This window comes from Rothia sp. P5764, assembly GCF_048512965.1.
Lineage (GTDB): Bacteria > Actinomycetota > Actinomycetes > Actinomycetales > Micrococcaceae > Rothia.
In genome coordinates this window covers 114,587-172,257 of record NZ_JBLXXQ010000005.1, presented here as the reverse complement: position 1 = coordinate 172,257, position 57,671 = coordinate 114,587, and the positions used below count along the sequence as shown (strand labels likewise).

General features: G+C 58.3%; 40 protein-coding genes, 2 tRNA genes and 1 other RNA gene (2 of these 43 running past the window's edge). 26 read left to right on the top strand and 17 right to left on the bottom strand.

From position 1 onward, the window contains the following. Positions 1 to 663, top strand: partial view of a phosphomannomutase/phosphoglucomutase gene (locus tag ACN08Y_RS08620; RefSeq protein ID WP_419112433.1) — the 3' end only. The gene continues 741 nt to the left of window position 1, outside the view; only the last 663 of its 1,404 coding nucleotides appear in the window; the start codon falls outside the window, past its left edge; the stop codon is at positions 661 to 663. Positions 664 to 809: 146 nt separating this feature from the next. Here the strand turns inward: ACN08Y_RS08620 and ACN08Y_RS08615 are convergent, their stop codons facing one another. The 4 genes from ACN08Y_RS08615 to ACN08Y_RS08600 all read right to left on the bottom strand — a co-directional run bounded on the left by ACN08Y_RS08615 (position 810) and on the right by ACN08Y_RS08600 (position 4,376). Then, on the bottom strand, positions 810 to 1,547 hold the full coding sequence (locus ACN08Y_RS08615) for an Abi family protein (protein WP_419100406.1): 738 nt from the start codon (positions 1,545 to 1,547) through the stop codon (positions 810 to 812). 97 nt (positions 1,548 to 1,644) lie between these two features. Further along, positions 1,645 to 2,136 (bottom strand): hypothetical protein, encoded by a 492-nt coding sequence (locus ACN08Y_RS08610; protein ID WP_419100405.1) that lies wholly within the window; start codon positions 2,134 to 2,136, stop codon positions 1,645 to 1,647. Positions 2,137 to 2,590: 454 nt separating this feature from the next. Then, the gene (locus tag ACN08Y_RS08605) at positions 2,591 to 3,775 is read right to left on the bottom strand and encodes an FAD-binding oxidoreductase (RefSeq protein ID WP_419112419.1); all 1,185 of its coding nucleotides are present in this window, start codon (positions 3,773 to 3,775) and stop codon (positions 2,591 to 2,593) included. 121 nt (positions 3,776 to 3,896) lie between these two features. Further along, the gene (locus ACN08Y_RS08600; protein ID WP_419100403.1) at positions 3,897 to 4,376 is read right to left on the bottom strand and encodes an RrF2 family transcriptional regulator; all 480 of its coding nucleotides are present in this window, start codon (positions 4,374 to 4,376) and stop codon (positions 3,897 to 3,899) included. 326 nt (positions 4,377 to 4,702) lie between these two features. Between ACN08Y_RS08600 and ACN08Y_RS08595 the strand changes: the two genes are divergently transcribed. Next, a complete protein-coding gene (locus tag ACN08Y_RS08595; RefSeq protein ID WP_419100402.1) occupies positions 4,703 to 5,071 on the top strand; it encodes a hypothetical protein in 369 nt (122 codons plus the stop codon). A 97-nt stretch (positions 5,072 to 5,168) separates the two neighbouring features. Here ACN08Y_RS08595 and ACN08Y_RS08590 read toward each other — a convergent pair whose 3' ends face one another. After that, a complete protein-coding gene (locus tag ACN08Y_RS08590; protein ID WP_419105332.1) occupies positions 5,169 to 6,656 on the bottom strand; it encodes a sugar ABC transporter ATP-binding protein in 1,488 nt (495 codons plus the stop codon). A gap of 298 nt (positions 6,657 to 6,954) precedes the next feature. Continuing rightward, positions 6,955 to 8,781 (bottom strand): phosphoenolpyruvate carboxykinase (GTP), encoded by a 1,827-nt coding sequence (locus ACN08Y_RS08585; protein WP_419112418.1) that lies wholly within the window; start codon positions 8,779 to 8,781, stop codon positions 6,955 to 6,957. Positions 8,782 to 9,237: 456 nt separating this feature from the next. On the opposite strand from ACN08Y_RS08585, the gene ACN08Y_RS08580 reads away from it, so the two are divergent. From ACN08Y_RS08580 to ACN08Y_RS08565, 4 genes are all read left to right on the top strand, one after another. Then, positions 9,238 to 9,310 (top strand) — tRNA-Arg (locus ACN08Y_RS08580). A 183-nt stretch (positions 9,311 to 9,493) separates the two neighbouring features. Then, on the top strand, positions 9,494 to 9,814 hold the full coding sequence (locus ACN08Y_RS08575; RefSeq protein ID WP_419100399.1) for a 2Fe-2S iron-sulfur cluster-binding protein: 321 nt from the start codon (positions 9,494 to 9,496) through the stop codon (positions 9,812 to 9,814). Between the two features lie 5 nt (positions 9,815 to 9,819). After that, positions 9,820 to 10,581 (top strand): DUF4232 domain-containing protein, encoded by a 762-nt coding sequence (locus ACN08Y_RS08570; RefSeq protein WP_419105330.1) that lies wholly within the window; start codon positions 9,820 to 9,822, stop codon positions 10,579 to 10,581. 25 nt (positions 10,582 to 10,606) lie between these two features. Then, positions 10,607 to 16,231, top strand: a complete 5,625-nt coding sequence (locus ACN08Y_RS08565; protein WP_419112417.1) for a DEAD/DEAH box helicase — start codon at positions 10,607 to 10,609, stop codon at positions 16,229 to 16,231. Between the two features lie 92 nt (positions 16,232 to 16,323). Here ACN08Y_RS08565 and ACN08Y_RS08560 read toward each other — a convergent pair whose 3' ends face one another. Further along, positions 16,324 to 16,458, bottom strand: coding sequence for a hypothetical protein (locus ACN08Y_RS08560; protein ID WP_419100396.1), 135 nt, complete (start codon positions 16,456 to 16,458; stop codon positions 16,324 to 16,326). A 277-nt stretch (positions 16,459 to 16,735) separates the two neighbouring features. Here ACN08Y_RS08560 and ACN08Y_RS08555 point away from each other — a divergent pair, with 277 nt between their 5' ends. The 6 genes from ACN08Y_RS08555 (at position 16,736) to ACN08Y_RS08530 (ending at position 23,407) form a co-directional block, all read left to right on the top strand. Further along, positions 16,736 to 17,620 (top strand): DNA-formamidopyrimidine glycosylase family protein, encoded by an 885-nt coding sequence (locus ACN08Y_RS08555; protein WP_419112416.1) that lies wholly within the window; start codon positions 16,736 to 16,738, stop codon positions 17,618 to 17,620. 447 nt (positions 17,621 to 18,067) lie between these two features. Further along, a complete protein-coding gene (locus tag ACN08Y_RS08550; protein WP_419112415.1) occupies positions 18,068 to 19,201 on the top strand; it encodes a pseudouridine synthase in 1,134 nt (377 codons plus the stop codon). A gap of 261 nt (positions 19,202 to 19,462) precedes the next feature. Continuing rightward, on the top strand, positions 19,463 to 20,731 hold the full coding sequence (locus ACN08Y_RS08545) for a glycoside hydrolase family 76 protein (protein ID WP_419112414.1): 1,269 nt from the start codon (positions 19,463 to 19,465) through the stop codon (positions 20,729 to 20,731). A 17-nt stretch (positions 20,732 to 20,748) separates the two neighbouring features. Next, positions 20,749 to 21,234, top strand: a complete 486-nt coding sequence (locus tag ACN08Y_RS08540; protein WP_419112413.1) for a TspO/MBR family protein — start codon at positions 20,749 to 20,751, stop codon at positions 21,232 to 21,234. A gap of 167 nt (positions 21,235 to 21,401) precedes the next feature. Further along, complete coding sequence (gene tgt / locus ACN08Y_RS08535) at positions 21,402 to 22,901, top strand: tRNA guanosine(34) transglycosylase Tgt (RefSeq protein ID WP_419112412.1); 1,500 nt, start codon at positions 21,402 to 21,404, stop codon at positions 22,899 to 22,901. A 2-nt stretch (positions 22,902 to 22,903) separates the two neighbouring features. After that, positions 22,904 to 23,407: an SRPBCC family protein gene (locus ACN08Y_RS08530; RefSeq protein WP_419100390.1), complete on the top strand. Its 504-nt coding sequence runs from the start codon at positions 22,904 to 22,906 to the stop codon at positions 23,405 to 23,407. Positions 23,408 to 23,520: 113 nt separating this feature from the next. Here ACN08Y_RS08530 and ACN08Y_RS08525 read toward each other — a convergent pair whose 3' ends face one another. The 3 genes from ACN08Y_RS08525 to ACN08Y_RS08515 form a co-directional block, all read right to left on the bottom strand. Then, positions 23,521 to 23,961 (bottom strand): acyl-CoA thioesterase, encoded by a 441-nt coding sequence (locus tag ACN08Y_RS08525; protein WP_419100389.1) that lies wholly within the window; start codon positions 23,959 to 23,961, stop codon positions 23,521 to 23,523. Between the two features lie 137 nt (positions 23,962 to 24,098). Then, positions 24,099 to 25,469 carry an amino acid permease gene (locus ACN08Y_RS08520; RefSeq protein ID WP_419100440.1) on the bottom strand — a complete coding sequence of 457 codons (1,371 nt, stop codon included), beginning with the start codon at positions 25,467 to 25,469 and terminating at the stop codon, positions 24,099 to 24,101. 197 nt (positions 25,470 to 25,666) lie between these two features. Further along, entirely contained in the window at positions 25,667 to 27,124 is a 1,458-nt protein-coding gene (locus ACN08Y_RS08515; protein ID WP_419112432.1) for an amino acid permease, read from the bottom strand. Between the two features lie 851 nt (positions 27,125 to 27,975). Here ACN08Y_RS08515 and ACN08Y_RS08510 point away from each other — a divergent pair. Next, positions 27,976 to 28,461: a hypothetical protein gene (locus ACN08Y_RS08510; RefSeq protein WP_419112410.1), complete on the top strand. Its 486-nt coding sequence runs from the start codon at positions 27,976 to 27,978 to the stop codon at positions 28,459 to 28,461. A gap of 7 nt (positions 28,462 to 28,468) precedes the next feature. Here the strand turns inward: ACN08Y_RS08510 and ACN08Y_RS08505 are convergent, their stop codons facing one another. Beyond that, positions 28,469 to 29,149 (bottom strand): queuosine precursor transporter, encoded by a 681-nt coding sequence (locus ACN08Y_RS08505; RefSeq protein WP_419100387.1) that lies wholly within the window; start codon positions 29,147 to 29,149, stop codon positions 28,469 to 28,471. A 275-nt stretch (positions 29,150 to 29,424) separates the two neighbouring features. Between ACN08Y_RS08505 and ACN08Y_RS08500 the strand changes: the two genes are divergently transcribed. Then, positions 29,425 to 30,093 (top strand): TetR/AcrR family transcriptional regulator, encoded by a 669-nt coding sequence (locus ACN08Y_RS08500; RefSeq protein WP_419105468.1) that lies wholly within the window; start codon positions 29,425 to 29,427, stop codon positions 30,091 to 30,093. 230 nt (positions 30,094 to 30,323) lie between these two features. Here the strand turns inward: ACN08Y_RS08500 and ACN08Y_RS08495 are convergent, their stop codons facing one another. From ACN08Y_RS08495 to ACN08Y_RS08485, 3 genes are all read right to left on the bottom strand, one after another. Continuing rightward, on the bottom strand, positions 30,324 to 30,653 hold the full coding sequence (locus ACN08Y_RS08495) for a type II toxin-antitoxin system VapB family antitoxin (protein ID WP_419100385.1): 330 nt from the start codon (positions 30,651 to 30,653) through the stop codon (positions 30,324 to 30,326). A 68-nt stretch (positions 30,654 to 30,721) separates the two neighbouring features. Then, the gene (locus ACN08Y_RS08490; protein WP_419112409.1) at positions 30,722 to 33,016 is read right to left on the bottom strand and encodes a S8 family serine peptidase; all 2,295 of its coding nucleotides are present in this window, start codon (positions 33,014 to 33,016) and stop codon (positions 30,722 to 30,724) included. Between the two features lie 402 nt (positions 33,017 to 33,418). Further along, positions 33,419 to 33,503 (bottom strand) — tRNA-Ser (locus ACN08Y_RS08485). Positions 33,504 to 33,664: 161 nt separating this feature from the next. Here ACN08Y_RS08485 and ffs point away from each other — a divergent pair. From ffs to ACN08Y_RS08460, 5 genes are all read left to right on the top strand, one after another. Next, positions 33,665 to 33,761, top strand: an RNA gene (ffs, locus tag ACN08Y_RS08480) — signal recognition particle sRNA small type. A 161-nt stretch (positions 33,762 to 33,922) separates the two neighbouring features. Beyond that, a complete protein-coding gene (locus ACN08Y_RS08475) occupies positions 33,923 to 36,589 on the top strand; it encodes a DNA polymerase III subunit gamma and tau (RefSeq protein ID WP_419112408.1) in 2,667 nt (888 codons plus the stop codon). Between the two features lie 12 nt (positions 36,590 to 36,601). Further along, positions 36,602 to 37,681 carry a recombination mediator RecR gene (gene recR / locus ACN08Y_RS08470; RefSeq protein WP_419112407.1) on the top strand — a complete coding sequence of 360 codons (1,080 nt, stop codon included), beginning with the start codon at positions 36,602 to 36,604 and terminating at the stop codon, positions 37,679 to 37,681. Between the two features lie 138 nt (positions 37,682 to 37,819). After that, positions 37,820 to 39,112 (top strand): aspartate kinase, encoded by a 1,293-nt coding sequence (locus ACN08Y_RS08465; RefSeq protein WP_419100379.1) that lies wholly within the window; start codon positions 37,820 to 37,822, stop codon positions 39,110 to 39,112. 573 nt (positions 39,113 to 39,685) lie between these two features. Continuing rightward, positions 39,686 to 40,642, top strand: a complete 957-nt coding sequence (locus ACN08Y_RS08460; RefSeq protein WP_419112406.1) for a 3-methyladenine DNA glycosylase — start codon at positions 39,686 to 39,688, stop codon at positions 40,640 to 40,642. Positions 40,643 to 40,749: 107 nt separating this feature from the next. Here ACN08Y_RS08460 and ACN08Y_RS08455 read toward each other — a convergent pair whose 3' ends face one another. The 3 genes from ACN08Y_RS08455 to ACN08Y_RS08445 form a co-directional block, all read right to left on the bottom strand. Then, positions 40,750 to 42,189: a PepSY-associated TM helix domain-containing protein gene (locus ACN08Y_RS08455; RefSeq protein ID WP_419112405.1), complete on the bottom strand. Its 1,440-nt coding sequence runs from the start codon at positions 42,187 to 42,189 to the stop codon at positions 40,750 to 40,752. 87 nt (positions 42,190 to 42,276) lie between these two features. After that, a complete protein-coding gene (locus tag ACN08Y_RS08450) occupies positions 42,277 to 42,951 on the bottom strand; it encodes a hypothetical protein (RefSeq protein ID WP_419112404.1) in 675 nt (224 codons plus the stop codon). 118 nt (positions 42,952 to 43,069) lie between these two features. After that, positions 43,070 to 45,907 carry an S-layer homology domain-containing protein gene (locus ACN08Y_RS08445; RefSeq protein ID WP_419112431.1) on the bottom strand — a complete coding sequence of 946 codons (2,838 nt, stop codon included), beginning with the start codon at positions 45,905 to 45,907 and terminating at the stop codon, positions 43,070 to 43,072. A 280-nt stretch (positions 45,908 to 46,187) separates the two neighbouring features. On the opposite strand from ACN08Y_RS08445, the gene purS reads away from it, so the two are divergent. From purS to ACN08Y_RS08410, 7 genes are all read left to right on the top strand, one after another. After that, positions 46,188 to 46,439: a phosphoribosylformylglycinamidine synthase subunit PurS gene (gene purS / locus ACN08Y_RS08440; RefSeq protein WP_419100374.1), complete on the top strand. Its 252-nt coding sequence runs from the start codon at positions 46,188 to 46,190 to the stop codon at positions 46,437 to 46,439. A gap of 3 nt (positions 46,440 to 46,442) precedes the next feature. Beyond that, complete coding sequence (gene purQ / locus ACN08Y_RS08435) at positions 46,443 to 47,252, top strand: phosphoribosylformylglycinamidine synthase subunit PurQ (protein ID WP_419100373.1); 810 nt, start codon at positions 46,443 to 46,445, stop codon at positions 47,250 to 47,252. A gap of 26 nt (positions 47,253 to 47,278) precedes the next feature. Beyond that, complete coding sequence (gene purL / locus ACN08Y_RS08430; protein WP_419112403.1) at positions 47,279 to 49,585, top strand: phosphoribosylformylglycinamidine synthase subunit PurL; 2,307 nt, start codon at positions 47,279 to 47,281, stop codon at positions 49,583 to 49,585. 495 nt (positions 49,586 to 50,080) lie between these two features. Continuing rightward, positions 50,081 to 52,630 carry an HAD-IC family P-type ATPase gene (locus ACN08Y_RS08425; RefSeq protein WP_419112402.1) on the top strand — a complete coding sequence of 850 codons (2,550 nt, stop codon included), beginning with the start codon at positions 50,081 to 50,083 and terminating at the stop codon, positions 52,628 to 52,630. Between the two features lie 270 nt (positions 52,631 to 52,900). After that, positions 52,901 to 55,000: a glucose PTS transporter subunit IIA gene (locus ACN08Y_RS08420; protein ID WP_419112401.1), complete on the top strand. Its 2,100-nt coding sequence runs from the start codon at positions 52,901 to 52,903 to the stop codon at positions 54,998 to 55,000. A gap of 285 nt (positions 55,001 to 55,285) precedes the next feature. Then, on the top strand, positions 55,286 to 55,765 hold the full coding sequence (locus tag ACN08Y_RS08415; RefSeq protein WP_419100369.1) for a GNAT family N-acetyltransferase: 480 nt from the start codon (positions 55,286 to 55,288) through the stop codon (positions 55,763 to 55,765). Positions 55,766 to 56,116: 351 nt separating this feature from the next. After that, positions 56,117 to 57,671, top strand: partial view of an ABC transporter substrate-binding protein gene (locus tag ACN08Y_RS08410; RefSeq protein WP_419112400.1) — the 5' portion only. The gene runs 194 nt beyond the window's last position; only the first 1,555 of its 1,749 coding nucleotides appear in the window; it begins with the start codon at positions 56,117 to 56,119; its stop codon lies off the right edge, out of view.

The window sequence follows — 57,671 nt, the reverse complement described above, 5'->3', positions numbered from 1 at the left end:
TTGGCTTTCGATGGCGATGCTGACCGTTGCTTCGTGATTGATGAGAAGGGTGAGCCTGTCACGCCTTCGGCTATTACCGCACTGGTTGCTGAGCGCGAGATTAAGCGTGCCCAGGCTGAAGGTAACGATAACCCGGTCATTATTTACAACCTGATTACGTCTAAGGCTGTGCCTGAGCTGGTTGAGAAGCTGGGTGGCCGTGCCATTAAGACCCGTGTGGGTCACTCTTTCATCAAGGCTGTTATGGCACATGAAAAGGGTGTTTTTGGTGGCGAGCATTCGGCTCACTACTATTTCAAGGACTTCTTCAACGCTGACACCGGTATGCTGGCTGCTCTGCATGTTCTGGCGGCGCTGGGTGAGGTTGAGGTTCCACTGAGCGAGCTGGCTGAGAAGTACGCTCCCTACGTTGCCTCCGGGGAGATTAACTCTGAGATTGAGGACAAGGCTGGTGCTGTTGCCCGCGTTGCCGCTCACTTTGGTGATACCGTTGAGGTTTCTGATATGGACGGTACCACTTTTGAGCATAAGACTGAGGGCTGGTGGGCTAACCTGCGCCCCTCAAACACTGAGCCTTTCCTGCGTCTGAATCTTGAGGCTCCCGATGTGGCCACGATGGAGCGTGTGCGTGACACTATTTTGAAGATTGTGCGCGAGGGCTAAGGAACCTCCTGCTTTTTCTGAAGGCAAAGAGCGCCCGCCCTGTTTTCTAGCCGAGAGGCTAGGAAACAGGGCGGGCGCTTTTATCTGATGGGTCTGCCTACGACTTATCTGCTCTTTAAAAGTCAGTATAACTATGGCTTTATGCCTCAATACAGAGGATGTTTACGCAGCCATAGTGCATCTCGCAATTCATCCCTTGGCCGGCTTCTCCATAGTTTTTGGACTCGTGAGTGAGACCGGATCCACACAGCAGCATCAGCATCAAGCCACTGAGCTAACTGATTCAGTTTCTGGGTAGCTTCACGAAGATACAGGTACTCTTCGCGCAGTGTTCTTCGCGTGACAGGTTCATGATGTGATAGCCGGTTTCTCAGATACAACGCATATATCACGGCATTTTCAAAATCCTGACGAGGCTTGCCGCCTACAGTGTAGTCCGGCAAATGTCGTTTGATGTACATCCAAGCAGTGGGTTCCTTAGACGCAGTCAGTAAGAAGCGCCAATGATCGAAAGACAATTCAGCGATGATTCTTCCCTTTGTGGCGGTGGAATAGGGCTGACCAGAACGCTGAATCGCTTTATAAACATTTCTCGTATAGCTTGCGTCATGACCGTTTGAGACCCTACCACGACCTCTATAGTTTGAGTCAAAGTAAGAGATATCAACTATCCAGTCGTCGCCATTTTCGGCGCTCATGGCCCTATCGATTGTGGTGCGAAGCAAGACCTCTATGTGTTGAATATCTTCAAGGAGCGCCTTCGCAACTCGAGTATTCCACACATAAAGGTCTTCAGCCTTGTCAGAGCTCTTGAAGCGTGACATACGCGGTGCCGAAAACCAGCGCTCTAAATCACTCAGCTGATATTTTCTTCTTGACTTCATTGATACACCTGCTAGGGTATAGGTGAGAGCTCCGGAACGGTCGACTGTCCTGAAATAGAGGATATACCCCCGGAGCTATTGTTTTATTTCCTCGCGGCTAAACGTACCTTACTTCGGGCTTGTCAGTAGTTGAGAAGCGGACCGCGCAGTAAAGAAAGTCTCGGTATGCTTCCAGATCGAGGGAACGGAATGCTTCGTGTCCGTAGTAATATCCTCCTGACAATGTGTAGTTGAAGACCCGCCCTGGCCCCAGCCTCTTGCTTTCTTCCGAGAAGAAAGCAAGTTTAATCAGAACTAAGTCCTTTGCTCCTCGACCATTGTCTTCAACGTAATAGCCAAGGACTGGAGTTGCCTTGTAATCCTCCGCTACCTCCAGCAGGCCCTCGACCTTTTTGTTTGAAATCGAGATCTGTGATGACCCAGTTTTGATGGTCCGGTAGGTAGATGCTACGGCAACCCTGTCACCGTCAATCTCGGCCAGATAGTAATCCCCTGGCAAGGCCTCTAGATTCTCAATACCGTACCGTCCAGCTTCCTGGTCAAGAACAGCTCCGAATCGTTCAAACGCTTCCTGCGCTCTGGTGGGCATAATCGATCTCCCCTAAATAGCTTCCTTGGCCATATCCCGGCTCTACCTTTCTAGCTTTAGCCTAACTTCTTATTCAATTCTAGAAAAATTCTTTATAAAGTCTAGCTAAATTCTAGTCGCTTCATCTGCGCGGCTAGGAAACAGGGCGGGCGCTTTTGTATGAAGATGTAGAAGCGCGGTGAACCTACCGGGAGCCTGCTGGCTCGGGGCTGGCGTGAATCAGGGGCGAGCACCCCAGCGCGAGCACCTGAGAGGATCAGCAGGCGAAAGTGCCGTACACGGGCTAACCCCAACCCATACAGAAGCGCGGTGAACCTACCGGGAGCCTGCTGGCTCGGGGCTGGCGTGAATCAGGGGCGAGCACCCCAGCGCGAGCACCTGAGAGGGTCAGCAGGCGAAGGTAGGTTCACCGCGCTCTATCTTTAACCGTTAGGCGCGGGCCTGGGCCGAAGGGTTAGGCGCGGGCCTGGTCGTGGAGCATCCACTGGTCGGGGCCGAAGATCTCGTACTGGATCTGCTGGCCGGGTACACCCGCTTCAACGAGCTGTGAGCGTACACCCTGCATGAAGGGCAACGGGCCGCACAGGTAGGCGGAGGCGTTGGCGGGTACCTCCAGCTTGGAGATATCAACGCGACCTTCGTAGTCGCCTTCACCGGCGGTTTCGAGGAAGGAAATCAGGCGGGCGTTCTTGAGTTTCTCAACATAACTGGCCATCTCCTCGCGTAGGGGCCAGGTAGCGGTTGAGCGGTCGGCGTGAACTACGACGACTTCGCGCTCTGAGCCGCTGGTGGCGAGTTCGGAGAGGAAGGCGATCATGGGGGTTACACCGATACCTGCGGAGAAGAGGTAGAGAGGTTTGGTTGCGTCATCGCCAAAAGCGCCCAGGGTGACGTCGCCGTAGGGGTTGGAGACCTCGACGCTGTCGCCGACTGCGAGTTCGTGCAGGATGGGGGTCATTTCGCCTGCGGTGTCGAGTTTGATGGCTACGCGGCGCTGGTTCTTCTGGGAGGGGAGCAGGGTGAACTGGCGGGCCTGGCGGAGGCCATCTTTTGCTTTGGTGACGATGGAGACGTACTGGCCTGCTACGGCGTCGGTCATGGCTACGGCGTTGGCGGCTTCGAAGGTGAAGTCGATGACGTTCTCGCCGGTTTCTTTGCGCTCTAGGAGGCGGAAGGGGGCGAACATGACCTCATTGGCCTGTGAGGCGTAGAGGCCTTTTTCAAGTTTGATGAGGGCGTCGGCCATGAGCCAGTAGACTTCGGTCCAGGCTTCTGCGATTTCGGGGGTGAGGATGTCGCCTAGGTTGGCGGCGATGGCTTCGAAGAGGTACTTGTAGACGGTGGGGTATTCTTCTTCGCGCAGGCCCAGTGAGGCGTGTTTGTGGGCTACGCGAGAGAGGACTTCGTCGGGGTAGCTGTCGGGGTTGGCCAGGATGTAGGAGGCGAAGACTGCGATGGAGCCTGCTAGTGCTTTGGGCTGGGTGCCTTCGAGTTGGGATGAGCGTGAGAACATGCCGTCCATGAGGTCGGGGCGGGCGGCGAACATGCGGCGGTAGAAGTCGGGGGTGATGTCGTTGATGCGTTCGGCGATGACGGGGAGGGTTGCCTCGATGATGGGGCGGGATTTGGCAGATAGCATGAGTGCTCCTTAGTGACAGGTTGTTGATAAACCACTTTCAATTTAGCATACTTCATACCAGTATTAGGGATTGGAAAGGCCGCTGCCGGTTTTAAAACCGACAGCGGCCTCGGTGCTTTTGTTAGTTTAAGCTACCGGCCGTGGTTTTTCTGGCGGAGCCAAGGGGGCCAAGTCCGAGTTCAAGGAAAACCGGGCCCATCTGGGCTTCGTTGGGTAGCTCAGAAATAACGACCGGATCGAGAATCTTGAAGAACTCTTCACGAGCGTTAGCTAGGATTACGCGCAAGGAGCAGGAATTACGCATGGGGCAAGTATGTGTTTCGCCTTCACATTCGACCATAGGTATGTCGCCCTCGGTGGCACGGAGGACCTGCCCGACGGTTGCACAAGCGCCTTTTTCGGAGAGGCGGATGCCGCCGGTGCGGCCTCTGGTTGATTCGAGCAGACCCATATTTGCCAGGAAGGCTACAGATTTGGCAACGTGGTTATAGGGGGTTCCTACACCCTCAGCAATTTTCTGGGTTGAGATTTGGTGACCGTCCAGCCCAGAAAGTAGCATCAGTACGCGCAGGGAAACATCTGAAAAGGCAGTGAGGCGCACAAGGTCCAGCTCCTTAGACATAGTGATGGGGCGATTATTGCTTCAACCTTAAGTTTCAGCTATATGCTTTCAGGTTTCAAGCCAGGCTGTCATCAGCCGACTTCTGGCGCTTGAACTCTACTTTAGCCGGGTTTCCTGCACATGTTGGGGGTGTGTGAGAGTGGCAAAGTAGTATGATAGGTAAGTAAAAACTCGAGGGCGCAACCCTTTTCATCGCACATACGCCAAGGGTGCGGGTAGGTGGTTGCGTCCATACCGCCTCCTGCTGGTGCACTCCTCCATTGATGTCGTGTTCTTCTGGCAGGTACATAGATAAAGGAATTATCTTGTCACAGCTTGATGCCTCCATTCAGGAATTGCTCTCCATTGAAGGCGCTACCGGTGCCGCTCTTGTCGATATTTCATCGGGTATGGCTCTTGCCGCTGGTGGTTCCCCTGGTTTTGACCTCACGGTAGCTGCTGCCGGTAACTCAAATGTTGTTCGGGCTAAGCTCAAGACCATGGCTGACCTTGATGTCAAGGGGAACATTGAGGACATTATGATCACTCTTTCCTCCCAGTACCACCTGATCAACGTTCTTAACACTTCAGAAACATCAGGTCTTTTCGTCTACCTGGTGCTTGAGCGCAACACTGCCAACCTGGCTCTAGCACGCCACAAACTCAATGCCATCGCTTCAAGGATTTCCTTGTAAGCTGGCCTCATCCCCCAAGGCACACCAGCCTAAATCAGGAGGGCTCCCGGCTATGATGAGCCGGGAGCCCTCCTGTTTTCAGTTATGGTCGAGCTCTCTAGACCAGATCCTCCCCCAGGGCTTCGCCCATGAGGGTGTCTTCGGTGGCTACCTTATTCTGCTGGACCGAAACGACTTCACCGGAGCGCATCACAGCAATGCGGTGGCACAGGCCGATAAGTTCTGACATGTCTGACCCAATGAGGATAATAGAGGTCCCCTTTTCGGTCAGCTCCATGAGCATCTTGTAAATTTCACTCTTAGAGCCCATATCAATGCCACGAGTAGGGTGGTTGAGAATCAGGATTTCACAGTCGGTAGTAATCCATTGGGCGAGGGCGACTTTCTGCTGATCACCGCCAGAGAGCTTACCCAGTTGGCCCTGGATGTTAGTGGTTTTGATGCGGAGCTTCTGAACCTGTTCAGCGACCTCCCGTAAGGCGGATACTTCGTGCAAGAAGCCTTTGGGTCGTTCTTTAAGGCCTGCGCTTTCCATCAGGATCTTTGCAATAGAGCGTTCGTTGGCAAGGCCCAGTTCGTCATCGTTATCGGAGAGGTAGCCGATACCGAGTGCTGCAGAGTCACCGGGTGAGCTAATGGTGACGTCCTGCCCGTTGACTTTGAGAGTGCCGAAAGTGGCGGTTTCGTCAACACCGACTAGGGCGGCAGCAACCTCGTTAATACCGGAGCGGCGTAGCCCTGTCAGACCAAAGATTTCACCCCGGTCAACCGAGAAGGACACCTTATTTAGGGAGCCCTTGGAGCTGGTGAGATTCTCGACGATGAGCTTGGCGTCTTGGCCAGCGAAGTCATCGGGGCGACCGCCCATCTCGATTTCGCGGTTGAACATCTTGAAGGCGATTTGCTCGGTAGTCATGGCACCTGGGTTAATTTCAGTGCTAATGGTGCCTTCAGAAAGAATCACTGCACGGTGAGCCAGGGAGCGGATCTCATCGATACGGTGGGTGATGTAGATAATTGCGCGGCCCTCAGCTGCCAGCTTACGGGTCACCTCATGAAGCTGGTAGATTTCAAAGTCGTTGAAGGTTGCGGCAACTTCATCCATGAGGACTAGGCGGGTCTCTTCGGCCTCCATGCGGACGACTTCAACCAGGGCCTGCTCTGCACGCACCAGATCTCCCATCTTGGCGCGGGGGTCAACAGCAAGACCAATTTCGGAGAGTAGTTCTTGGGCGCGAGCTACCAAAGCGTCCTCAGCATCGTCGGCATACTGGGTGGAGCGGAAGATTGCCTGGGCAACGGTCAGCTCAGAATCCACAGTAAATTTTTGGCGGATAGAGCCTACACCGGCCACCAAGGCTTCTTCGGGATTCTTTGGGGTGTAGCTCTTACCATCTAGGGTAATGGTGCCACCTGTGGGGCTGTCCCAGCCCCCCAGGATGGACAGTAACGTCGACTTGCCTGCGCCGTTCTCGCCGAGAAGACCTACGATTTCACCGGCGGCAACCTCCAGGTTAACGCCCTTGAGGGCGCGGAGGTGCTCGTGGTTCTTGGTGAGTTCTTTAACGCTCAGCAAATTTCCCACTCTTGTATTCCTTCCACACAAGCAAGCAGTAGCTCGCTCACCGCTACGCAACTCACCTCGCCGGTGGCTAACCGGCAGTTTTTGTTCGGGAGGGCACAGGGCTATACAGTACAGTCTTCAGCCATTCTTATAGCATTCTACAGAATATATAAGGTAGCTTCCTCCCCCAATTTAGGGGCATCTAGGTGTTAATCCTGCACAAAGAAAAGTAGCCCGGAAGAGCTAGGCTCTTGCGGGCTACTTTGAGATGAGCTACACCCTTATCAATTCAAGGGCTCACATATGAAACCGCGGGGGGTTACTTGCCTAGCTCAGTAGCTAGGGCCTGGCGCTGAGCGTGCACTTCGGCGGGGACTCTATCCCCTAAGAATGCCAGCCATTCGTCAATACCGGGCAGTTCTTCTTCCCATTCTTCGCGGCTAACGGTAAGAGCAGCGGTTAGCTCTTCCTCACTCAATTCAAGACCGGTCAGGTCCAGGTCCGCTGGTGTCGGGACAAGGCCCAAGAAGGTTTCCTGGCCACCAGCGGTGCCGTCCAAACGGTCGAAAATCCACTTGACCACGCGGCTGTTCTCACCAAATCCGGGCCAGGCGAACCCGCCATCGGGGGTGCGGCGGAACCAGTTGACGTAGTAGATCTTGGGCATGTTCTCTTGGCCGTGCTTCTTACCCAGATCAATCCAGTGCTGGATATAGTCGCCGGCGTTGTAGCCAATGAAGGGAAGCATAGCCATGGGGTCACGGCGCACAAGGCCCACCTGGCCCTTGGCGGCGGCGGTGGTTTCTGAAGAGAGGGTCACGCCACGGAAGACACCCTGCTCCCAGCTTGTGGCCTCGGAAACTAGCGGGATAGTGGTCTTGCGGCGGCCACCAAAAATCATGGCTGACAGCGGTACACCATCGGGTGCATAGTATTCTTCGGCCAGAGTGTCAGCCTGGGCGATGGGGGTGCAGAAACGTGAGTTGGGGTGAGCCGCCGGACGCCCTGAATCAGGGGTCCAGTCCTTGCCCTGCCAGTCAATCAGATGTTCGGGGACCTCATCGGTCTTACCCTCCCACCACACAGAGTTGTCATCGGTGAGGGCAACATTGGTGAAGATGGTGTTACCCCGAGCAATTGCGCGCATTGCATTGGGGTTGGTGGACCAGCCGGTGCCGGGGGCGACACCAAACAGGCCTGCCTCGGGGTTCACCACGTAGGGCCTGCCATCGCGGAACTCGATCCAGGCGATGTCATCGCCAACCATCTCGGTTTTCCAGCCTTCAATGGTGGGATCCATCATGGCAAAGTTGGTCTTACCGCAGGCTGAGGGGAAGGCCGCGGATATGAACTTGCTACGCCCCTCAGGGTTGGTTACTTTGAGCACCAGCATGTGCTCTGCCATCCAACCTTCATCGCGGCCAATTGCTGAAGCGATACGGAGTGCGTAGCACTTCTTACCCAGCAGGGCATTACCACCGTAACCGGACCCATAGGACCAGATTTCACGGTCTTCGGGGAACTGCACAATGTACTTCTCGGGGTTACAGGGCCAGGGAACATCCTGCTGGCCGGGTTCAAGCGGAGCGCCCACCGAATGCAGTGCCTTCACAAAGAAAGCCTTGGTCTCGGACATCTTGGCAAGAACATCAGAACCGATAGTGGCCATAATCCGCATAGAAACAACCACGTAGGCAGAGTCGGTAATTTCGACACCGAACTTAGGAGTGGTCGCATCGAGTGAACCCATCACAAAGGGAATCACGTACATGGTACGGCCCCGCATGGAACCCTTAAAGAGATCGGTCAGAGTCGCTCGCATCTGAGCTGGGTCCTGCCAGTTGTTGGTCGGCCCAGCACCATCCTGGGTCTGTGAGCAGATAAAGGTACGCTCTTCAACACGGGCCACATCATCGGGATCCGAAAAAGCAACGTAAGAGTTAGGGAACTCATGATCACTGAGCTTGCGGAGGGTACCGGCCTCAACCAGTTCAGCGGCCAGCCGGTCGTATTCTTCCTGTGAGCCATCAGCCCAGTAAATATCATGGGGCTGGGTAAGCTGAGCAACCTCAGCGACCCAAGCAAGTAATTCCTCATAGTTGGTAGGAGCCTGTGCAATTAAATTGTCGATTGAAATGTCAGTCACTGACGCTTCCCCTTATGTATCGGTTCCCCCGGTACCTCTCTGTACCGGAAGCAGGTGCCCACCCATTTTCTGTGCCGCCGGCAGAGCGAAAACAGAAAAACGCGCCACTCATTAGCAATGAATAAACGCGTTGTGCGGTGCACTTTCACTTCATCGTGTACGTCTAGCCTACCCAGATATAGGTCTTTTGTCAGAATTAGTACAAATATTTCGCTCCGATCTTCCTCACACCCCCGTAGCAAAACCTAAAAATCATTTGGGCATGACACAATACAGCCACATCAGCCCCGGAGCGCCCCCGGTGGCCTTAACCAAGCTGAGACCAAACTGAGCAGACAGGGCACCCACCATAAGTGAGAGCAGTGTCACGCACTTTCGATTTGCACACCTCCAAAAACCTGCGTAGAGTATTACCTGTTGCCAAGACGGGCTAGAGATAGTCAGCCAAGGCACAATGCGCCTGTAGCTCAACGGATAGAGCATCTGACTACGGATCAGAAGGTTGGGGGTTCGAATCCCTTCGGGCGCACACCAGAAACCGGCCTCCTTGTGGGGCCGGTTTTTTTATTGCGGTTACATCAAGAGGCCGCAGAACCCCATGACCGTGGGGTAGTTTTCACCACAAAAACGGGCTTGCTCTTGCCTATCCCATAAAATAGGGGAAGACAAGAAGGCCAGACGGCCTCACTGCCGCATCAGCACAGGAGAAGATATGAGCGTAAACATCACGGTCACCGATGAAAACGGTACCACCAAAGACGTGACCTGGGAGCCCCACCAGAGCATGCTCGACGCTGTCCTAGCAGCCGGCTTCCCGGTACTTGCTACCTGCGGCGGCAATGCCTCATGCGCCACCTGTCACGCCTTTATCGATCCCGAGCACTTTGCCGCATCGGGCGAACGCGAAGAAGCCGAAGAAGACCTGCTCGATATGATCGATGACATCGCCAACGAGTGCTCTCGCCTCAGCTGCCAGACGGAATACTCCCAAGGAATGGACGGGGCACACGTTACCCTGCAACCAGGAATGTAAATGGCATGAAAACCCCCAAACCCCTTATCCCCCTTGCTGCCCTGAGCCTCCTGCTGGCCCTTACCGGTTGTGGCTCCAATAAGCCGAGCCAACCAGCAGAGACTTCGGAAGGCACCAGTGCCTCCGCGGTGGCGACTTCCCAAACAGCAACCTCCGCCAGCCCAAGCCCCACAGCAACGAGCTCCCCAACTCAGACAGCCGCGGCCCCGACACCCAGCGTCTCAGATAGCCCCGAACCCGTCCCTACGGGAACCGTTATCACTGTTGAACCCAGCCCCACTCCCAGCCCTGCTGATCAGCCAACAGGGGCCGCAGGGCAGGCTCCCAGCTCTATGGCAGGCGTTGCCGTATGCGACTACGACCAGCTCTACATTGAGGCGGCCGTAGCCCCCGGTGGAGGTGCCGCAGGCTCACGATATATCAACCTCACCTTCACTAACACCGGCTCCGCCCCCTGCTCTATCGGCGGCTACCCCGCCGTTCACTACGTGAATTCTGCTGGCCAACAAATTGGTGCAAGCGCCGCAAATGCCACCGACTTGTCATCCTCAGGAGGGGTACTAGCCACCGGTGAGTCTCTCACCGCCATCCTGCGTGAAACACGCGCCGGACTCTACGCGGGTCGTTGCCAGAGCGTCGCGGCGACCGGCTACTCCATCCAGGCCCCCGGAGCGTCCCAGGCACTCGTGCTCAACTTTGCGTCCGAAGCCTGCTCCAATACGGACATCACCCAGCTCACGGTGGGTGCTGTAGGTGCCGCGCCCTAAGCGGTTTCTACAGGCTAAGAGGGCTATGGCTTCTGAGGACACTTGCCGGGCTCTGAGGTTTTTCTCGGAGCCAACCCGTCGCTGGTTTGAGGGGGCTTTCACAGCCCCCACTGCCGCCCAGGCCGGTGCCTGGGCGGCTATCAGCGCCGGCCGGCATGCCCTAATTGTGGCCCCCACCGGTTCCGGTAAAACGCTCTCAGCTTTCCTGTGGGCGCTAGACCGCCTGCACTTTGATCACACCGCCGCATCCGATGACACAACAAGTCGGGAACCCAGCGTGAGCGGGACCAAGGTCCTCTACATTTCACCGCTCAAAGCCCTGGGTGTGGACGTCGAACGTAACCTGCGTTCCCCACTCATCGGTATAGCCCAGACCGCCCGTTCCCTCAAGATGGAACCTCCCCAGGTTCGCGTGGGGGTACGCAGCGGGGACACCCCCGCCAAAGAACGCCGCCAGCTCATCAGCAACCCACCGGATATTCTGATTACCACACCGGAATCCCTCTTTCTGATGCTGACCTCTAAGGCCCGCTCCACGCTCACCTCGGTTCACACCGTCATCATTGACGAGGTACACGCGGTAGCAGGAACAAAACGCGGTGCCCACCTAGCGGTAACCCTAGAGAGACTAGACCAGCTCCTAGAATCCCCCGCCCAGCGCGTGGGGCTCTCTGCCACCGTAGAACCGGTAGAAACCGTTGCCCGGTTCCTGGGCGGCTCCGTCCCGGTGGAGGTTGTGCAACCACCCTCAGAAAAACAGTGGGAGCTCACCCTCTCCGTACCCGTGCCCGATATGACAGCCCTGGGCGGCCCCAATGCTTACGGTGAGATGCCAGCTGGCACACCCTGGCATCAGGGCAGCAGCACAAAAAATCGTGCCCGCGAAGCCGCTAAAAACTCAGCTACCGAGTTCAATGATGGGCTGGCGCTAGCTGACTCCCTAGCCGATGAGGGTCTGCTCCGCCCCGAGCAGGTCGATACCGCAGCAACCCTGCCCCAAGACCTCACCTTGGCTGATGCTCTGGGCGTCCGCCCACTGGCGGGCCCCGCCCTAGGTTCCCCGGAACCGGAGGAAGAAACCCCGGCTAAAGCAAGAGACAGCTACTTTGACCAGCCTCTGCCCACCGTGAGTGAGAACGGCCCCCATCAGGCTCTCTGGGAGGCGGTAGGAACCTACCCGGGCGAGCAGAGCGCCCCTAGGCACCCGCGCCAGCCCATCGAACTGACCATCCAAGAAATAGCTGAAGAAGCGGGGGCCGCAGAACAGGTAGAGGGCTCCGACGATTCCACCCCGCCCTCACCGGCATCCGGCTACCAGGCTTCTATCTGGCCCCATGTTGAAGAGCGTATTGTTGACCTAGTAGAGGCCAACCGCTCCACCATCGTGTTTGCTAACTCCCGTGGCCTGGCAGAGAAGCTAACAGCACGGCTGAACGAAATCTACCTGCAACGGTGCCAGGCCCGCCAAGACCTTAGCCCTACCGGCGAGCCTTTGACGGTAACCGGGCCCAGCGGGAGCACCGAACCGCGCACCGTAGCCGATATCCTGGCCCAACAGCTGGCTCAGGCCAACCCCGCGCAGCTAGAAACAGATGACCCTAAACTCCCTTTACGCGCTACTCCTACTAGGGGCACAAGCTCACCGGCCCAGATAATGGGGGCCTCGGCGAGCGCCTCAGGTGCCCCACCCCTGCTGGCGCGTGCCCACCACGGTTCCGTCTCTAAGGACCAACGCACCCTCATTGAAGAGTCCCTGAAATCGGGCCAGCTCCGCTGTGTGGTGGCTACCAGTTCGCTCGAGCTGGGCATTGATATGGGGCAGGTTGATCTGGTAATCCAGGTGGAGGCTCCCCACTCAGTAGCGTCCGGGCTTCAACGGGTGGGCCGTGCCGGGCACCAGGTGGGCGAAGTATCGCGTGGCTACCTCTACCCCAAGCACCGGGGCGACCTACTCAACGCCACCGTCACCGTCCAGCGAATGTTAGCAGGCAAGATTGAGCCGCTGTCCATACCGGCTAATCCCCTAGATATTCTGGCCCAACAGACCGTTGCCGCCTGCGCTCTGGGGCCTATCAGCGTGGAGGCCTGGTTTGAGGCGCTCCGGGCTACTGCGCCCTTTGCTACCCTGCCCCGGGCGGCTTTTGAAGCCACCCTCGATTTGCTCTCGGGCTTTTACCCCTCCGATGAGTTCGCCGAGCTGCGCCCTCGCATCATCTGGGACCGCGGCGCGGGCACTATTGAGGGACGGCCCGGCGCTCAGCGGCTGGCAGTCACCAGCGGCGGTACAATCCCTGATCGGGGCCTTTTCCCCGTCTATATCGCCGGGGCAGAGGATTCCAAGGCGCCTAAGCGAGTGGGTGAACTCGATGAAGAAATGGTCTACGAATCCCGTGCGGGGGATGTTATCGCCCTGGGTGCCTCCTCCTGGCGGATTGAAGATATTAGTCACGACCGGGTAACCGTTACCCCGGCTCCCGGAGTGCCGGGCCGTCTGCCTTTCTGGCACGGGGATTCTCCCGGGCGACCGGCTGAGCTGGGGCGAGCACTCGGCACTTTCACCGGCGATCTGGCGCGGACCCTTGCCAAAGACCGGGCAGAGGCCCACCGGCAGGTAGGGGCGCTGGGCCTTGATGAGTGGGCCGCCGATAATCTGCTGGCCTATATCGGTGAGCAGACCCAGGCAACCGGTCGTGTGCCCTCCCATAAGCACCTGCTAGTTGAGCGTTTCCGTGATGAGCTGGGCGACTGGCGGGTTATTCTCCATTCCCCGCTAGGTATGCCGGTGCACTCCCCCTGGGCGCTGGCTGTAGGTGCCCGGGTCGAGGAAGGCTACGGTGTGAACGCATCGGCCATGGCCGCTGATGACGGTATTGTGCTGCGTATTCCCGCTATGGAAGCTGAGCCTCCGGGTGCCGAGCTCTTCCTCTTTGACCCTCAGGAGCTTGAGGATATAGTCACCGAGCGGGTAGGGAATTCTGCGCTCTTTGCCTCCCGCTTCCGGGAGAACGCCGCTAGGGCGCTACTCCTGCCCCGCAAGGACCCCGGCCGCCGTACACCCCTGTGGCAGCAGCGCCAGCGGGCCGCCCAACTCCTCGACGTTGCCCGAAAGTACCCGGCTTTCCCAATCCTGCTCGAAACCGCTCGTGAGTGCCTGCAAGATGTCTACGACCTGCCCGAGCTCCTGGCCCTGCACCGGCAGATTGAGAGCAAGCAGGTCAAGGTCTCAGAAATCGAGACCGATACGCCCTCGCCCTTCGCCCGTACCCTGCTCTTTGGTTACGTTGCCCAGTTCCTCTACGAGGGTGACTCCCCTCTTGCTGAGCGCAAAGCCGCCGCGCTGGCGCTGGACCCGGCTCTGCTCGCTGAGCTCTTAGGCAAAGACGAGCTACGGGAGCTTCTGGATGCCGGGGTGATTCGTAGTACCGAAGCCCGCTTACAACGCCTTGCCCCCGGTTACCGCCTGCACGGAGTGGAGGGCGCCGCCGACCTGCTCCGGCTCTTAGGCCCTCTCACCGCCGAAGAGGCAGCCGCTAGGCTCCGTCTGCCGGGAGCTTCTCCTGATGAGGCTGCCCCCGATCCGACAATCACCCCAAGCCAGGCGCAGGAGCACCTGGAGGCCCTGGTAGCCGCCGGGCGGGCACTAAGCTTCCGCTTGCACGGGCGCAAGGTCTACGCCGCCCTGGAAGATTCCAGTCGCCTGCGCGATGCCCTGGGCGTGCCTCTGCCCATCGGGGTGCCGCTGGCCTTCCTTGAACCGGTCAAAGAGCCCCTCCTTGACCTGGTAGCCCGCTACGCCCGCACCCACGCACCTTTCACCACCGCCCAGGCCGCCCACGCGCTAGCTCTGGGTATCTCCGTGGTCGAGAACGCATTGCGGGCTCTGGCCGCTGACCGGCGGGTACTCTCCGGTGAGTTCCTGCCCGAAGAACTCCGGGCTGAGCTAGCCCGTGCCCGCACCGGTTCTGATGACCCCAGCTACCTGGCCGGTACCGAATGGGTAGATGCTCAGGTTTTGCGCACCCTGCGCTCGCGGTCGCTGGCGGCCCTGAGAGCCGATGTTGAGCCTGTACCACCGACAACCTACGCCAGGTTCCTGCCTTCTTGGCAGCATGTGGGCTCATGGCAAATCACAGAAACCACCGCCGCACCCGGTACCTTCGGTGTCCCGGCCCAGCCTATTGTCGCCCGCCAGGATACAAGCGCCATGCTCTCAGGCTACGACGGCCTGCTCACGGTGGTTGACCAGCTTGCGGGGGTGCGTCTACCGGCATCAGCCCTGGAATCGCTCATTATGCGGGCCAGGATTACCGACTACGCCCCGGCTCTGTTGGATTCTGCCATGAGTGCCGGTGATGTGCTGTGGACAGGGGCGGGCCAACTTACCGGGGACGACGGATGGGTTGCCCTGCACCTGGCAGAGAGCGCCCCCCTGACCCTGCCCGATGAAGGTGAGCGGCAAGAAGCCCTGGCTGCGCTGGGGCCCTTAGAAAAAACGATCTATTCGCTCCTGAGCGGTGGGCTGTTCTTCACCCAGATTCAGGCTCAACTGGCGGCTCTCACAGCTTCCCTGGGAAATCAGCCGCCCAGCGACCGCGAGACATCCGATGCCCTCTGGAACCTGGTATGGGCTGGCCTGGTTACCGGTGACACCTACGCACCGGTACGCGCCCTCCTGGCCGGCGGCTCATCAGCTCATAAGGTGGCTAGCCCACCACCCCGTGCCCGTGGCGTGGGTATGCGTAGAGGGGCCAGCAGACTGTCCTCCTCCCGGCTGGGCTTAGGAATCGGGCCTACTGTCCAGGCACCGGCCCAGGTAGCCCCCATCAACGCTGGGCGCTGGGCACGAGTTGATGCTGAACCGCTTGACCCGACCGTGGCCGCAGCAGCCCGAGCCGAACTTCTCATGGACCGCTACGGAATACTCACACGGGGTGCCGTTGCCGTTGAGGGAACGGTCGGCGGTTTTGCCGGGGTCTACCGGGTGCTATCCGCCGCCGAAGAAAAGGGGCTAGCCCGCCGAGGCTACTTTATTGAGGGGCTGGGAGCTGCCCAGTTCTCAACCTCTGCCACGGTAGATCGGCTAAGACAGGCCGACCGAGCCACCTCAGATCCGCTGCCTGCTCAGCATATTAAGCACAGCGCCGCCCCTGAGGCTACCTACTCACCGGTTCGGACCACTCAGCGTGCTGTCACGCTCCTAGCGGCAACCGACCCGGCTAATCCTTACGGGGCGGCCCTCCCCTGGCCTACACCCACCCCCTGGGATGCTAACCGCACCCCGCTCAAACACAAGCCGGGGCGTAAAGCCGGTGCCTGCCTCGTCCTGGTAGACGGCACCCCGGTGCTCTACCTAGAACGCGGCGGCAAAACTCTCTTACCCTTTACCGAGGACCCGGTGCTTGTTGAAGTGGCGACCCCGCTTCTAGGCCAGCTGGTGCGCCTGGGCGTAGCCGACAAAATTGTGATTGAAAGCGCCGGTGGTATTGAGCTACTCAGCACACCCGAGCCTTTGACTCCAGCGGCAAAGGCTCAGCCAGCTAGCGCCGCCGATTCCGCGGCTGAACACCCGGTGCAGGCTCTCCGGCGAGCACTTCTAGCAGCTGGCTTCTACACCACCCCACGCGGTGTCCGTATGCGGAAAGACTACTAAACCACAGGACCTCCGAACCCGCTCAAAGGGCGTAAAAAATGGCCCTGCTGTTAGGGGGTCAGGAAGGCCATTATGCAAACAGGTACATTAAGCTACATGCTCAGTCTTTGGTCGAAATCATGGTAGCCTGCACGAAACTCTCGTACGCTACGAATAAGGTGCACATAGAGAGCACCGAGTGACATCACCAGCATCATAGCCAGAACAAGCATGAAAAGTAGGTACACCGCTTTGACCTCCATCTAGGGGACAGGCGGTAGGGGCCGCCTGGGGGCGGGTAGACTCAAGCAAAATAGCAGGAGTGCACCCTTTTGCATAAGGTAAGGGGACATGCCCGAAGCATCGATTGTGAGACTTTGAACACAGAAAACTATACACCGCTTTCTATTGTGGCTTGCAACTCTACAGTTTTTCTATCTTTCATGTCAGCTGACCCTGAGGGTGAGACCGGTGGTAGCTACCGTAGAATGAGGCAAATTTTGGTACAGCAAGAAAGGTAAAACCGTGCCCGAGGGAGACACCGTATGGAGGCAAGCCCGGTCCCTCCACCGCGCACTTGCCCACAGAATAGCCCACACGACAGACTTTCGAGTTCCCTCATCTGCTGGCATCAACCTCAGCGGTCAACCTATCCACGGCGCGCTCGCACGCGGCAAAAATATCCTGCTACGCATCGGCGATACTACCGTCCATTCGCACCTCAAAATGGAAGGTATCTGGCACATTTACGGAACGGGACTCGATGGCCGATCCGACCCCTGGAAACGACCCGCAACCGCAGCCCGCGCCATCATCCAGGCTAACGCCCGTTTAAACCCCGACGGAGCACCTCTTGAGGGGAGTAGGCCTATCACGGCGGTCGGCTTCAACCTCGGTGTCCTGGAAGTTTTCCCCACCAGCCAAGAGCAAAGCAGGCTCTCCCACCTGGGGCCGGATATTCTGGGGCCTGACTGGTCGCTATCTCAGGCTGTAGCACGCTTGTCCGCCCAACCCGACCGCGCCATCGGGCCAGCCCTACTCGACCAAAGGAACCTAGCGGGGATAGGCACCATTTACCGGGCTGAAACCCTCTTTCTTGCCGGGATTGACCCGAGCACCCCGATCGGCGCAATCCCTGACCTGGCCGGGCTCGTCTCTATCGCCCACCTGCTCCTTGATGCTAACCGGGCCAGGCCCCACCGGGTCACCCGTACCACTACCGAACCCCTATGGTGCTACGGGCGGGTAGGACGCCCCTGCTACCGCTGCGGTGCAACCATCGTAGGAGAAGACCTCTCAGATACTGGCGTGGGGGCTAGCCGCTATACACCCGGCCACCTGATCGCCCGTCCCGAGGACATAGACCGCCTGAGCTACCGGTGCCCCGGCTGCCAAATACTTTTGAGCTAAGGCAGGCGATCACTGGCGGGGTATATTCACGCAAGTACTCCCGCACATAAGGAATAGTAAAATCTACATACCCGTGGCAAGGCTAGCTCATAGCTCATGAGTCGGGACCTATAGGTATTCGCCTACTGAGGAGTGCCCCCCAACCACGCTCTAAAGCTAAATCCTTATAAGCCTTAAGTAGAACTGTCTTACCTGCCCTTGGGGCTCCGGTCATGAGTAAGGTGTGTGCCGGTTCAACCAATACCGTCTTTGGTAGCTTCAGCGAGATCAACAAGTAGCTGACCACACCCACCAACAGCGGCGGTGTGACACCGAATGTAGGAGTAAAGGGGGTGCGACCTATGGTTGTTTCCTCATCCTTTTATTATTCCTTCTTATTCTTTCGTAGTTTTGGGTAGAGATTTTGCAAGGTCTCATCCGGTTCACGCTCCTGGAATAATAGGGGGCATGCGCCGAGTCAACCGCCACCTCACGCCCCAGCCCCTACCCCAACGCAAGGGCATCGATGCTGTCTCCTTCACCCTGCCCGATGCTAGCGACCCCACAGATAATGTTCTAGGCACCAGCACCGTCTTGGACTACCTGGTGGCCCGTTTCTACCCCCACCAGTACGAGCTTTTTGCCAGCCGTTTTGAGCGCGAGGAAGTGAGGGACGCTCAGGGCAACCCGGTAGCCCCCACCGCACCACTGACCGGCCAGAAAATCTGGTACTACCGGGAGCTAGGCCAAGAAAAGCCCGTCCCCTTCGACATGCCTGTGCTCTATGAGGACGAGTGGGTGCTGGCTATCGATAAACCCCACTTTCTGCCCACCACACCCAACGGCTCCTTTGTCGCGCACACGGCCCTGACCCAACTGCGGGTACGCGAGCGCAACCCAGCCCTCATACCCATCCACCGCCTGGACCGAGCCACCGCCGGAGTGGTTCTCTTTGCCAAAGTGCCAGAGGCCCGGGCCCCTTTCCAAACCATGTTCCAGCGGCGTGAACCCACCAAAACCTATGAGGCCATCGCAGCACCGCTGAGCACCGGGGGCACAGAGCTGGCCCCGGGGGAAAGTCTGACGGTTCGCTCGCGGATTGAGAACGCCCACGGCTCCTTGCAGGTAGCCCAAACCGATATAGAGTTTTTAGCTGGTGACGCCCCGGCCCTGCCCCTTGAAACCAAGGCTCAGTTGAGGGAGCGGCGGCGCTCTGGTGCCGGTTTTTCTGGGCAGAATGCCCAGTCCCGCATCACCTGTCTAGAGACCTTCGAGCTTGCACCGGGCCTTTTACCCGACGCCTCCACAGCTAATCCAGCTTTGCCGCTACCGGCACCGGGCAGACGCCTAACCCGCTATCTTTTGGAGCCCCACACCGGCAAGACCCACCAGCTGCGTGTGCACCTTGCGGCAACGGGGGCACCGATTCTGGGGGACGTTGTTTACCCCGAGGTCCTCCCTATCGCTGAGGACGAGCCAGCCCTGCCCCTCCAGCTTCTGGCCCGGTCGCTGAGCTTCTCCCACCCCGTAACCGGCCAGGCGGTGCTGGTGGAGAGCCAGAGGCAGCTGACCTTAGCCCCAGGCCCCAGCGGGGCTCCCTAAGCCCGTGCTGTGGCCCAAACCTTCACATGTGCGTTCAAAGAACCCACCCATGAAGGTTTAGCACACATGAGAAGACGGACCGCCTCAACCAGGCTCACCCACAGAAAAGAACCCCGGTTGCACACCACCATGAATGGCCGCCGGAAAAACCGCCCGCCAAAGACCCGCATGAGGTACTTGCCCTTGCTTACATGCACCTACCGGTGGGTAAACTAACAGACAGTACCATCAATTCGCCCCAGCCTCCCGCGAAAGGCAACTATGTGCCCCAGACACTCAAACACCTCCCCTGACCAGCTCAATACCCTGGCCGCCGAGCACTGTTTGACCCTGGCCAACCGAGCAGACACCGCACGCCACTCTATACTCCGACTCTTTGGGTCCAAGGCTGCGGCGCTCCCCGGAACGCTCATTGGGCGCGTAGCCCACCCCGATACCCGCCCCCGCCGCCAGCGGGCAAGGGAATGGCACTACTGGTGGCAGGCCCACCTCATGGATGCGCTGGTAGATACCGGTTTCCGCCAGCAGGCCGCGGGGCAAGGAGACGAAGCCCAGGAGGCTCTCAAACAGGCCCGGGCTCTTCTACGCGGTATCCAGGTACGCAACTACGGCTCCTACCCCAATGACTTCTATGATGACATGGCCTGGCTGACCTTGGCCTGTGAGCGTCTCAACCGGCTAGCTCTGGCGGTGGAGGGTGACGGTGACAGCGCTGCTCAGGACGCTGGTCAACGCCTCTACCGGGAGCTGACCTCAGCCTGCACCGCTGAGGTGGGCGGTGGGGCTTTTTGGTCTAAGGATCACGACTTTAAGAACACCCCTGCTACCGCTCCTATAGCGCTGGCCTTTGCCCGCGCTCACCGGTACAAGGAAGCCGCAGATTTGCTGAACTGGTTGCAAGCTCACCTTTTGGACCCCGAAAGCGGTCTTTACCTGGACGGTGTCAAAGTTACCGGTAGCGGTGAACAGGCAGGCATCTCCTCGGTTGAGCGAGGTCTCTACACCTACAACCAGGGCCCGGTTTTGGGCGCTTATCTGGCCTTACTCGATGCCGGGGCTACAGACCGGCTAGTTCTTGACCCGGTCACCCATATCGCCGAGCTGGTTGACTCTGTTGACCGTACTTTCGGCCTTGATTTTGAGGTTTCCAGCACCGAGAGCCTGCGCCTACTCCGCACCCAGGGTGGTGGTGACGGCGGACTCTTTACCGGGATCCTCGTGCGCTACCTAGCCGATGTGGCTCTGCATAGCGCCCTGCCCAAGGCTACCCGCGCCACAGCGCGGGGGCTTGTTCTGGCAACCGCTGAGGTCTTGTGGGACGGCCGGCGCGAGTTTGACCCCGATCTGCCCATGAGCGAGCCGGGCATTGACCCCAACGAGATTCGTGGGCAGGCCGTTGCGCTTTTCTCCCCCCATGTTGAACGCCATATCTCCGATCTTCTCAAGCCAGGTCAGCCGGTGGATCTTTCCACCCAGATTCAGGCCTGGACTATCATAGAAGCAGCACAAAGAGTTTTTGCCTCAGACTAGATTCAAAGGAGTAGCCCATGGCTCGGCTTTCACCCTACCTTCTGACAACTTCAGCTACCTGTGCCTGTGCGGTTGCTGGTTCGCTAGCCTCAGATCCCGACAGTAGCTACTACAAGAACCTCACTAAACCAGCCTGGAACCCGCCCAACTGGGTTTTTCCGCTTGCCTGGACATCGCTCTACGCCTGCATAGCTGGGACCAGTGGCTACACCCTGGCCCGTTTAAAGCAAGACGGTAACACTGAAGAGGCAGGGCGCTACTCAGCAGCCTTGGCAACCAATCTGGCGCTCAATGCTTCCTGGAGCTATACATTCTTCCGGTCGCACCGTTTAGGTTTAGCAACTGCGCACGCAGGTGTCTTGGCCCTTAGTTCTGCTGATCTGGTGCGGCGGACTGCCCGGATCAGTAAACCTGCTGGTGCCCTTCTGGCCCCCTACGCGGGCTGGACCGCTTTTGCTACGGCTCTTTCAGGTAGCATCTGGTGGCTTAATAACAAGAACTAGCGGTTGGTCCATACTGCTCTGCCCCCGGGGGTGCAAGAGGCAGGAGGGTTTCCGACCCGATGAGCCCATTGGCTAGGCTGGTCTCATGACTTTTTGGACTGGCTTTCTCAACCGGGCGCAAGCCCGCCCACTCCAGGCTGTGGAAAGGCTCTAGTAGACTAGGGCTTGTGCTCAATACCGAATTTTCTGATCCCGGCTTCTCCTTTGAGCTGGGTAACCGCCTGACCGAAACAGCCGCCCCCTCCGCTGCCCACCGCACCGCAAACGGTGGGGACTTCCAGGGGCGCACCGGCATCATTCACACGCCTCACGGCGACATTGCCACCCCCGCCTTTACGCCCGTGGGCACCAAGGCAACCGTCAAAGCAGTCTTGCCCGAAGCCATGAAAGAGCTCGGCTCCCAGGCCCTGCTGGCTAATGCCTACCATCTCTATCTCCAGCCCGGCCCCGATGTGCTCGACGCCGCAGGCGGTCTGGGCAAGTTCATGAACTGGGACGGCCCTACTTTAACCGACTCCGGCGGTTTTCAGGTCATGAGCTTGGGCTCTGGCTTTAAGAAAGTCATCGATATGGGCACGGTCGCCGGTGCTGTGGGTGCCGATGGGCGGCCCATCGGTGATGACGACGTAGCCGCCGGCAAAGAACGCATGGCCCATGTGGACGATAACGGAGTTAACTTCAAGTCCCACATCAACGGGGATATGCACCGTTTTACCCCCGAGGTATCCATGCAGGTTCAGCACAAGATTGGTGCTGATATTATGTTCGCTTTCGACGAGTTGACCACGCTTTACAATTCTCGTGCCTACCAGGAAGAGGCCCTGGAACGCACACGGCTGTGGGCTCTGCGCTGTATTGCTGAGCACCAGCGACTGACCGCTGAGCGGGTGGGCAAGCCCTACCAGGCTCTCTTTGGGGTCATTCAGGGCGCCCAATACGAGGATCTACGCCGCAAGGCCTGCCGCGATTTGGGGGCCATGCCCTTTGACGGTTTCGGCTTGGGCGGCGCCCTGGAAAAAGAAAACCTGGGCACCATTGTGCGCTGGTGCACCGAGGAACTTCCCGAAAATAAGCCCCGCCACCTGCTAGGTATCTCAGAACCGGACGATATTTTTGTGGGTATCGAGAACGGGGTAGATACCTTCGACTGTGTCTCACCCACCCGCGTTGCCCGCAACGCCGCCGTCTACACCCCCAATGGTCGCTTTAACCTGACCAATGCCCGCTTCAAGATGGACTTCAACCCCATCTTTGAGGGCTGTGACTGCTACACCTGTACCCACTACACCAGGGCCTACCTGCACCACCTCTTTAAGGCTGACGAGCGTCTTTCAGCCACGCTAGCTTCCATTCACAACGAGCGGTTTATCGTCAAGATGGTCGATGATGCCCGCAAGGCTATCGACGACGGTAGCTACTTTGACTATCGAGATCACTTCCTGGGCCGGTATTACGCCAAGAAAGTGGCCCAGCAGGTAGAGCAGGAGGCCGCGCGGGCGCTTAGGGCTGAGCGAGAGGCTAAGAAAGCTGCCGCGGCTCAGGCCCGTTGGGAAGCCAATATGAAAGCCAAGGCAGAGGCCGAGGCCCGCCGCGCGGCACAGGCCGCTCTTGCCGCGCAAGCTGACGAACACAATGCCACAGAGACCAAGGCCAAGCAGGAGGGCTAACCATGCAGGATTTCACGCTCGAAGACCTCACACCTGAGGAAACCATTACCTACCGGCACGAGTTTGCCGCCAGCCCCGAACAGCTCTACGAGGCCTTCACCAATCCGGCTCTGTTTGTGCGCTGGTTTGGCCCCAAGGACTGGAAAATTATTCCCAGCACCCTGACCCTGGAGCCGGTCATTGGCGGGCGTAAGCAGTTCGTCATGCGCCACCGCCAGCAGAAGACTTTCCAGGCTCCTATGTACATGCGTTTTATTACTATGCAGGAGCCGCATCTGCTGGAGTACCGCGAAGCTCTACCGACTCCCCAGGGTCAACCCAGCGACACTCTCATCGGTCTGCGTCTTGAGTTTGAGGCGGGTACCGCTGTGACCGAAGACGGCGTGGGCCAAGGAACTATCCTCAAGCTCACCCAGGGGCCCCTCCCCCAGGGCGTGCACCAGCAGACCCTGGACTCCTGGAAGGGTTCCTTTGAGTCTCTAGCCGCTCTGCTGGCCGCCCGCTAGGTTCCAGAGCAAGCGAGTGTAAGGGGAATGTACCCAAGGCAGTAGATTTTATACAGCCTTGGGCGCATTCCCCCTCATTTTATGCGCGGATATGCCCGGTTGGAGGCACCCGGTCAGGCCGTCAGCTTTTGGCGCTGTTCGGCGCTCAGCCGCATGAGTGAGCCGGTGGCTGTGCTGTAGAAAGCTAAAGTAGTGGTGGCAGAAACGCAGTGGGTGCCCTCTAGAGGGTCGTAAAGCTCGTAGGCCAGGGTAAAGGAGGCCGGGCTGACCTTACTGACGTGTACCTTGGCGGTCACGGGCATGCCCCGGTAAGCCAGGGGGCTGCGGTACTTGATGTGGTTCTCAGCTACCAGGGCCTGGGTACCCTCGGGTAAGTCAGCAAAGAGCGGTAGCACCGGTTGATGATTTCCCGCTTGCCCCGATGAGGGCGGGCACCCCAAGAGAGCCACACGGGCTTCCTCAAGGATCTGCACGATAGTCACATTGTTGACGTGCCCGTAGGCATCCATGTCTCCCCAGCGGAGCGGAATCTCAAAAGTGTAGGTAGTGCTCATACCTTTTACTGTACCCAGGTCACGGTAAAAAACCTGCCCCGCTACCGGTCACTGCCTTGAGGAGTCACCTATCTTCTTAGGGAACCGGTGAGCATCAGTGGGGCACCCGACAGCAACCGGTTAGTCTCTGGGCGGTCTTAGTCCTGGGAATTTGCTGCCACGGCGGCATCCGCTTCGGCAAAGGCATCTTCAAAGCCGGTGTGAACGCGCTTAACCACGCCAAAGTAAACCATGGTCAGGATGAAGAAATAGGTAACACCGATGCTTGCAGGTGCTGCGTTTCCGGTGCGGGCAAAGAGGGCCGCCCAGATGGCGAGCAGGAGCAAGATACCGGCCCCGGCAGTGACCCTGCCGCCCCACATGCGGAAGGCTGAGGAGTTACCCTCAACGCCCTTGAAGGCAATGTAGGCCAGAAGAATCAGTACCCATACGGTCAGGGCGCAGACCATGGTCAGCGTCATCATCAGGCCAAAGGCCTGCCCCGGCTGGAAGACCGCAAGCAGGATTGCCAGGAGCACCCCGGAGGTTGAGGCCCACATGGCGGGAACGGGAATACCCTGGGCGCTCACTCTGGCCAGCTGGCGGGGCGCCATCTTTTCAGTGGCCAGTGAGTGAAGCAGGCGGGTGCCCGCGTAGAGGTTGGCGTTAGCGGCAGAGAGCGCGGCCACTAGAATCACGAAGTTAGTGATACTGGCAATTGCGGGTACCCCGATTTCGGAGAAGACCAGCACAAAGGGTGAGGCTTCTACCGAACCGTCCAGTTGGGCCGCTGATTGCCAGGGAATAATCGATACCACGATAAAAAGTGAGATCACATAGATGGTGGAAAGCCGCCAGATATTGGCCTTGGTGGAGGCCCGCACCGAGCGAACCGGGTCTTTGGCCTCTGCCGCGGAGATAGAGAGCATCTCGATGCCGCCGAAAGAGAACATCACAACTGCCAGGGACAGCCATATACCGTGGAAGCCAGTAGGCATAAACCCGCCGTCATTGGTCAGGTTAGCTATACCAGTTGCGGGGTGGTTAGGGGCGCCGACAAAGATGAGGGCTAGACCTATCAGGACGAAGAGGAGCAGGGCAATGACCTTGATGGAGGAGAGGAAAAACTCCATGGTGCCAAAGTAGCGCACGCTGCGCACATTCAGGGCGATAATGACCAGCCCGAAGAAGGCGACCCCCGCCCACAGGGGCAGGGCAGGCCACCAGTACTGGAGGTAGGTGCCCACAGCGACCAGCTCAATACCGGTAATGACGGCGGTAACCGTCCAGTAGGCCCAACGGGTTAGGTAGCCCGCGTAAGAGCCCAGGTAGCGCCCAGCAATGGAGCCGAAGCCGCCACGCACGGGGTAACGCACCGCCATTTCACCGGTGGCGGCGGCGATAATGGCGGCCACCAGTGAGCCGATGGCGTAGGCCAGGATAACGGCGGGCCCGGCCAGGCTGATAGCTCCACTGGATCCCAGAAAAAGACCGGTGCCCAGGGCAGAGCCCAGCACAATCATGGTCATTTGGTGGTGAGTTAGTGAACGTTTGAGGTTGTGTGTCTTACCCGCGTCGGCTTGCTGTGCCACAGTAAATGGACCTATCCCTGTTAGAGCTTGTGTGTCTATTGATGTGATTCTACGGCAGAACGCTGGTTCTAGCTCCCAACCTGGGGTCGGGGCTAGAACCAGCGTCCTCATATCTTATGTGACTATGGAGGGAACTAGGGGCGTTTCTCGGTCACCGGTAGCTGGGTAGTAACGGCCCGTGCATCCTCAAAGGCATCGTCTGAGGAGCGGACGTTCTTCTTGACCCCGGCAAAGTAGGTGAGGGTGACAAGGGCGAAGAAGGAGAGGCCCACCAGGACGGAGGTCAACATGGATTTATCGACAAAGAACATGGCGATGAAGGTGGCGACGATGCCGGTGAGTCCCAGGGCTGCGGTGGCGGCCCCACCAAAGACCTGGAAGGGGGCTGGGTCTTTTTCGCTCTTCTTATAGGCAATGTAGGAGAGCAAGATCATAGACCATACAACGAGAACACTGACAGTCACCAGGGCCATCATGTAACCGAAGATGTTACCGACACCGGAAATCGCCATAATCATAGCTACCACGGCCCCAGCGGATGAGGCTGTGAGGGCTAGAACGGGGCTGCCCTGGCCGCTGGTTCGGGCTAGAACTCGTGGGGCCATGCCTTCGTGCCCCAGGGAGTGCAGTAACCGGGTGGCAGCGTAGAGGGCTGCATTAGCACCAGAAAGCGCTGCGGTGAGCAGGATGAAGTTGGTGATACCACCAACATAGGGGATACCTAGTTCGCTAAAGACGGTTACAAAGGGGGAGCCCTCAATTTCTTTGCCGAGCTCAGATGCGTTCCGCCAGGGGATGATTGCCACGATCACCAGGAGGGAGAGCACGTAGAAAGTGGCTAGTCGCCACATCATGGCCTTAGCTGATGAGCGGACTGAGCGGACCGGGTCTTTGGCTTCTGCCGCGGAGATGGAGATCAGTTCAATACCGCCGAAGGAGAACATGACTATGGCCAGGGCTAGCCAGATGGAGGCCGGGCCGTTGGGGATGAAGCCGCCATCATTGGTCAGGTTGGCGGTGCCTACGGCCTCTTGGCCTGGCAGTCCAAAGAAGACCAGGGCTAGGCCAAAGATGATGAAGAGGATCACGGCAGTGACTTTGATGGAGGAGAGGAAGAATTCCACGACACCAAAGGATTTGACGCTGGTCAGGTTGAGGGCAAAGATAGCGCCACCGGCGATGAGCACCCAGATCCAGAGGGGGGCTTGGGGGTACCAGTAGGCCATGTATTTGCCTACGGCAACGACTTCCGCGCCGGCCAGGGTGACGGTGGTCATCCAGTAGGCCCAGCGGGTTAGGTAGCCGGCGTAGGGGCCCAGGAATTTACCGGCGATGGTACCGAAGCCACCGCGCACGGGGTAACGCACCGCCATTTCTCCGGCGCAGGCGCCGATGATAGCGGCTATGAGCGAGCCGATAGCGTAGGAGATGATGACGGCGGGCCCAGCGATAGCTATGGCTGGGCCGGAGCCTAGAAAGAGGCCTGTACCTACGGCCAGGCCCAGGGCGATCATGGTCAGTTGGCCGTGTGAGAGTGAGCGGCTGAGTTGGCCGTTTGAGGCTTGGTCTGCGTGAGAATGTGCCACGGTTATCCCTCCCCTTCTTGTCAGTATGTGGTGTATGTAATGAACCGCAAGTTTACACAGGTTTCCCCTGCAAAAACGTGCCTTACTGAAAGACCATTATGCAATGAGATGCAGCTCACCCTCTTGGTTGTTAGTGCAAGCTCTTGGGCGATGAGAACCGAGTGACTAGCGATGTAATTATATTGAGCATCTACAGAAGTAGAGGTTATTAGCCGACCAGACAGACTGGACAGCAACTATTGAAAGTTAAGCAACCTGTAACTCTTATCAGAACAACCAACACAGTTACTCACATATGAAATACCCCTTCCTGATGAATGCACACCCCCATTGAAAAAATTATTGAATCGATATCATCAATAATTCTTGCCGCGTACAGGGCGAATCAGTACGTTAAGAACTAAATAATCCTTTTGATCCCCAAGTTCATCCAAAGACGGTTGACCAAGCCACTCAAAGGAGTACCCCGTGAAATTCACATACCATAAACAACTTTTTGCAACTTTTACTGCTTTACCATGGGTTTCACGCCTGCCTCTTGCCCGGGCTTCCCCGCCCTCCCATTTTCGACTCTCTAATATCACCAGAACAACTTCTAGTGTCATTGTAGAAAGTATTGGCCACGATACCGATTGGCGTTATAAATCCGCTATTTGGTGGTTAAAAGCGGGGAGCACCACCTCCAGCTCAAATAGGCAAGAACGCACTCTCTACCAGCAAAATGTGGCGTTTCCCTGCAAGAATAAAAACAGCACAGTGTGGGCTGGTACTACCGCAGGGACAATCGTGCATCAGGGAAAGACCTACTATGCACGTCTACACCCACCTACGATAACCCTTAATTGCGGAGTCTAAGCATGTTTAGACTGCTGAAGCAGCTAGTCAGAATGGTGGCCTGTGAGGATGGAAAACCACCACCGATTCTGCCCCTTTTTGGCAGGGGCCCTTTTCAAGGGGCAGACGCGAGCGTCCAACTGGTCTTTATTGGGGACTTCACTTCTAACTACAATCCGATCGTGGGAGTTGTTGCCGATGAAGCCACTGCCCTAAAGCTATTTCACCGCCACCCAGAACATAAGATTTCCTGGGAAAAAATTGCTGTTTCGGATGCAATCGAGATGCCTGCTCCAGACTCCCCTCTGTGGGTACTCATTCAGGGTGGCCCATTTAGCCCCACAGCATATTCCAACCCTTCACCGGTCGCCGCCTATGCAGATAGGGGCAGAGCTATCGAGGAAATAGCCCGCAGAAAAGAGTTATACGGGGAGGAACTTCTGCTCTGCTGCCTCCCCCTGGGCACCATTGATTTAACAGCGCCAGACTGGTCTTATACCGGGTCTTAGAGTACCCCTAAGCCTGCACCCCGTAGGTGGGCTCGTGACGCTTGAACCAGGCAATGACCGGGTAGGTGACAGGGAGCAGGACGAACTCAATAGCGCACTTGTAGATGTAGCCGACCACCACGTAGTTCATAAAGTCGCCAAAACTTGTAATTCCAATAATGGGTGCCGCAATAGCACAGAAAATGAGGGTATCTGCCAGTTCGCCAACCAGGGTGGAACCCATGAGCCGGCCCCAGAGGTGCCTACCGCCGGTTGCCGCTTTGAGCTTGACCAGCACCCAGGAGTTAAGGGTCTGCCCCACCAGGAAGCCCAGCAGGGAACCGGCCAGAATCTGAGGAACAGGCCCCAGCACACTTTCAAGAGCGCTCTGATTCTCGTAGAAATCTGCAACCGGTAGCGCAATGAGGATCCAGAAGGAGGCCGCAGCTACAGCGGCAGCCACAAAACTGGTAACGATGGCGCGGCGGGCCAGCCTGAAGCCGTAAACCTCACTGATGACATCACCCAGCACATAGGCCAGGGGAAAAAGGAAGAAGCCGCCGTCGGTAATGATGGGACCAAAGGTCACACCCTTGGTTGCCCCAATGTTGGAGAGGATAAAGACCACGCAGGTTGCCGCCAGGAGCAGGTCGTAGTAGGTGCGGGTTGGGCGGGCGTAGCCGGTATCGCCGGGTGCGGGTGTAGACACAGTTTTCCCCTGGATTATCTTGAGTTGAGTTCGAGTGTGCCCACCTGCCACCTGGGCCATCAGTATTTTACACTAAAGGTGGTGGCACCCGCCCTGCATGAGGCTGCTGAGAGTGAGCCTGCGAGCCTAGCTCACCCCGGTGCCCTGACCCGGTCTTTTTTTGGGGGGCATCCTGTGGGGTGGAGGTTGAGGTCATGGCCGCCTGTTTTCTGACGTTTTTGAGCCGCCGGTCGCCCCTGATAGGTTTTGGTGACATTTTAGAGTAAGGTGTCAGTATGCCCAGAATTTCAGCCGCAACGAATGCCGCCCAGCGCGAGAACACTAAACGCGCCATCCTCGACTCCTTCGGCCGCCTGCTCTATGAGCGGGGCCTGCCAGGGCTCACCATGACCCATGTTGCTAAGAACGCAGGTATTGGGCGCACGGCTGTCTATAACTATTTTGCCGATATGGGTGAGCTTCTGATCGCCTATGCCCTCGATGAGACCGAGCGTTTCTTAACTGACTTGCGTGAGGCTCTTGCTGGCTTTGAGAACCCCATCGACCAGCTTGCCGTCTATGTGCGACTGCAGATTGAAGACCTTTCCCGGCGGCACATGCCCCCGGGGCCAGCCATGCGATCGGTACTTTCTCCTGACGCTTTCGCTAAGCTAGGTGCCCATGTGCGCGAATTGCAGATGGTGCTTGCCGGTATCCTCTCGAGCGCTATTGAGCGTGGCTACCTGCCGGATAACGATATTCAGGAGCTGGCTCAGCTTGTTCATGGGTCGCTGTCCTCTACGGCTGACCGTACTGAGGACGCGGCCAGCAACGATGCCCGCGAGCGCCATATTGAGCATACGATTCGTTTTATTCAGCTGGGCTTGGGTGCTCGTTTTGATGAGCTGGGGCGGCCTATCCGTTTGGACGGCTCCCCCGATGTGCATCTGGTAGAGGCTTCCTAAAAATTTTCTCTGGGTAGGGGTCACCTCCTCTTATGGGAGGTGGCCCTTTTGTCTGCGCTCATGTTTGCTGGTGCGCTACAGCCAGGGCGCAAGTAACCGGGTTCACGGCCTGACTTAAACCCGCAGTTGGGGTGCCTGCTAGCTGGCTCGGGGCTGGCCTTTAAGGGGTGCTAGCGGGGCACCCCCCCAACTGGGCCCTGCTCTAAACCCGCCCCGCCCGCAGGGAATGATTAGCTGTCAGCATTAGCCAGTAGCCCCGGTGCGAACCCGTCAAGATCCAGGACGCGGGCGTACATGACCGCGCGGCGTTGGAGCGCCGTACGCAGGGCACGGTGTACGCCGTCTTCCAGATAAAGCTCACCCTGGTAGCGCACTACATGGGGGAAGAGATCACCATAGAAGGTGGAGTCTTCGGCCAGAAGGGTTTCGAGGTTGAGGTTCTTTTGGGTGGTGATGAGGCGGTCGAGGCGCACCTGGGAGGGCGCTATAGAGCCCCAGCTGCGCTGGGTGAGGCCGTGGTCGGGGTAGGGGCGGGTATCGCCGACGCCTTTGAAAATCATGAACCTATTCTAAGCGTCCTGACCGCTGCTACCGGCGCACTCGTCCACTCTAGGGTGGGCGCTAGGTATTAGGATTCCCAGATACCGCGTTTGGCAGACCAGTTAATTGTTTTTCCGCCGCTGAACTTGACGCTCACGACCCCGTTGACAGCCGGGCCCTCATTCTCGAGTGGGAAGCCGTACCCGGTGGTGTAGCCATTGTGGAGCCAGTGATAGTAGATGGCACCTGTGGAGTTGAGGCTGTGAGCCCCGGTTTGGGGTGACCAGAAGATTGCGGTTTCCGTGCCCTTGCGGTGGCGGAAGTAGGTGACGGCTCCGCCGGGCAGGGCGAGTTCGTCGGTGGCGGGGAACCCGTAGCTGTCGATGTGTCCCTTTGCTACCCAGAGCGCGAAGATTGCCCCCCTGTGGTTGAGGGCGTGGGAGCCGGTGTAGGGGGACCAGTAGGTTGCTGTGTAGGTGTTGCCGTTACGGAAGTAGAGTTTGGCGCCGTCACCGAAGGCAGTTTCGTCGATAGTGGGAAAGCCGTACCCGTAGACGTGACCTGATTCGACCCATTTGTAGTAGAGCCCGCCTCTGTGGTTCATGCTGTGGGCCCCTGTTTGGGGTGACCAGAAGACGGCGGTGTAGGAGTTACCGTTGCGGAAGTGTTGTTTTGCACCGTGGCCGATGGGTTCTTCGTCGATAGTGGGGTAGCCGTAGCCCCATTCGTAGTGGGCCTGGCGGAAGCGCGCGCCGATGGCTCCTGGCCAGAAAATGGTGTGGGCGCCGGTAGCTTCGGTCCAGTAGATAGCGCGGCTGCGGGCGAAGTTTTGGACGGCTCCACCGAGCCTGGTGGGGAATTCGTTGCCGGTGGGTTTTCCGTAGACTGCTTGGCCACCGGTGGCGTAGTAGTGGGCGCCAATAGCGCCGATGAGGCTGTAGCCGCTCCCGGCGGCTTCTACTGCGGCTGCGGTGTTGAGGAAGGGGTAGCCCTTGATCCAGCCGCCGTTCTTGGTTCTGAGGATTGACCGGATCTGTTGGATGGTCAGTGAGGGGTTGCGCTCTTTCATGAGGGCGATGGTTCCGCTGACGTGGGGTGCGGCCATGGAGGTTCCGCTCAGGTAGCCGTAGGAGGGGTCACCTGGGTCGGTGGGGCCGCTGTTGTAGGTGGAGATAACGCTCCCGTTTGAGGCACCGCCGGGGGCAAGGATGTCGAGGCGGTGGCCCCAGTTGGAGTAGCCGGCCATGATTTTGCCTTTGCCGGTTGCGCCCACGACGATGCCGCCTGAGCAGTTAGCCGGGGTTGCCCCTGCTGCATTGATTGCGCTGTTGCCGGCTGAGATGACGATGGGGACCTGGCGGGCGGCGGCGCGGTTGATAGCGTCTTGGAGGATCTGGGGGCAGGTACCCATGTTGATGGCTTCGGAGAAGTTCACGACGTCTGCGGGGGTGGGGTTAGGCGGTGCGCCCTTGACCGGCACACCCGCGCTCCACATGAGCCCGGCGGCGTAGTCGGAGATGTAGCTGCGTCCGTATTGGCCCATGACTCTGGTGTGCTGGATTTTGGCGTCGGGGGCTACACCGGCTACGCCTATGCCGTTGCTGGTTTTTGCGGCGGCGATTCCGGCGACGTGGATTCCGTGCCAGAGGGAGTAAGAGCCGGGGTACCAGTCGCCGGGGTCGGTGGGGTCCGGGTCCCAGCCGTCACCGTCTTTTGAATAGTCCCGGCTGACGAAGTCGTAGCCGGGGATTTCTTGCGGGGTGAGGTCGGGGTGGTAGCGGGTGCCTTCATCGGCTATGCCGATGATAATCCCCTTGCCTGTCGCCAGGTTCCAGGCCACCGGTACCTTGGCTTCGCGCATATTCCATTGTTGGTCCCAGTAAGGGTCTCTGGGTGGGTTGCCGGGGTGGGCGGCGGCTATGTTTTTGACGCGCAGGTCGGGTTCGGCGGAAAGGACGTCGGGGCGACTTTCGAGTTCTTGGATCAGTGCTTTTTGTTCGTGGGTGTCCAGGTCGTGGCTGAGGTGGATAACGGCTGTACCGTCAATAATCTCGCGGGTATTTTCTGCCTGGAGAGTGTCTGCCAACGGGCTTTGTTCGACTTCTTCGCGGGCGATGGCTTGCTGTTGGGTGGGTGCGACGTGCGGTGTGAAACGGACGATGATTTGATCGGTGGTTTCTTCGACCCTTGATTCTTGCAGGACGCTTCGCTCGGCGTGCTCACCGCCGGTCAGGGTGGGGTCACCGGGCAGGTAGCTGGCTGTTTCGTTGGGGGGTGTGGGCTCGGCCTGCGCGGGCAGTGCGGGGGTGAGCGAAAAGAGTAAGACGAGGGGCAGGAGGCACCGCTTGTGGTGGCGCTCAGCCCGGCGGGTGAGGGGGAACATGGGGGTCCTGTCACGAGAATGTGTATTCGGTAATTTGAATTGTATCGGTCGCGCTACTATCCCCCGCTGGAGGTCTATATCGAAACTTACTTAAGGTCACTAAGACCCTATGAAGATATGCGGCCTTCTCCCCTTGCCGGTCGCTTCCAAGCTCACGGCAGAAAAACAACTATGACATCATCATGACGTTCTCTTACCAGCGAATTTTCGCTGGGTCTCTTCTCGGGGCGTACTCCCTTTGAAAAAGCATTCTTCCCTGGGCTCATGCTCCTCCAGGTGGCAGTCAGCATGGTCACCTTTGAGGGGTGGATGAGCGGCGCAGGCCGGGGTCAGCATTTTGGGTGTGCATGTTTTGGGCAGATAAAAAGCCGGTCTCATCAAGTGGGCGATGAGACCGGCTAGCGGAGGATGGGGGATTTGAACCCCCGAGGGCGTGAACCCAACACGCGTTCCAGGCGTGCGCCATAGGCCGCTAGGCGAATCCTCCAGGTGTCTTGCTTTAGCTACAGCGAACCGTAGCTTCACGAAAGCGAACAGATACGAGCATACCCCACACAACCCACTAACGCAACACGGGCACCTCTTACCGGGGGGCTAAGGCCAGCAGAGAGCGCTTTGCCATCTACCCCGCAGGTGCGCTACAGTAGATGAAGCCCCTTACGTGGCGTTATCTTGGAGAACTCCCCCAGGGCCGGAAGGCAGCAAGGGTATCTGGGCTCTGACGGGTGCGTAGGGGGTCTTTTTATGCCCAAAAACTGGCAGTCAACCCCTTATGCTCAGCGTACACAGTTCTTAGAATGTCAGCCACCCCTACTAGACTGTTAAAAACAGTTCCCCCGCTGGTTCTGTATCTGCCCGGACCTGCACGGTTGGGCTCAGCTGTTAGCACTCGAATGAAGGTTTAATGTGAGCACTGCCCTCTACCGCCGTTACCGCCCGGAGTCCTTTGCCGACGTCATCGGGCAAGAGCATGTGACCCTACCTCTCATGACTGCCCTCGAAAAGAACCGGGTCAATCACGCCTACCTGTTCTCGGGGCCGCGCGGGTGCGGTAAGACTACCTCAGCCCGTATTCTTGCCCGCTGCCTCAACTGCGCACAGGGGCCAACACCCACTCCCTGCGGGGAATGTCAATCGTGCCGCGATCTTTCCCGTGACGGTGGCGGGTCACTCGATGTGATCGAGATGGACGCGGCCAGCCACGGCGGTGTAGACCACGCCCGAGACCTGCGCGAGAGAGCCACTTTCGCCCCGGTGCGTGACCGCTACAAGATTTTTATTATCGATGAAGCCCACATGGTGACCAGGGAAGGCTTTAATGCCCTCCTAAAGATTGTGGAAGAGCCACCGGCTCACATTAAGTTTATTTTTGCGACCACCGAACCTAACAAGGTGCTAGGCACTATCCGCTCCCGCACCCACCACTACCCTTTCCGGCTGGTACCACCCCAAATTCTGGGCCAATACCTGAGTAAGCTCTGCTCAGAAGAGGGCGTGCAGGTAGCTGAAGGGGTCATCCCGCTCGTAGTGCGTGCCGGTGGTGGCTCGGTGCGCGACTCGCTCTCCATTCTGGACCAGCTCATGGCCGGTGCCTCTAGTGAGCAGGGCATTACCTACGATTTGGCCGTTGCCCTCCTTGGCTTTACCCACGGTGAGCTACTTGATGAGGTTGTAGACGCTTTCGCTGGCGGTGAGGCCGCCCAGGTTTTTGCATCGGTGGATCGGGTAATTCAGACCGGTCAGGACCCCCGCCGTTTTGTGGAGGACCTACTTGAGCGCTTCCGCGACCTGATTATTGTCAAAGCTGTTCCCGACACCGCCGGTTCCATTCTGCGCGGCCTTGCAGCTGACCAGCTAGAACGCATGAGAGCGCAGGCCAAGAAGCTTGGCTCTGCCGAACTTTCGCGCGCCGCAGACCTTACCAACGAGGCCCTGAACGAGATGGGCGGGGCGATGAACCCCCAACTCCACTTAGAACTGCTCTGCGCCCGTATCCTGCTCACCTCGGGCGACCAGAGCCTTGGTGCTCTAGCGGCCCGCCTGGAACGCTTGGAAGGCAAAATAGCTTCTGGCCCGCAGGCTACACCCACCCAGGGGGCAGCGGGTAGGCAGGGTACTCAAACAGGGCAGTCGTTAAAGCACCCGATGCCCGCTGCCTCAGGCCCCACAGCGCAAGAGCAGGGTTCCGGCCCGTCCGCGAGCGCTCCGGCTACCCAGAGCTCTTCTGCTACCGAGCAGGCACCTAAACCCCTAGCAAGTGCGCCCTTTGCCGGCGCTCCCCTAGCTGGTAAGCCACTAGCTGCCCCTCCCCTGAGGGCCCCGGCACAGCCCCCGGTCGGGGTTCCGGCACAGGCCCAGCCTGCAGCCCAAGCGAGCGCACCGGCCCCCGCTACGCCGGCCCCCACCAAGGCTCCCCTAGCAGCGGCAACCACCGGTGAAAACACGGTCAACCTGGTACTCAATTCCTGGTCCGATATTCTTAGCCAGGTGCCCTCCTCTCTGGCCCGTGCCCAGTTTGCCCAATGCCAGCCGGTGCGTTTTGAAAACGGTTCCCTCTTCCTGCTAGCTGAGCTACCCGTGCTTAAGTCCGTCAAGGACTACCTACCTCAGCTCCAGCAGGCACTTCTCAACGTGCTGGGCTTACAGGTTCAGTTGCGTGGTGAAATCAAGCGTCCGGGCGGAGGGTCAGCACCACCCACCAAGCCCACACCCAGCGGCCCGGTTCCTCATCAGCCCTCCCCGGAGCCGTCACAGGATCCGACCTCACAAGCAATGCCGCTGCCACCAGAAAATACAGAGCGCCCCGGTCTTCCTGCCCAGGGGCAGAACCAGGGGCTAGCTTCCCCACCACCGGTTGAGCTAGCTCAGGGACCCCGCGGTGGCGACCAGGCCTGGGAGGCCCACGGCCAGCCGCTCTCAGACCAGCCCCCCTCATGGAGTCCCGATGATTGGAGCGCCCCGGTCACCTCCTGGAACGTGGCGGCAATTCCCAGCGAAGACCAGCAGGTTCCCGCCCAAGAAGAAGCCGCAGGCTCTGCGGAAACCCCCCACAGCCCCCACCTGCGCGTCATCGAAGGTGATGCTGATCCCGTAGAAATCGCTAAGGCTCAGCACCCCTCCCAGGGCGCACATGAACGCAACGCCTTTGCGGTAGCGCCCCAAAGGCAGGAAGACCCTGAGGTTGCGCCCACCCCCGAGCAGGAACCGGAAGACCCGGACGAGCCCTCCACTGGCTTTGCCCCTGCGAGACCGGCAGTAGCACCGCTGGCTCCACAGGCAACAGCCCAGGCAACGGTCCAGCACCAAGAGCAGACACCCGCTCCTGCCGAGCAAGGCCAGCATCAGACACAAGAACGCAAGCTGTCTTTCCGGGAACGTCACGCAGCACAAATAGCCGCAGGTAAGCAGGCCCTTACTCAGTCCCAGCAGCAAGCCCCGGTAGAAGAAGCAGAAGACTTCACCCCCAGCGACGACGATGCCGCCCTCGAATCTGCCGTCCTCATTGGGCAGAAGGCTGTTGAAAAAATACTGGGTGGAAAAGTTATTGACGAACAGCCCCTGCACCAGGGCTAGCAAGGAGTTTTTGTGTACGAAAGTGCCGTCCAGAACCTAATTGATGAGCTTGGCCGGCTACCCGGAGTGGGCCCCAAATCGGCCCAGCGCATTGCCTTCTACATCTTGAACTCCGATGCCAGTGAGATGGCTAAACTGACCGATGCTATCGCCCGAGTTAAGAAGACCGTGAGCTTCTGTCAAATCTGCGGGAACGTCTCGGAAACCAAGCTGTGCGCTATCTGCCGGGACGAACAGCGTGACCCCGCGATCCTCTGCGTTGTCGAGGAGTCCAAGGACGTGGTCGCGGTGGAACGCACCCGCTCCTTTACCGGCCGCTACCATGTGCTGGGCGGTTCTATTAACCCTATGGCCGGTATTGGCCCTGAGCAGTTGCGAATCCGTGAGCTGGTGGCCCGCCTTTCCGATGAGCGTATTAGCGAGCTGATTCTGGCTATGGACCCCAATCTTGAGGGTGAGGCCACGGCAACCTACCTATCCCGCCTGCTGGTGCCTATCGGCATTAGGGTTTCGCGGTTGGCCTCCGGCCTGCCGGTGGGTGGCGACCTTGAGTACGCCGATGAGATTACTCTGGGTCGTGCTTTGGAGGGGCGCCGCATTATCAGTGAGGGCAACCGGGCTGAGACCGCCAACCCTGCCGAGGACTTCCAGGCCGCTCTTGAGGCTGAAGCCCAGCAGGCACAAGCTACCCCGCAAACTAAGGCTCCCCGTGCCCGCTGGTCGGGATCAATGTTTGAAGACCTTGATGCAGAGAAGACCAGCGCACCGGAGCAGGCTCAGGAGCCAGCCCATGCGCCCGCTCAGCCCGGCGCAGAAGCACCGGTCCAAGCCCAGCAGGGGGATTTGAACGAGGTTCTGCTCAGCCAGGAGGTTGCGGCTATCCCCGGTGACCTCTCGCCAGAAGAGCGAGCCGAATGTCTAGCAGCAGCTGCCTTTGAGGCTGAAGCCGGCCAGCCTGATGAGGGCCTGACTGAAGAACGCCAGGAGGCCTACCAATCCAAGCTCGAAGAGCTCAAGAAAACTCCCCTGCGTACAGTAGCGCCCAAGGTTCCTCCGATTCCCGGTAAAACCTACGTTAACCCCTGGGTCTAAGCGAATCATTACGGGCTTTATGTCATACGGCTTCACGATGGGTAGGAGTTTCACCCTGGGTGCTGTGGGCACGTAAGATTGTTCTAGCTGGATCAAAAACCCCTATCACATTACGCACCTGTACTGGAGATAATTCAAATGAGTCTGATTGTCCAAAAATTCGGTGGATCCTCTGTCGCTGATGCCCAAGGCGTCAAACGTGTTGCCCGCCGGATTGTGGATACACACAAGGCAGGCAATGACGTTGTTGTAGTTGTTTCCGCGATGGGTGATACCACCGATGAGCTCCTCGACCTTGCCGCCGAAGTTTCCCCCGGTGCCGGCCCCTCCCGCGAGATGGATATGCTCCTGACCGCCGGTGAGCGTATCTCTATGGCGGTGCTGGCAATGGCTATTAATGATCTGGGTGCTAAGGCGCAGTCCTTTACCGGCTCCCAGGCTGGCATGATTACCGACGGCGTTCATGGTGCCGCCCGCTTGGTTGAGGTTAACCCCCAGCGGATCCAGGAGTCTATTGACTTGGGCAATATCGCCATTGTTGCGGGCTTCCAGGGTATGAACCGCGACAGCCGCGACATCACAACCCTGGGCCGTGGCGGTTCGGACACTACCGCCGTAGCACTAGCAGCAGCACTCAAGGCCGATGTCTGCGAAATCTACTCCGATGTGGACGGTGTCTTTACCGCCGACCCCCGAATCGTCCCCACAGCCCATAAGCTCGATACCGTCACCAGCGAAGAGATGCTAGAACTTGCCGCTAACGGTGCCAAGATTTTGCACCTGCGCTCGGTCGAGTACGCCCGCCGCTTTAACCTGAAACTTCACGTCCGTTCGTCCTTCTCTGATCTTGAAGGTACTATCGTCATTCCCGATGCCCCGGATGGCTTTGAACACACTACTAAGGAGATTCCTTTGGAACAGCCCCTCATTTCCGGCGTTGCCCACGACCGTTCGCAGGCTAAGATCACCGTAGTGGGTGTGCCGGATGTTCCCGGTTCAGCGGCCCAGCTCTTTGGTTTCTTGAACGAAGAGCAGATTAACCTGGACATGATTGTTCAGAATGTACCCACTGACCGCCCAAACGTCACTGACATTACCTTTACCCTGGATCAGGCGCAGGGCCGCCAGGCTCTTGAACTGCTGGAGGCCCGCAAGGCTGAGCTGGGCTTTGAGGCGGTGGAGTACGATGAGGCCGTTGGCAAGCTCTCCTTGGTGGGTGCCGGCATGAAGGCTAACTCGGGTGTCTCTTTCAAGTTCTTTGAGGCCCTGAGCAAGGCCGGGGTTAACGTCCAGATGATTTCTACCTCCGAGATTCGTATCTCGGTTATCACCGAGCTGGAGAAGCTGGATGAGGCTGTGAGTGCTGTGCACAGCGCCTTTGGTTTGGATGCTGAAGGTGAAGCTACCGTCTACGGTGGCACCGGCCGCTAATTTCTTGCGGCCCCTTGTCTTGGAGCCCCGGCCTGAGCAGTGTCCCCGCTGGTCAAGCCTGGGCTCTTCCAAGAGCAAGGCTGAGCTAGCTTTTGTTACGGATGGGTCCGGCCGAGTATCCGACCTTGTTAGAAGGCACTTAAGGCCCTATTTGCAACAAACCGTTTGTTTTTTCAACAAATTTTAAACATATCTACAAAATCTTTATCCAATAATCCCATATAAACAACCATTATCGCCTCTGACAAGGGGAAATGTATCTATATTACTCATGAGTAGATAGACTTCAAACAAAGAGAGAAGCCGGTTTACTTTGTTACAAAAGACCTTCTTAGGCAGAAAATTTTTTCAAATTATTTAGGGCTCAAAAATCTTCTGCCAGAAGTTGCACACAGGAAAGGGCAACACATTCCTTATAAAACGTTTACCCTAGTTACTGGCGGGTAATGTCTCTCCGGCTCCACTCAATAGCACAGCATCTCTCAGTCAAAAACACGCGCCCACTACCCCAAACGCATCCCAAAAACACAAAAGAGAGGTTGTAAGTCCAAATTTGTCACCTAAACTGGTGGCATGCCTTTACAAATTCTCAGTTCGCGTGAGTGGCGCGCCCAAGCCGCCGCTCATGAGGAGCGCGCAGGCACCTACGCTCTTCCTTTTACCGACCGCCGAGAACGCGGTCACGTCCACCCGGTTGAAGATTTCCTCTTCACCTACTACACCCTCAAACCCGGTCAGTTTATGCGCTGGCACCCTGGGGCAGGCACTATCCTTCTCGATGCCCCAGAGCGTTTGAGGTGGAAGTACTACCGGCCAGCCACAGCCTCAGAGTTGATGCGGGCCGGCATGCCTCTCATGGAAGCCCGCAGGCATGCTGATTCGGGGACGGCAGTTACGGTTGACCACCAGCTCTTCGCCCAAGAACGTAGGTCAGCTCTTGATTTCACGCGCACCATTATCTCCAACACCGCCGAAAAGCCCGGCGAATTCAGCTGCTTCGGCCTCCACGAATGGGCTATGGCCTATAAGTCAGTGGAAAACGATATCCGCCATGACTACCTGAATCTGCGTTTAGGGGCGCAAGGTACAGACCAGGTCGTAGAAAGCCACAAGATTAAGTGCTCGCACTTTGATGCTTTCCGCTTCTTCATGCCTCAGGCCACTGAGCTCAACGAGATCCAGCCCACCCGTGAGGCTCAGCGGAATCTGGAACAGCCGTCATGCCTTCACGCCAATATGGACATCTACAAGTGGGCCTATAAGCTCCTGCCCTTGGTGGACTCAAACTTCCTCATGGATTGTTTTGAGCTCGCCCGGGATATTAGGGAAGTTGATATGAAGGCTTCACCCTATGACCTGCGTGAATGGGGCTATGAGCCTATCGCTATTGAGACCCCCAAGGGTAAGGCCAGCTACGTCAAGTTACAGAAAGACTTTGCTCAGCGCTCACAGGTACTGCGTCACAAGCTACTGGCGAAGATAGACCCCTACTTCACTGAGTTGGCCTGCTCAGCAGAAAAGGTGGCTTAGCCCCGATTCTTCAGTACCTATCAGGGGCCTTACCCACCAGAGGTGGCGGGTAAGGCCCCTGGGTTTAACCAGCTTCCCGGGGCGTGAGCCCCTTCTCAGCTCAGCCCCTAACCTGCCTTCTCAGCTCCCCTTTTCCCAGCTAGCACAGCCAAAAGTGCATCTAGGAGCAAGAAGACCAGCAGACTCAGACCCAGCAGGGGGATGAAGAGGCCAAGAGCTACCGTAAAGACAGCAGTGAGCCCCCAAGCCCATAGGGGGACCTGCCGTAGCGATGAACGGGACGGTGCCGGCCCCAAGCCTCGCTCCCCCTTGGGGCGGCGCTGCCACCACATGATATAGCCCCAGGCGCACATGAGCATGAGCGCCAAGGCCACAAGAAAAAGCGCCAGCTGGTTAGCGATCCCCAGAAAAAGGCCCATATGTAAGGCAATGCCCCAGCTGGTTAGTTTGGCTGGCAGGGGGAAATCCTCAAAGTCAGTTCGGTCAGTTACCTCCAATGTGCCACCATTAATGGCTACTGAATCAGCTTGGGTAGGGTAGGAACGTTTCAGCTCGCGCACCACCCAGGCGGTGTGATCATCGGGGGCCGGACGAATCTCCACAGAGGCTGAGTCGATATTGATGCCCCGGGCTGTACTTAGGATTTTGTCGTAGGAAACAGCGGCAGCTGCTCCTGAGTCGGCCTGAGTTTGAGCGGTCTGTGAGCTGTGGTCGGCGTGCTCCCCACCTCTTGCGCTTGAGCTACCGGGTTGCAGCTCCTTGGAAATACTCGGTGTGGTCCAGCTCAGGGCCTGACGAACCTGGCTGACGTTCTCACCTGCATAGGTTGACCAGGTCAGACCGGTTGCTGAAAGAAAAAGCATAGCCAGAACAAGCCAGAAGCCCAGGGCGCTGTGCCGTGAAAGAGTCCGCAGGTATCCGCGGCCTTTTGAACTCGGCAGGATCGCTTGGCGCTTGTTTTTCATGCGCCGGGCGCGCTGGGCCCAGAGCACCAGGCCACCTAGAGCCAGAACCCAGAGCCAGGAGGCGGCTAGCTCACTATAGATTCGCCCGGGCTCCCCCAGCTGCAGGTCCTTGTGCAGATTACTGACCCAGGTACGGAAGGGCAGGGATCCGCTACTGCCATAAACCGGGTAATCCCCCAGGACCTGGCCCTTGGCGGGGTCAATGAAAACTGCTCGGTAGGTGGATTCTGGCAGGCTCTCGTCGGCGTACATGATGCGGGTAGTGGTACCGGGAGCCACCGCAGGGCGAACAGCTACAGGTTTGTCTGAACCCTGGTAGGCGTTAGCGGCGGCCACCTGCTCATCAAGGCTCAGCCGGGTGGTGCTTTCCGGGGCGGTGAGTACATGGCTGTAGATCATTTTTTCGGCTTGCGGTGCAAGGGCGTAGAGCGCACCGCTGGCCGCCGCGATAAAGATAAAGGGGGCGACCAGGATTCCCGCGTAGAAGTGAATTCTCCTCAAGAGGGCATAGAGCCAGGTGCTGGTAGATGGGCGCGGCGAAGCCGCTGAGGGCACAGCGGTGCCCGCAGAAGTGGTGTTCACAGTAAATCTCTTTCGTCTGGCCTGCTTTGTTAAAAGGGCAGGCTCTCTCTGACAGGCGGTGCATACAGCACCGCCTGATGTGTGTTTTTAGAGGGGTGAGGCGAAAGAGAATAGAGGTGGCCCCCGCAGAAGGTGAGGGGTCAGCGTAATAGCGGGGAGTGCTTTTGGCTGGTGCACCGAGCACAGTGCAGAAGTACGAGGGTAGCCCAAGGGCACAAGCAGACCCAGGGAGCTAAGGAGCCTTGCCCACAGGTAGGTGAGGCAGGTGCCAAGTTTCTCTAGGACCAGCTCATAGCGGTAAAAGACCGCTACGGTAATGACCGTGGCAAGCGCGTGCGCCAGGAACATCTGAGTTTCTGCCGGGAAGATACTCAGGTAGCCCGGCGCAACCATGTGCATATGAGCCGGTGCCTCTGCGGAAACCGCCTGGCTCAGGGCAACCCCATGATGGGTTGCGTGTCCTATAGCTTGGCTGGGGATCACATGAGCCGGATGGTAGGGCGCATATTCAGCCGCAGATAAAAAGGTGTGGAAAGCAAATTGGCTTGGAGCCACACCGGCGGTAAGACGCACCAGACTCTTACGTGTTCCAGCAAGGAGCGTGCAGACCAGGATAGCCAGTGCTAAAGGTACCAGGAGCCTTGTAGGTGTAGGCGGCACCTGCCCACCGCCTGCCAGGTGAAAGCACAGGCCCATGAAGAGGGCAAAGCAGGCAGAGAGCACCCCTCGGGTGAGTCTTCGGTGACGGTTTTCTGCCTGCATGATAGTCAATTCTAATAGATTTTTAAGCAGGTAGGGTTCCTCACCCGGCCGGGTGAGGAACCCTATTTCTACTTGTCGCAGGCCCTACAAAGAGCTATCTCTAGCGCATAATGCCCGACTACTTCTGGTCTGTAAGAGACCGGTCAAAGCGGTAGACAAAAGCGGCCATAGCATCACGCTTAATGGGCTGGACCGGGCGGTAGCTGCCATCGGGCCAACCTGTGCTGATCTTCTGTTCAGCTAGCCAAGAGATCTCTGTGTAGAAGATGTCGTCGGTGCTGATATCGGTAAAGGGCGAGGTAGCCGGTGCCTGGTAGCCCTGAGCCCCCGATAGACGGTAGAAGAAGGCGGCCATTGCATCACGGTTGACACTTTGCTGGGGCCGGAAAGTACCGTCCTCCCAACCGCGTGCGATACCGGCTTGGTACATCCAGGCGATCTCACGGTAGAAGGGGTGGCTCGTGGGCACATCCTTGAAAGGTGAAACTTCCGGGGCTTGGTAGTCCTGGGGGCCTGCCAGCCGGAAGAGATAGGCCGCCATAGCAGCGCGTTCGATATCGGCTAGCGGGCGGTAGGTGCCATCAGGCCAGCCGCGAGCGATACCATGCTGGGCAACCCACTGAATCTCGGTGTAGAACATGTTATCTGCCTTAACATCACGGAAGATAGGGTCCTGGTTACCGGGGGTCTCCGGCTCAGGGGCAGCAGGCACGGCAATTCGCTCGCCGGTAAAGCTAAAGGTCTTCTCGCTACCGTCTAGAGAACTGACTGCGGTGAAAGTAGCCTCTGGCTGGAAGTAGCCACGCTCCAAGTCCTGGGCGGTAAGGGTGTGACGCGCTGTAGAGCAGGTATAAGTGCCTGCAGGTTTGAGCCCGATCCAACGGCAGTTAGGTTTGGCCGGGAGGGAGAAGCCTTGCTCAAAATTACTGGATGTGGGCAGGGCAGTAAGAGTAAGAGCGGATTCGTTTTTGACCTGGAAACTGTAGGCAATGACATCGCCCTGGGCATAGTACTGCTGAGGCTGTGAAGTCATCTGGCCTGAAATAGCTAGGGTGGGAACTACTTCTGTTTTGCCCAGGCGTACCGGGGCGCCGGTGTGGGTTACTTCCTGGCTTCGACTGGGATCTGCTGTGGCCCTGACACTAAATTTTAACTCCGGCACAAAGTAGCCGCGATCGAGGTCTTCTTGAGTAACCGTGTGCTTACCGGTGCCACAGCTGTAACCGGCACCTGCCGCAAGTTTCAAATAACGGCAGTTCTTCCGTTTGGCTTCATGGGGTGCCGGTGGCAGGAACCCGGTATCCAGATTCCCCCCGACCGGTACCACGTCAACAGTTTCCGGTGAGGTGTTAGTGACCGAGAAGTTATAGGTCACTTGTTCTCCCACAGAGTAGGGGTTTGCTACGGTATCCCGAGTCTGAGCCGAGGCCTGAGAAATCTCCACACCCAGGCTCTTATTGCCGCTGACGCTAACCCCCAGACTGTAGCGGGATTGGCGGCCGTCCTCACCGGTAAAGACGGCGTCAATGGAGCCTGAACGGGCGGCAGCTGCGGCGGTCAGAGTTAAGGTGACGGTCTGACTTTCACCGGGGGCAAGGGTGATCTGGTCACTCTGGTTACCGGTCAGATCAGCGGTGTCAGCTAAGGTCAGCCTGCCACTAATTGCCCTGTCCTCCTGGTTGGTGATCGTCACCGGAAGGTTCACGCTCTGGCCCGCTTCCACCGTCACAGGCTCAGCACTTAGCGGTGCACACACCACGTTTAGCCAGTCTTGGTTAAAGGTGCCGTAGCGGATATCGGTTTTGTAGCTGGCCTCGTAGAGAACCCCGTAGTTGCCGTTAGAGAGAGCGGTGGCGGAGGAATAGGCACCAGATCCTGGCTGGAACTGGCGGATGCCCGGCCAGGTTTGACCGTCATCGCAGGAAACCCTGGCGGTGAGGTTCTTACGTTGGCTGTTAGCCCCGTTATAGGAGTTAGTGAAGATGAGCTTCTGGGCGTCCTTGCTTCCCTGGGGGGCATTGGGATACATGCGGATAATTGAGGCGTTATTTGTGGGGTCAGGCAGCTCGGCATCTAGGCTTACAGGCCCCCAGGTCTGACCGCCATCGGAGCTGATAGCCACCTTACGGAGGTGGGAGTTGGAACTATCGCGTGAGTTCATCATGACCCGGCCATCTGAAAGCTCGACCACTTTGTTCTCATCCATACCGGTTCCCACAAAGTTACCGCGCTGCCAGGTTTGACCGTGGTCATCTGAATAGAGAGAGTAGGCCTGGATAGCCTCTGAACCATCAGCTTGCTTGACCTTACCTGCAAACTGCTGTATTAGCCTGCCCTTGTGTGGGCCGTATTTAAGCTGGATTCCCTCGCCCGAGCTAGCAAAGGTGCTTTTGACATCCCCGGGCAGGGGGTTAGCCTTGCTGGTTCCGGGCTTGGCAATGGGGGTAATATCCCGGGGCTTACTCCAGGTGATACCCCCGTCGCTAGATTCCGTGACAACAGCGCCAATGACATTGCGGTCATTGGCTATATCGTTGCCGTACTCGCTGTGGTGGAAACCCTGATCCTGGGAGTAGACGAAGAAAGCAAAGACCTTGCCAGCTTCCCGGTCCACGACAAATGAGGGATCTGAGTACCCGTATTTTTTGGTCCCGGCGGTGGGTAGCTGTCCCTGGGCGATGTAACTGATCTCTGACCAGCTAGCACCGTAGTCGGTGGAACGGCGCATGAGAATAGAGTTAGGGTTAGGTGCATCGCTCGCGTTATTGGGGCGGCCGTCCCAGGCAGCTAGGACAACGCCATCACCGAGGTCGGCTAGGGCTGGGATGCGGTAATTTGAGGCATCCCCGAAGAGGGTGTCTGCTAGGTTCTGCTCGGTGTAGCTGCCCGGGGCTCCGGTGGGCCCTGGGAGGGGAGCGGGGAGCGCCTGGGCTGGGAGTGTGCCAGCCAGGGCCATGACAGAAAGGGTGGGTATGGTCAGAAAACGACCGAGTGTGCGTCTCAAGGGTAGCTCCTGAGGGTAGGTGCCTGGTTTTTCTCAAAAATAAACGTGTGTCTCAAGACACAGGTTCACTCAATACCCTACAGCCTAAGACATCCTACCTCCAGACCCAGGGGCTATTTTTCGGCTCCTGAAACCCATCTACAGGTACCCCAATGTGCCCCGCGACACTCCACCCCCGTGTAAAATGAGAGCTGGCTTTAATTAGATTCCAGCACCCAAGGAGTGCCCCTTCATGGCCCGTATTGTTGTTGACGTTATGCTCAAGCCCGAGATCCTCGACCCCCAGGGCAAGGCCATTGCCCATGAGCTTCCCCGCATCGGCCTCTCCAATTTCACCGATGTCCGTCAGGGCAAGCGTTTCGAGCTGACCGTTGATGGCCCCCTGACCGATGAGCTCCTCGCCCAGGCCCGCCAGGCAGCAGAAGAACTGCTGTCTAACCCGGTCATCGAAGACGTCATCAACGTCCAGGCGCTGGAGGACTAAACGGTGGCAGAATCTCTCGCAGCACACGACGTTCCCCTGGTTGGCGATTTCTCCACCGCCAGCCCCGATACCGCTCTAGCGGGTATCCGAGTTGGTGTGGTGACCTTCCCCGGCACCCTCGATGACCGCGACGCAGCCCGCGCCGTACGTCTAGCCGGTGGCACCCCCCTACCGCTGTGGCACAATGACGCAAACCTACACCAGGTAGATGCAGTCATTGTTCCCGGCGGTTTTTCATACGGTGACTACCTCCGCGCCGGGGCTATTGCCGCCAAGGCTCCGGTGATGGCTCAGGTCGTTGAAGCGGCGAGCGCAGCGGGTACATCCGGCTCCTCCCCCCTGCCGGTTCTGGGCATCTGCAACGGTTTCCAGATTCTGACCGAGACGCACCTGCTCCCCGGCTCCATGATTAAGAACGATCACCGTAAGTTCATCTGCCGTGACCAGATTCTACGCATCGAGAACAGCCAGACCGCCTGGACCTGCGATTTTGAGCAGGGCCAGGAGATTGTGGTGCCTCTCAAGAACCAGGACGGCCAGTATGTAGCCGATACCAAGACCCTGGACGCTCTTGAAGCTGAGGGCCGGGTGGTCTTCCGCTATGTGGGCCATAACCCCAACGGCTCACGCAACGATATTGCAGGTATCTGTAATGAGGCAGGCAATGTGGTTGGCCTGATGCCTCACCCCGAACACGCCGTTGAACCCGGTTTTGGGCCCTCATCCTCTGGTTTTGGCCCCGTGGGCCTGCGTCAGGGCGCTGATGGCCTGGGCGTTTTCACCTCTGTTCTTAAGAAGCTGGTCAAGGCCTAGCGGGCCCCACCGAAGGATTCACACCATTGAACGACAAGAAGTTTAACCTCGACACCGTCGAGCACGCTGCCGCCACCCCCGACACCGAACTCCCCTGGGCCGAACTGGGCTTGAAAGAAAACGAGTTCGAGGACATCAAGAAGATTCTGGGCCGCCGCCCCACCGCCGCCGAGCTAGCCATGTACTCGGTCATGTGGTCTGAGCACTGTTCCTACAAGTCTTCTAAGGTCCACCTCAAGCAGTTCGGCGCCAAGGTGACCGAAGAGATGAAGAAGGACATGCTGGTCGGTATCGGCGAGAACGCCGGTGTGACCGACATTGGCAAGGGCTGGGCTGTCACTTTCAAAATTGAGTCCCACAACCACCCCTCCTACGTTGAGCCCTACCAGGGGGCGGCAACCGGTGTGGGCGGTATCGTGCGTGACATTATCTCCATGGGGGCGCGCCCCGTAGCGGTCATGGACCCCCTGCGTTTTGGGGCAATAGACCACCCCGACACCGCCCGCGTCCTACCCGGCGTAGTCTCCGGTGTGGGCGGCTACGGCAACTCCCTGGGCCTGCCTAATATTGGCGGCGAAGTGGAATTTGACGAGTGTTACCAGGCAAACCCGCTGGTCAATGCCCTGGCTGTAGGCATTATGCGCCACGAAGACATCCGCCTGGCGAATGCCTCCGGTGTTGGCAATAAGGTCATCCTCTTTGGTGCCCGCACCGGTGGTGACGGTATTGGCGGTGCCTCCGTGCTAGCTTCTGAGTCTTTTGATGACACCAAGCCCTCCAAGCGCCCCGCCGTTCAGGTGGGCGACCCCTTTGCCGAGAAGGTCCTCATTGAGTGCTGCCTAGAGCTCTTCAAGGGATCGGTGGTTGAGGGCATTCAGGACCTGGGTGCTGCTGGTATCTCCTGTGCCACCAGCGAGCTCGCCTCCAACGGGGACGGTGGTATGCACGTTGATTTGACCAAGGTCCTCTTGCGTGACCCCACCCTCACCCCCGGCGAGATTCTCATGTCGGAGTCCCAGGAGCGCATGATGGCGGTGGTAACCCCCGAGAACCTGGCCCGTTTTGAAGAGATTATGCACAAGTGGGATGTGGAATACTCCATTCTGGGTGAGGTCACCGGTTCTGGCCGCCTCACGATTGAGTGGCAGGGCGAAATCATTGTGGACGTTGACCCCAAGACGGTTGCCCACGAAGGCCCCACCTACGAGCGCCCCTACGGTCGCCCCGACTGGCAGGACGCCCTGCAAGCTGACCATTTCACCGGTTCGGCAGCAGATGATGAACGCCCCACCGGTCAAGCGCTGGGTGAGGCTATCAAGAACTTCATGGCCTCCCCGAACATGTGCTCCAAGAGCTACATCACCAACCAGTACGACCGCTATGTTCAGGGCAATACCGCCCTGGCTATGCCCGATGACGGTGGCATCATCCGTGTGGACGAAGAGACCGGCCTGGGTGTGGCCCTAGCAACCGACGCCAACCCCCGCTTCACCAAGCTGGACCCCTACACCGGTGCTCGGGCTTCCCTGGCTGAGGCCTACCGCAACGTGGCTACCGTGGGTGCGCGCCCCGTAGCTGTTTCTGACTGCCTGAACTTTGGTTCTCCCGAGGACCCGGACATCATGTGGCAGTTCGCCGAGGCTGTGCGCGGCCTGGCGGACGGCTGTATGGAACTGGGGGTTCCCGTGACCGGAGGTAACGTCTCCCTCTACAACCAGACCGGTGGTAAGGCCATTAACCCCACCCCCGTGGTAGCCATGATGGGTGTCATGAACGATGTCAGCCGCCGGACCCCCTCCGGTTGGTCTGCTGAGCATGACGGCCAGGCCCTCTACCTACTGGGCACTACCCGCGATGAGCTGGATGGCTCCGAGTGGGCCCGGTACAAGGGGCACCTGGGCGGCCTGCCTCCCCAGGTAGATCTGGCCGCTGAGCGCCTGCTCGGTGACATGCTGGTGAACATGAGCCGGGACGGCATGATTGATGCCGCCCACGACCTTTCCTCCGGTGGCCTGGCCGCCGCCCTGGTAGAGGGTTGCCTGCGCTTTGGCGTCGGTGCCCGTGTGGGTCTGGGTGAACTGGCGGAGCGTGACGGCGTGGACATCTTCACCCTGCTCTTCTCAGAGTCCCTGGGCCGTGTACTGGTTTCGGTACCCCGCTCCGAAGAGGTACGTTTCAAGGACATGTGCACTGCCCGCTCCTACCCCTTCGCCCGTATCGGTATCGTGGATGCTGTCTCCAAGACCCTGGATATTCAGGGCCAGGTAGCTCTTGACCTCGATGAGCTACGTCAAGCCCACGAAGGCACGCTACCCGGCTATTTCGCTTCTTAGCATCACCTCGGGATTCCCGCTGTGATGAATCAGGCATCCGCCCCGACTCCTCTGTGGAGCAAGGGGGCGGATGTTTGTTTTTCCTCCTTGGATCAGCGGAGATTCTGCTTTGAGTTCTTGGGGCTTGAAAAGAGTTCTTGGGGCTAGAAAATCGTCAGGACGCAGTGGAGTGAGCTCATGCAGCAGTCCATCACCCTAGGGCAAAGGCTGGTGAGTGCAGGCGTCCGCTAGCTCCAGAGACCGGGCACCAGTTTTTCTGCTTGGTCCATCATCTTGTGGACCCGCCGGGGTTTTGCTGGACCCAACCCTAGCCAGAGCCGACCACCAACAAAATTCAACTCTCTTTTGTATATGGCTGGGCCCCGCCCTAGCTGGAGCCGAGTACAGAATGAAGGTGTGCAGAGATCAAGACTTCATACCCTGGGCTGAGTCCTGCGGGCACTTGCTGAACTAAACTAGAAAGGACGCCCATCACCTATCCGAGGAGCCCTTTGCATGTCTGGTGCCGCAAGTACCCGCCACCGTGTCGCTGTGAGCACCCAGCCCGATAGCGTCCTGGCCTCGCAGGGCCTGAGTGAGCAAGAGGTGGCTGAGCGTCAGCAGGCAGGGTTCGTCAATACCCAGAACACCGCGACCTCTCGAACGACAGCGGCCATCGTCCGATCCCATCTGTTTACCATGTTTAACCTGGTTCTTGGGCTGTGCGGTCTTGCGGTAATTATGCTGGGAAGCTGGCTCGATACGCTCTTCCTCTTGGCAGCTATCGCCAACGTTGTCATTGGCTTTACGCAGGAATTCTCCGCTAAACGCCAGCTCGATAAAATCGCTCTCTTACGGCGTGACCCGGTGAGCGCCCTGCGTGATGGCAAGCTCGTTCGGGTTCCGCTCGATGAGCTGGTGCTGGACGATGTTGTTCTGCTCAAACGTGGTGACCAGGTTCCCGCCGATGCTGTGGTCCTGACCAGTGACGGCCTTGATGTGGATGAGTCTCTGCTGACCGGTGAGAACGACCCGGTGGGTAAGAAGCCCGGTGATCAGGTACTTTCTGCTTCCTCTGTTATTGGCGGCTCCGGCAGGGTAAGGCTCTCTGCGGTGGGTGCTAAATCTCGTGCCGCAAAAATTACCGCTGAGGCCCGCCAGTTCACCACCATTCATTCCGAACTGCGCGCGGGTATGGAGCGGGTAGTTACCTGGATTACCTGGGCTCTGGTACCGATTATTGCGGTGGTCCTCAACGGGCAGATGCAGGCGGCCGGTGGCTGGCAGGTGGCCTTGGAGACCGGGAGCTGGCGTGATGCCCTGATTACCTCTGTTTCCTCGGTTGCTTCCATGATTCCTCAGGGTCTGGCTCTGATGACCACCATCTCTTTTGCGGTTGCTTCGGTCAAGCTCGCCAAATCTGAGGTGCTGATTCAGGAACAGCCTGCGGTTGAAGTGCTAGCCCGTGTTGATACGGTTTGCTTCGATAAGACCGGCACCCTGACCGAGGGTGGGGTGCGCTTTGAGTCGGCCCGTCTGCTCGATGGAACAGTCTTGGCCCGTGCAGAGGGCCAACAAGAGGTCCGCCGCCTTGCCCAAGGCCACGACGTGGGTAAAAGTCCCGGCTGGCAGGGCGCTTTAGCCTGGTTCGGTGCCGATGATAACGCCAACCCTACCGCCGCCGCCCTGAAAGAACCCTTTGCGCAGCTGACCAAGGGGCAGGGCCTTGAAGAGGCTCAGGCGCTCCTGCCGTTTTCGTCGGCTCTGCGCTTTAGCGGGGTGGAGTTCGCCAGTAGTGGCGCCTGGATTCTGGGTGCCCCCGAGGTCTTACTCTCTCCCGGTTCAGCGCCCGCGCTCCGAGCAGGTGAGCTTGCGGCCTCCGGCCTGCGGGTGATGGTTCTCGGTCATGCTCCTGCCCTGACCCGTGATTCTTCGGGCCGTGTGGCCCAGCAGGTTCCGCAGGGTCTAGACCCCCAGTTCTTTGTGATTTTCCGGGAACAAGTTCGTTCCGAGGCACCCGCCACCCTAGCCTACTTCCGGGAGCAGGGTATCGACCTGAAAGTATTTTCCGGTGATAACCCCCGCACGGTGGCCGCCGCCGCCCAGGCAGCAGGCATGGATACCTCAGCTGGCGCAGTAGATGCCTCCACCCTGCCTGAGCAAGGCCCCGAACTGGTTGAGGCTGCCCTGACCCACAGTGTCTTTGGCCGGGTTTCCCCGGAGCAGAAGAAGAATATGGTGCTGGGTCTACGCCAAGCGGGTCGAGTAGTTGCTATGACCGGTGACGGTATTAACGATGCTCTTGCCCTCAAACACGCTGATCTGGGCATTGCTATGGGTAACGCCGCACCAGCAACCAAGGCCGTCTCCCGTCTGGTTCTGCTGGATGGTCGTTTTGATAGGCTCCCCAGTGTGCTTGCTGAAGGCCGTAAGATTATCGCCAACATCGAGCGGGTGACCAACCTCTTCCTCACCAAGACGGCCTTTGCAATTTTCCTGGGCCTGACTTTGGGCATCCTCTGCTGGCAGTTCCCCTTCCTGCCTCGCCAGTACTCCACCGCTGACCTACTGATTGTAGGTGGCCCGGCCTTCTTCTTGACCATGCTGCCCAATAAGCGCCGCTATGTCAGCGGTTTCTTGAGTAGGGCCCTGCACTACGCTATCCCCAGCGCCCTGGTCATCACTGCCGTGCTGGTCTTGGTGATTGGCTACGGGCACAGTCATGCGGGTATAGCAACCTCGGAGGTTCAGACCGCGACCTTTATTGCCCTGGTCCTCATGGGTGTCTACAACATCACCACCGTCACCAGGCCACTTCGCGGGGTCAGGCTCCTCATTGTTGCGGGCATGTACCTGGGCCTTGCCCTGGTTCTGGTTCTGCCGCCCTCTCTCTGGTACCACCAGTTCACCCTTCCCTCTGGCTCTTACCTGCTGGTCACGCTAGGTGCTGCAATCATGGGGTGCCTGCTCATCGAGGTCAATCTGCAACTACACAACAGATGGCTCAGAACTCACCACCGTGAGGTCATCGAAGCAAGCCAGGCCATCTCAAAAGAAGGCTCCTAACAGGGGCGCTTGCGTCTTACCGCAAGGAATAGTAGGGTGAAGGGGTAACGGGGTTCGTCCCCGCAATTTTATCAATCATCAGGATTGTTACTGGTTCAGCAGGCAAGACCTGAGTTGCTATCAGCTCTTAGATGAGGTCCGGTCTAGGCACCGGATTGGTTTTAAGTGCATGAGTCTGCCCTCTGGGGGAAGACCGTATAGATAGGCAACTCGGGTCTTTTTGTCTTAAGGGGCCAGGGCAAACCGCACACATACCAGTAAGGTTCACTCGTGAATAATTCACAAATGGGTGAGAAAATTCTTGAAGGCCTGGGCGGCCCCGAGAACATCTCGCACTTTACCCACTGCGCTACCCGCTTGCGCGTGACTCCCAAGTCCAATAGCGCTATTGACCGCACCAAGATTGAGAACATCCCCGGTGTTCTTTCCATCATTGAGCAGTCCGGCCAGACCCAGGTCGTGCTCGGCGATAAGGTCGAGTCTGTCTACAACGAGATGCTCAAGCTCCCCGGCATGGGCACCGTTGGCGAGGGCAAGGGCGAGGCTGACCCCAACCAGAAGAAGGCCGGCGTTCTGACCCGCGTCTTCGATGTGCTCTCAGACTCCTTCCGCCCCATCCTGTGGGCTCTGCTGGGCACCTCCATGATCTTGACCCTGATCGTCTTCCTCCAGCAGTTCGGCTACTTCGGCCAGTACACTGACCTCACCGGCAAGATGGTTAACATTGATATTGTTAACGGTCCCCGCCTGGCTGACCCCGATGCCGCCGCCGCTATGCTAGACGAGTGGCGCGCAACCTTCCCCTTCTGGTTCATCCTCATGGCAGCCTCGCTGTCGGTTCTGCAGTTCATGCCCATCATGATTGGCGCCACCGCCGCTAAGCGCCTGGGCGCTAACATGTGGGTTGGTGCAGCTATCCCCGCCGCCCTCATGACCGGCACCTTCCAGGGCTTTAACAACATCGCCGTTGATGGCGTTGTCAACGTCCCCTTCCTGGGCCTGGATCTCCCCCTTTACGTTATGAACTACACCGGCCAGATCTTCCCGCCGCTCTTCGCCGCAGCTCTGCTGGCACCCCTAGAGCGCTTCCTCAAGAAGATTATCCCCACCATGCTGCACATGGTCTTCGTGCCCATGATTTCTGTTATGGTTCTGGTCCCCCTGACCGCCTTCCTGATTGGCCCCATCGGCATTAAGTTCGCTCTTGCTATCTCCGATATCATCGGTAACGTCAACGAGGTTGCTCCCTGGTTGGTCGGTGGCCTGATTGCTGGTCTCTACCTCTTCATGGTGCCCCTGGGTCTGCACTGGCCTCTGAACGCCATCATGATTAATAACCTGCAGACCACCGGTACCGACTTCATCCAGTCCCCCATGGGTGCTTACAACTTCGCTGTTTTCGGCCTGGTTACCGGTGTTGCTATCCGCGCCAAGCACAATAGGGAACTGCGTCAGACCGCGACCGGTGCCGCTGTATCCGGTCTGCTCGGTGGTATCTCTGAGCCTTCCCTCTACGGTGTTGTTCTGCGCTACAAGCGTGTCTTCCCCCTCATCCTGGTTCCCGCTATCATCGGTGGCGCAACCATCTCGGCGCTGGGTGTTAAGTCCTACGCTTTTGCTTTCACCTCACTGATCTCGCTGCCTGCTATGCAGCCCACCCACCTGTACGCTATCGGTCTGGCTATTGCCTTCTTTGGTGCTATGGCAGGCGTACTGGTCTTCGGTTACGAGTCCAAGCCCAAGGCCGGCGAAACCTCCACTGAGGAAAAGGCTGAGCAGCGGGCTTCAGCCGCCGCTCCTGCTACTGCCGGCGCTAGCGCAGGTGCAGCTGCCGTTGCTGGTGCTGCAACCGGCGCCTCAGCTGCTACCCCCTGGTCCAACGACCAAGCAGAGGCTCAGGCTCCTGCCGCTGGTACCGTCCTGACCCTGGCTTCTCCCCTGGAAGGTCAGGCTGTGGCTCTGTCCGAGACCCCGGATCCTATCTTCGCCGCAGAGAAGCTGGGTAAGGGTGCCGCTATTATCCCCAGCGGTAACACCGTCATAGCTCCTGCCGCAGGTAAGGTATCCGTTACCATGCCTTCTGGCCATGCTGTTGGCCTCAAGCTGGATAACGGCATTGAGCTCCTCATTCACCTTGGTATCGACACCGTTAACCTCAACGGTGAAGGCTTCGATGTCAAGGTCGAAAAGGGCCAGCGTGTTGCTCCCGGCGACATCCTGATGACCTTTGACCCTCAGGTCATTCAGAACGCCGGTTACTCACTGGTGACTCCCATTCTGGTCACCAACACCAACCGCTTTGCCGAGGTTGAAGGAACTACCGGCAGCGTTCAGCCCGGTAGCGAACTGCTGAAGGTCACTACCAAGTAGTCCTCCACTGGCTGTTAGAAAGCCCCGCCCCTCTCTGAGAGGGGCGGGGCTTTTCTGTGGTGGGTGTCAGATTTGCTTGCCCTAGCTTCCCGCAGCTGGCGCCCCCGAGCTGGCGGAAGTTTTTTCGGCTGGTTCTGCCCTTGATAGGGCTAAAAACCCCAAGGCACTCTCACTGGCCAGCCCGGCGCATCAGCACCCACCGGCAGACCCCACCCAATAGACAAGCTACCGGTGCAGTTACCCACCGGTGATAGCCCCACCGAAGACGGGTTCTAGAATAGGGGCATGTTTACCGTGAAACCCTTTTATGAGCTGACTCTTGATGAGCTCAACGAGATTTACCTGCTCCGCGGGCTGGTCTTTGTGGTCGGCCAAAAGATTACCGAAGAAAACGAGATCGACCGCGCCGACCGTCACGCCTTCCATCTCTACCAGGCAACAGAAGAAGGCGAAGTACTGGCCTACCTGCGTATGCTTGACCTGTCTACCTACTCCGATGGCAGCCACCCCGCAGACCCTACTGCTTGGACACTTGGCCGGGTTGCTGTCCACCCCCGCGTCCGCGGCACCGGTCTGGGCAAAAAGCTCCTCGCTCAGGCCCTCACCTGGCTAGAAGAGAATACGGAGGCCGAACGAGTTGTGATCAGCGCCCAGGCCTACCTCAAAGATGGTTACTACGGGCCAGCCGGCTTTAAAGAGGTAGGTTCCCCCTACCTCGAAGCTGGGATCGAGCATATTCAGATGGTCCGCTCGCTAGGTGATTAGGCCCGCCGGGAGAGCCTAGCTCAGCGCCAACATATCAGCATGCTGAGGGGGTCCGAAGCCAGCCGCCACAGCTTACCAATAATTTATTTTCATGTAGAGCCCTGCATAAAGATGATTGGTTCTTCCTCTAGTTTTCAGGGGACTGTCAAAACTTTTTTGACTTTTTATGAAAGTTTTTCAGCCAAAGGAGGGTTCAGGTGGCGGGTGCCCTAAGAAGTAGCCTAATATATAGAGTACAGGTTTTGTGACTCACCACACCCCATCCCTCTGGTTGGTGCTAGACCGGCTCAGGCCGGGCTAAGTGTGGGCCACAAGCCACCGAATTTTTCCCCTTCACACGAGGAGACGCCAATGCGTACAACCCGTATCTCATCAGCGCTCGGCCTATCAGCCGTTGCCGCACTCGCCCTTTCGGCCTGCGCCGGATCATCAAACACCGCCGGTGGTGGTTCAGGTTCATCGGGTGATAAGTCTGTATCCATTGCGATCACTAACGTGTTCTCGTCCCTCAACATTGGAACCGCCACGGGTAACACTGACACCAACGCCATTGTTGCTACCATGACCAACACCGGTTTCTACACCATCACCGATGAGCTCAAGGTCCGCCACAATGACTGGTTCGGCAGCTACGAGAAGAAGGATGACGGCGACGGCATCAAGGTCGAGTACACCGTCAACGAGGGCCAGAAGTGGTCCGACGGCAACGAGATCGACAAGGGTGACCTGCTGCTGGCTTGGGCTTCTCAGTCAGGTTACTTTGACGGTGAAGGCGAAGACGCCGTTAGCTACTTTGAGTACGCCGGTGACACCCAGGGCCTCAAGGAAGCCGGTAAGCCCACCCTCAGTGAAGACGGCCGCTCCATTACCTTCAACTACCCCCAGGCCTTTGCTGACTGGGAGATTGCCTACGACATCGGCAAGCCCGCTCACGTGGTAGCTGAACTGGCTGGCATGGACGAAGAAACCCTGGTTCAGACCCTGGAAACCGCCACCCCCGGCGAGGAGAACGAAAACCTCCGCAAGATTGCTGATGCCTGGAAAACTAAGTTTGACACCACCACCATGCCCAGCAACAAGGCCCTGACCGTGGGTAACGGCCCCTACCTGGTGACCGGTGTTCAGGAGAACCAGTCAGTTACCCTGACCGCCAATCCCGAATACCAGGGCGAGACCAAGCCCGCCATCAACGAGGTTATCCTCAAGGTTCTGCCCGATGCCGCTGGCCAGGTACAGGCCCTGCAGAACGGCGACGTCAACGCTGTTGCCCCCCAGGCCTCCATCGACACCGTCAGCCAGCTAGAAAACCTGGAGAACGTTGTCACCGAGACCCAGCCCGACCAGTCCTACGATCACCTGGACCTGAACATGAAGGAAGGCTCCCCCTTCGCCGATGAGAACGTGCGCAAGGCCTTCTTGCTGACCGTTCCCCGCCAGGACATCGTCAACAAGCTCATTAAGCCCATGGACGATAAGGCTGAGGTTCTCAACTCCCAGCTCTACGTAGTTTCGGATGCCGATAACTACAAGAAGACTGTGGAGAGCAACAACTCCGACATGTACCCCCTGGATGATATGGACGCCAATATCGCCAAGGCCAAGGAACTGCTGGACGGTAAGACCCCCACCATCCGCATTCTCTACAACTCCAAGAACTCCAACCGCGTGAACTCCTTCCAGATGATTAAGGAATCCGCGGAGAAGGCTGGCTTCAAGGTAGAGGACGCCGGTAGCGAGCAGTGGGGCACCCTGCTTCCCGGTGGTGACTACGAGGCCTCCATCTTCGGCTGGGTATCCCCCGGTGTAGGTAACAGCACCTTGGGCCAGATCTTCAAGACAGGCTCTTCATCCAACTTCAACAGCTACTCCAACGCCAGCGTGGATGCTTCTGCTGATCAGATCATGA

Bases quoted from the DNA above. Each gene is read 5' to 3' on its own strand.
- ACN08Y_RS08615 (WP_419100406.1), bottom strand. From the start codon at position 1,547: ATGAAGTCAAGAAGAAAATATCAGCTGAGTGATTTAGAGCGCTGGTTT.
- ACN08Y_RS08610 (WP_419100405.1), bottom strand. From the start codon at position 2,136: ATGCCCACCAGAGCGCAGGAAGCGTTTGAACGATTCGGAGCTGTTCTT.
- ACN08Y_RS08605 (WP_419112419.1), bottom strand. From the start codon at position 3,775: ATGCTATCTGCCAAATCCCGCCCCATCATCGAGGCAACCCTCCCCGTC.
- ACN08Y_RS08575 (WP_419100399.1), top strand. From the start codon at position 9,494: ATGAGCGTAAACATCACGGTCACCGATGAAAACGGTACCACCAAAGAC.
- ACN08Y_RS08570 (WP_419105330.1), top strand. From the start codon at position 9,820: ATGAAAACCCCCAAACCCCTTATCCCCCTTGCTGCCCTGAGCCTCCTG.
- ACN08Y_RS08565 (WP_419112417.1), top strand. From the start codon at position 10,607: ATGGCTTCTGAGGACACTTGCCGGGCTCTGAGGTTTTTCTCGGAGCCA.
- ACN08Y_RS08550 (WP_419112415.1), top strand. From the start codon at position 18,068: ATGCGCCGAGTCAACCGCCACCTCACGCCCCAGCCCCTACCCCAACGC.
- ACN08Y_RS08545 (WP_419112414.1), top strand. From the start codon at position 19,463: ATGTGCCCCAGACACTCAAACACCTCCCCTGACCAGCTCAATACCCTG.
- ACN08Y_RS08540 (WP_419112413.1), top strand. From the start codon at position 20,749: ATGGCTCGGCTTTCACCCTACCTTCTGACAACTTCAGCTACCTGTGCC.
- ACN08Y_RS08530 (WP_419100390.1), top strand. From the start codon at position 22,904: ATGCAGGATTTCACGCTCGAAGACCTCACACCTGAGGAAACCATTACC.
- ACN08Y_RS08525 (WP_419100389.1), bottom strand. From the start codon at position 23,961: ATGAGCACTACCTACACTTTTGAGATTCCGCTCCGCTGGGGAGACATG.
- ACN08Y_RS08520 (WP_419100440.1), bottom strand. From the start codon at position 25,469: ATGACCATGATTGTGCTGGGCTCTGCCCTGGGCACCGGTCTTTTTCTG.
- ACN08Y_RS08510 (WP_419112410.1), top strand. From the start codon at position 27,976: ATGTTTAGACTGCTGAAGCAGCTAGTCAGAATGGTGGCCTGTGAGGAT.
- ACN08Y_RS08500 (WP_419105468.1), top strand. From the start codon at position 29,425: ATGCCCAGAATTTCAGCCGCAACGAATGCCGCCCAGCGCGAGAACACT.
- ACN08Y_RS08495 (WP_419100385.1), bottom strand. From the start codon at position 30,653: ATGATTTTCAAAGGCGTCGGCGATACCCGCCCCTACCCCGACCACGGC.
- ACN08Y_RS08490 (WP_419112409.1), bottom strand. From the start codon at position 33,016: ATGTTCCCCCTCACCCGCCGGGCTGAGCGCCACCACAAGCGGTGCCTC.
- ACN08Y_RS08465 (WP_419100379.1), top strand. From the start codon at position 37,820: ATGAGTCTGATTGTCCAAAAATTCGGTGGATCCTCTGTCGCTGATGCC.
- ACN08Y_RS08460 (WP_419112406.1), top strand. From the start codon at position 39,686: ATGCCTTTACAAATTCTCAGTTCGCGTGAGTGGCGCGCCCAAGCCGCC.
- ACN08Y_RS08450 (WP_419112404.1), bottom strand. From the start codon at position 42,951: ATGCAGGCAGAAAACCGTCACCGAAGACTCACCCGAGGGGTGCTCTCT.
- ACN08Y_RS08445 (WP_419112431.1), bottom strand. From the start codon at position 45,907: ATGGCCCTGGCTGGCACACTCCCAGCCCAGGCGCTCCCCGCTCCCCTC.
- purS (WP_419100374.1), top strand. From the start codon at position 46,188: ATGGCCCGTATTGTTGTTGACGTTATGCTCAAGCCCGAGATCCTCGAC.
- ACN08Y_RS08425 (WP_419112402.1), top strand. From the start codon at position 50,081: ATGTCTGGTGCCGCAAGTACCCGCCACCGTGTCGCTGTGAGCACCCAG.
- ACN08Y_RS08415 (WP_419100369.1), top strand. From the start codon at position 55,286: ATGTTTACCGTGAAACCCTTTTATGAGCTGACTCTTGATGAGCTCAAC.